The sequence below is a fragment of the Alteromonas genovensis genome, from assembly GCF_010500895.1.
In the GTDB taxonomy this organism is placed as follows: domain Bacteria; phylum Pseudomonadota; class Gammaproteobacteria; order Enterobacterales; family Alteromonadaceae; genus Alteromonas; species Alteromonas genovensis.
In genome coordinates this window covers 115,343-173,013 of sequence record NZ_JAAAWO010000004.1, presented here as the reverse complement: position 1 = coordinate 173,013, position 57,671 = coordinate 115,343, and the positions used below count along the sequence as shown (strand labels likewise).

General features: G+C 44.6%; 55 protein-coding genes (2 of these 55 running past the window's edge). 35 read left to right on the top strand and 20 right to left on the bottom strand.

Annotation, left to right across the window (positions count from 1 at the left end):
- Positions 1-196 carry the 3' portion of a 2OG-Fe(II) oxygenase family protein gene (locus GTQ48_RS07370; protein WP_163105954.1) on the top strand. The gene continues 746 nt to the left of window position 1, outside the view, so 196 of the gene's 942 nt are visible here — the last part of the coding sequence; its start codon lies beyond the left edge, outside the window; it ends in the stop codon at positions 194-196.
- Positions 197-327: 131 nt separating this feature from the next.
- Positions 328-1,125 (top strand): SDR family NAD(P)-dependent oxidoreductase, encoded by a 798-nt coding sequence (locus GTQ48_RS07365; RefSeq protein WP_163105952.1) that lies wholly within the window; start codon positions 328-330, stop codon positions 1,123-1,125.
- Between the two features lie 136 nt (positions 1,126-1,261).
- Here the strand turns inward: GTQ48_RS07365 and GTQ48_RS07360 are convergent, their stop codons facing one another.
- Positions 1,262-2,158 (bottom strand): DUF4437 domain-containing protein, encoded by an 897-nt coding sequence (locus GTQ48_RS07360; protein ID WP_163105950.1) that lies wholly within the window; start codon positions 2,156-2,158, stop codon positions 1,262-1,264.
- Between the two features lie 107 nt (positions 2,159-2,265).
- Positions 2,266-3,252, bottom strand: coding sequence for a zinc-dependent alcohol dehydrogenase family protein (locus GTQ48_RS07355; protein ID WP_163105948.1), 987 nt, complete (start codon positions 3,250-3,252; stop codon positions 2,266-2,268).
- A gap of 199 nt (positions 3,253-3,451) precedes the next feature.
- Between GTQ48_RS07355 and GTQ48_RS07350 the strand changes: the two genes are divergently transcribed.
- Positions 3,452-4,384 carry a LysR family transcriptional regulator gene (locus GTQ48_RS07350; RefSeq protein WP_163105946.1) on the top strand — a complete coding sequence of 311 codons (933 nt, stop codon included), beginning with the start codon at positions 3,452-3,454 and terminating at the stop codon, positions 4,382-4,384.
- Positions 4,385-4,514: 130 nt separating this feature from the next.
- Entirely contained in the window at positions 4,515-4,796 is a 282-nt protein-coding gene (gene ppiC, locus GTQ48_RS07345) for a peptidylprolyl isomerase PpiC (protein ID WP_163105944.1), read from the top strand.
- Here ppiC and GTQ48_RS07340 read toward each other — a convergent pair.
- Positions 4,793-5,506, bottom strand: a complete 714-nt coding sequence (locus GTQ48_RS07340) for a hypothetical protein (protein WP_239060037.1) — start codon at positions 5,504-5,506, stop codon at positions 4,793-4,795. The two genes, ppiC and GTQ48_RS07340, sit on opposite strands and share 4 nt — an antisense overlap.
- A gap of 111 nt (positions 5,507-5,617) precedes the next feature.
- Complete coding sequence (locus GTQ48_RS07335) at positions 5,618-5,791, bottom strand: DUF6435 family protein (protein ID WP_163105942.1); 174 nt, start codon at positions 5,789-5,791, stop codon at positions 5,618-5,620.
- A gap of 652 nt (positions 5,792-6,443) precedes the next feature.
- Between GTQ48_RS07335 and GTQ48_RS07330 the strand changes: the two genes are divergently transcribed.
- From GTQ48_RS07330 to speA, 5 genes are all read left to right on the top strand, one after another.
- On the top strand, positions 6,444-7,601 hold the full coding sequence (locus GTQ48_RS07330; RefSeq protein ID WP_163105940.1) for an NAD(P) transhydrogenase subunit alpha: 1,158 nt from the start codon (positions 6,444-6,446) through the stop codon (positions 7,599-7,601).
- Positions 7,602-7,603: 2 nt separating this feature from the next.
- Positions 7,604-7,885 carry an NAD(P) transhydrogenase subunit alpha part 2 gene (locus GTQ48_RS07325; protein WP_032097643.1) on the top strand — a complete coding sequence of 94 codons (282 nt, stop codon included), beginning with the start codon at positions 7,604-7,606 and terminating at the stop codon, positions 7,883-7,885.
- 11 nt (positions 7,886-7,896) lie between these two features.
- Positions 7,897-9,285, top strand: a complete 1,389-nt coding sequence (locus GTQ48_RS07320) for an NAD(P)(+) transhydrogenase (Re/Si-specific) subunit beta (RefSeq protein ID WP_163105938.1) — start codon at positions 7,897-7,899, stop codon at positions 9,283-9,285.
- Positions 9,286-9,492: 207 nt separating this feature from the next.
- Positions 9,493-9,930, top strand: a complete 438-nt coding sequence (locus tag GTQ48_RS07315; protein ID WP_163105936.1) for an arginine decarboxylase — start codon at positions 9,493-9,495, stop codon at positions 9,928-9,930.
- 125 nt (positions 9,931-10,055) lie between these two features.
- Complete coding sequence (gene speA, locus GTQ48_RS07310; protein WP_163105934.1) at positions 10,056-11,972, top strand: biosynthetic arginine decarboxylase; 1,917 nt, start codon at positions 10,056-10,058, stop codon at positions 11,970-11,972.
- Positions 11,973-12,066: 94 nt separating this feature from the next.
- Here speA and GTQ48_RS07305 read toward each other — a convergent pair whose 3' ends face one another.
- The gene (locus GTQ48_RS07305; protein ID WP_163106163.1) at positions 12,067-13,185 is read right to left on the bottom strand and encodes a serine hydrolase domain-containing protein; all 1,119 of its coding nucleotides are present in this window, start codon (positions 13,183-13,185) and stop codon (positions 12,067-12,069) included.
- 386 nt (positions 13,186-13,571) lie between these two features.
- Between GTQ48_RS07305 and GTQ48_RS07300 the strand changes: the two genes are divergently transcribed.
- From GTQ48_RS07300 to GTQ48_RS07290, 3 genes are read left to right on the top strand one after another with little or no spacing between them, the layout of a single operon-like run.
- Positions 13,572-15,146 (top strand): DNA-3-methyladenine glycosylase 2 family protein, encoded by a 1,575-nt coding sequence (locus GTQ48_RS07300; protein WP_163105932.1) that lies wholly within the window; start codon positions 13,572-13,574, stop codon positions 15,144-15,146.
- Positions 15,143-15,676, top strand: a complete 534-nt coding sequence (locus tag GTQ48_RS17895; protein ID WP_163105930.1) for a methylated-DNA--[protein]-cysteine S-methyltransferase — start codon at positions 15,143-15,145, stop codon at positions 15,674-15,676. Before GTQ48_RS07300 ends, GTQ48_RS17895 begins: the two co-directional genes overlap by 4 nt.
- Positions 15,667-16,557 carry a DMT family transporter gene (locus tag GTQ48_RS07290; protein ID WP_163105928.1) on the top strand — a complete coding sequence of 297 codons (891 nt, stop codon included), beginning with the start codon at positions 15,667-15,669 and terminating at the stop codon, positions 16,555-16,557. Before GTQ48_RS17895 ends, GTQ48_RS07290 begins: the two co-directional genes overlap by 10 nt.
- Positions 16,558-16,640: 83 nt before the next feature.
- Here the strand turns inward: GTQ48_RS07290 and GTQ48_RS07285 are convergent, their stop codons facing one another.
- Positions 16,641-18,062 carry a diguanylate cyclase domain-containing protein gene (locus tag GTQ48_RS07285; protein ID WP_163105926.1) on the bottom strand — a complete coding sequence of 474 codons (1,422 nt, stop codon included), beginning with the start codon at positions 18,060-18,062 and terminating at the stop codon, positions 16,641-16,643.
- A gap of 242 nt (positions 18,063-18,304) precedes the next feature.
- Between GTQ48_RS07285 and glmU the strand changes: the two genes are divergently transcribed.
- The 8 genes from glmU (at position 18,305) to GTQ48_RS07245 (ending at position 28,512) form a co-directional block, all read left to right on the top strand.
- Positions 18,305-19,663, top strand: coding sequence for a bifunctional UDP-N-acetylglucosamine diphosphorylase/glucosamine-1-phosphate N-acetyltransferase GlmU (gene glmU, locus GTQ48_RS07280; protein ID WP_163105920.1), 1,359 nt, complete (start codon positions 18,305-18,307; stop codon positions 19,661-19,663).
- Between the two features lie 24 nt (positions 19,664-19,687).
- Positions 19,688-20,713 (top strand): Gfo/Idh/MocA family oxidoreductase, encoded by a 1,026-nt coding sequence (locus GTQ48_RS07275; RefSeq protein ID WP_163105919.1) that lies wholly within the window; start codon positions 19,688-19,690, stop codon positions 20,711-20,713.
- A 195-nt stretch (positions 20,714-20,908) separates the two neighbouring features.
- A complete protein-coding gene (locus tag GTQ48_RS07270) occupies positions 20,909-21,757 on the top strand; it encodes a DeoR/GlpR family DNA-binding transcription regulator (RefSeq protein WP_163105918.1) in 849 nt (282 codons plus the stop codon).
- A 2-nt stretch (positions 21,758-21,759) separates the two neighbouring features.
- Positions 21,760-23,592 (top strand): glutamine--fructose-6-phosphate transaminase (isomerizing), encoded by a 1,833-nt coding sequence (gene glmS, locus GTQ48_RS07265; protein ID WP_163105917.1) that lies wholly within the window; start codon positions 21,760-21,762, stop codon positions 23,590-23,592.
- A 30-nt stretch (positions 23,593-23,622) separates the two neighbouring features.
- A complete protein-coding gene (locus tag GTQ48_RS07260; RefSeq protein WP_163105916.1) occupies positions 23,623-24,300 on the top strand; it encodes a hypothetical protein in 678 nt (225 codons plus the stop codon).
- Between the two features lie 125 nt (positions 24,301-24,425).
- Positions 24,426-25,439, top strand: a complete 1,014-nt coding sequence (locus GTQ48_RS07255; protein WP_163105914.1) for an ABC transporter substrate-binding protein — start codon at positions 24,426-24,428, stop codon at positions 25,437-25,439.
- Between the two features lie 19 nt (positions 25,440-25,458).
- Positions 25,459-27,363, top strand: coding sequence for an ATP-binding protein (locus GTQ48_RS07250; RefSeq protein WP_163105912.1), 1,905 nt, complete (start codon positions 25,459-25,461; stop codon positions 27,361-27,363).
- Between the two features lie 84 nt (positions 27,364-27,447).
- On the top strand, positions 27,448-28,512 hold the full coding sequence (locus GTQ48_RS07245; RefSeq protein WP_163105910.1) for a GGDEF domain-containing protein: 1,065 nt from the start codon (positions 27,448-27,450) through the stop codon (positions 28,510-28,512).
- Positions 28,513-28,660: 148 nt separating this feature from the next.
- On the opposite strand, the gene GTQ48_RS07240 is transcribed toward GTQ48_RS07245, so the two are convergent.
- The gene (locus GTQ48_RS07240) at positions 28,661-29,659 is read right to left on the bottom strand and encodes an NADP-dependent oxidoreductase (RefSeq protein ID WP_032097657.1); all 999 of its coding nucleotides are present in this window, start codon (positions 29,657-29,659) and stop codon (positions 28,661-28,663) included.
- Between the two features lie 383 nt (positions 29,660-30,042).
- Here GTQ48_RS07240 and GTQ48_RS07235 point away from each other — a divergent pair, with 383 nt between their 5' ends.
- Both GTQ48_RS07235 and GTQ48_RS07230 read left to right on the top strand, forming a co-directional pair.
- A complete protein-coding gene (locus GTQ48_RS07235; RefSeq protein ID WP_163105908.1) occupies positions 30,043-31,350 on the top strand; it encodes an OmpP1/FadL family transporter in 1,308 nt (435 codons plus the stop codon).
- Between the two features lie 182 nt (positions 31,351-31,532).
- On the top strand, positions 31,533-32,552 hold the full coding sequence (locus tag GTQ48_RS07230) for a 5'-methylthioadenosine/S-adenosylhomocysteine nucleosidase (protein ID WP_163105906.1): 1,020 nt from the start codon (positions 31,533-31,535) through the stop codon (positions 32,550-32,552).
- A gap of 126 nt (positions 32,553-32,678) precedes the next feature.
- Here GTQ48_RS07230 and GTQ48_RS07225 read toward each other — a convergent pair whose 3' ends face one another.
- Positions 32,679-33,122 carry a DUF2721 domain-containing protein gene (locus tag GTQ48_RS07225; protein ID WP_163105905.1) on the bottom strand — a complete coding sequence of 148 codons (444 nt, stop codon included), beginning with the start codon at positions 33,120-33,122 and terminating at the stop codon, positions 32,679-32,681.
- A gap of 310 nt (positions 33,123-33,432) precedes the next feature.
- Between GTQ48_RS07225 and GTQ48_RS07220 the strand changes: the two genes are divergently transcribed.
- Positions 33,433-35,526 (top strand): TonB-dependent receptor, encoded by a 2,094-nt coding sequence (locus GTQ48_RS07220; RefSeq protein ID WP_163105904.1) that lies wholly within the window; start codon positions 33,433-33,435, stop codon positions 35,524-35,526.
- Between the two features lie 361 nt (positions 35,527-35,887).
- Positions 35,888-37,192 (top strand): NAD(P)/FAD-dependent oxidoreductase, encoded by a 1,305-nt coding sequence (locus GTQ48_RS07215; RefSeq protein ID WP_163105902.1) that lies wholly within the window; start codon positions 35,888-35,890, stop codon positions 37,190-37,192.
- A 117-nt stretch (positions 37,193-37,309) separates the two neighbouring features.
- Here the strand turns inward: GTQ48_RS07215 and GTQ48_RS07210 are convergent, their stop codons facing one another.
- A complete protein-coding gene (locus GTQ48_RS07210) occupies positions 37,310-37,876 on the bottom strand; it encodes a YceI family protein (protein WP_163105900.1) in 567 nt (188 codons plus the stop codon).
- A gap of 21 nt (positions 37,877-37,897) precedes the next feature.
- Positions 37,898-38,425 (bottom strand): cytochrome b, encoded by a 528-nt coding sequence (locus GTQ48_RS07205; RefSeq protein ID WP_163105899.1) that lies wholly within the window; start codon positions 38,423-38,425, stop codon positions 37,898-37,900.
- Positions 38,426-38,755: 330 nt separating this feature from the next.
- On the opposite strand from GTQ48_RS07205, the gene GTQ48_RS07200 reads away from it, so the two are divergent.
- Positions 38,756-39,190 (top strand): hypothetical protein, encoded by a 435-nt coding sequence (locus GTQ48_RS07200; RefSeq protein ID WP_163105897.1) that lies wholly within the window; start codon positions 38,756-38,758, stop codon positions 39,188-39,190.
- Here GTQ48_RS07200 and GTQ48_RS07195 read toward each other — a convergent pair.
- Positions 39,177-40,127 carry an alpha/beta fold hydrolase gene (locus tag GTQ48_RS07195; protein WP_163105896.1) on the bottom strand — a complete coding sequence of 317 codons (951 nt, stop codon included), beginning with the start codon at positions 40,125-40,127 and terminating at the stop codon, positions 39,177-39,179. The genes GTQ48_RS07200 and GTQ48_RS07195 overlap by 14 nt on opposite strands.
- A 203-nt stretch (positions 40,128-40,330) precedes the next feature.
- Between GTQ48_RS07195 and arfB the strand changes: the two genes are divergently transcribed.
- The 4 genes from arfB (at position 40,331) to GTQ48_RS07175 (ending at position 43,534) form a co-directional block, all read left to right on the top strand.
- Positions 40,331-40,747: an alternative ribosome rescue aminoacyl-tRNA hydrolase ArfB gene (gene arfB, locus GTQ48_RS07190; protein WP_163105894.1), complete on the top strand. Its 417-nt coding sequence runs from the start codon at positions 40,331-40,333 to the stop codon at positions 40,745-40,747.
- A gap of 168 nt (positions 40,748-40,915) precedes the next feature.
- Positions 40,916-41,611 (top strand): SurA N-terminal domain-containing protein, encoded by a 696-nt coding sequence (locus GTQ48_RS07185; protein WP_163105892.1) that lies wholly within the window; start codon positions 40,916-40,918, stop codon positions 41,609-41,611.
- 109 nt (positions 41,612-41,720) lie between these two features.
- On the top strand, positions 41,721-42,449 hold the full coding sequence (locus GTQ48_RS07180; protein WP_163105890.1) for a hypothetical protein: 729 nt from the start codon (positions 41,721-41,723) through the stop codon (positions 42,447-42,449).
- A 140-nt stretch (positions 42,450-42,589) separates the two neighbouring features.
- A complete protein-coding gene (locus GTQ48_RS07175; protein WP_163105889.1) occupies positions 42,590-43,534 on the top strand; it encodes a surface lipoprotein assembly modifier in 945 nt (314 codons plus the stop codon).
- 20 nt (positions 43,535-43,554) lie between these two features.
- Here GTQ48_RS07175 and GTQ48_RS07170 read toward each other — a convergent pair whose 3' ends face one another.
- Positions 43,555-44,874, bottom strand: coding sequence for a S8 family serine peptidase (locus GTQ48_RS07170; RefSeq protein WP_163105887.1), 1,320 nt, complete (start codon positions 44,872-44,874; stop codon positions 43,555-43,557).
- Positions 44,875-45,072: 198 nt separating this feature from the next.
- On the opposite strand from GTQ48_RS07170, the gene GTQ48_RS07165 reads away from it, so the two are divergent.
- The 3 genes from GTQ48_RS07165 to GTQ48_RS07155 are packed head-to-tail and all read left to right on the top strand — an operon-like array spanning position 45,073 to position 46,896.
- Complete coding sequence (locus GTQ48_RS07165) at positions 45,073-45,567, top strand: RNA polymerase sigma factor (RefSeq protein ID WP_163105885.1); 495 nt, start codon at positions 45,073-45,075, stop codon at positions 45,565-45,567.
- On the top strand, positions 45,564-46,385 hold the full coding sequence (locus tag GTQ48_RS07160; protein WP_163105884.1) for an anti-sigma factor family protein: 822 nt from the start codon (positions 45,564-45,566) through the stop codon (positions 46,383-46,385). The genes GTQ48_RS07165 and GTQ48_RS07160 overlap by 4 nt, the downstream gene beginning before the upstream one ends.
- Positions 46,375-46,896, top strand: a complete 522-nt coding sequence (locus tag GTQ48_RS07155) for a CC0125/CC1285 family lipoprotein (protein WP_163105882.1) — start codon at positions 46,375-46,377, stop codon at positions 46,894-46,896. The genes GTQ48_RS07160 and GTQ48_RS07155 overlap by 11 nt, the downstream gene beginning before the upstream one ends.
- A gap of 135 nt (positions 46,897-47,031) precedes the next feature.
- On the opposite strand, the gene GTQ48_RS07150 is transcribed toward GTQ48_RS07155, so the two are convergent.
- The 4 genes from GTQ48_RS07150 to GTQ48_RS07135 form a co-directional block, all read right to left on the bottom strand.
- Positions 47,032-47,223 (bottom strand): CsbD family protein, encoded by a 192-nt coding sequence (locus GTQ48_RS07150; protein ID WP_032097668.1) that lies wholly within the window; start codon positions 47,221-47,223, stop codon positions 47,032-47,034.
- Between the two features lie 210 nt (positions 47,224-47,433).
- Positions 47,434-48,213, bottom strand: coding sequence for a siderophore-interacting protein (locus GTQ48_RS07145; protein ID WP_163105880.1), 780 nt, complete (start codon positions 48,211-48,213; stop codon positions 47,434-47,436).
- Between the two features lie 359 nt (positions 48,214-48,572).
- Positions 48,573-50,072: an MFS transporter gene (locus tag GTQ48_RS07140; protein ID WP_239060035.1), complete on the bottom strand. Its 1,500-nt coding sequence runs from the start codon at positions 50,070-50,072 to the stop codon at positions 48,573-48,575.
- A gap of 624 nt (positions 50,073-50,696) precedes the next feature.
- Positions 50,697-50,873, bottom strand: a complete 177-nt coding sequence (locus GTQ48_RS07135) for a hypothetical protein (protein WP_163105878.1) — start codon at positions 50,871-50,873, stop codon at positions 50,697-50,699.
- Positions 50,874-50,976: 103 nt separating this feature from the next.
- On the opposite strand from GTQ48_RS07135, the gene GTQ48_RS07130 reads away from it, so the two are divergent.
- Positions 50,977-51,747 (top strand): sulfite exporter TauE/SafE family protein, encoded by a 771-nt coding sequence (locus GTQ48_RS07130; RefSeq protein ID WP_163105876.1) that lies wholly within the window; start codon positions 50,977-50,979, stop codon positions 51,745-51,747.
- Between the two features lie 97 nt (positions 51,748-51,844).
- Here GTQ48_RS07130 and GTQ48_RS07125 read toward each other — a convergent pair whose 3' ends face one another.
- Positions 51,845-51,982: a hypothetical protein gene (locus tag GTQ48_RS07125; protein WP_163105875.1), complete on the bottom strand. Its 138-nt coding sequence runs from the start codon at positions 51,980-51,982 to the stop codon at positions 51,845-51,847.
- Between the two features lie 24 nt (positions 51,983-52,006).
- Between GTQ48_RS07125 and GTQ48_RS07120 the strand changes: the two genes are divergently transcribed.
- A complete protein-coding gene (locus GTQ48_RS07120) occupies positions 52,007-52,270 on the top strand; it encodes a hypothetical protein (RefSeq protein ID WP_163105873.1) in 264 nt (87 codons plus the stop codon).
- A gap of 42 nt (positions 52,271-52,312) precedes the next feature.
- On the opposite strand, the gene GTQ48_RS07115 is transcribed toward GTQ48_RS07120, so the two are convergent.
- From GTQ48_RS07115 to GTQ48_RS07105, 3 genes are read right to left on the bottom strand one after another with little or no spacing between them, the layout of a single operon-like run.
- Complete coding sequence (locus GTQ48_RS07115) at positions 52,313-53,878, bottom strand: sugar porter family MFS transporter (RefSeq protein ID WP_163105872.1); 1,566 nt, start codon at positions 53,876-53,878, stop codon at positions 52,313-52,315.
- 1 nt (position 53,879) lies between these two features.
- On the bottom strand, positions 53,880-54,881 hold the full coding sequence (locus GTQ48_RS07110; protein WP_163105870.1) for a LacI family DNA-binding transcriptional regulator: 1,002 nt from the start codon (positions 54,879-54,881) through the stop codon (positions 53,880-53,882).
- 25 nt (positions 54,882-54,906) lie between these two features.
- On the bottom strand, positions 54,907-56,259 hold the full coding sequence (locus GTQ48_RS07105; RefSeq protein ID WP_163105868.1) for a GH1 family beta-glucosidase: 1,353 nt from the start codon (positions 56,257-56,259) through the stop codon (positions 54,907-54,909).
- 204 nt (positions 56,260-56,463) lie between these two features.
- Between GTQ48_RS07105 and GTQ48_RS07100 the strand changes: the two genes are divergently transcribed.
- On the top strand, positions 56,464-57,671 hold the 5' portion of the coding sequence (locus tag GTQ48_RS07100; protein ID WP_420837596.1) for a sugar MFS transporter. 49 nt of this gene lie beyond the right edge of the window; only the first 1,208 of its 1,257 coding nucleotides appear in the window; it begins with the start codon at positions 56,464-56,466; its stop codon lies beyond the right edge, outside the window.

The window sequence follows — 57,671 nt, the reverse complement described above, 5'->3', positions numbered from 1 at the left end:
TCATGCTGCTTTACCTATCACCAGTGGAGAGCGCACTAACTTTGTATTTTGGCTTTTCGGAAAGCAAGGCAGTTTGCCAAATCCGAAAGGCGATGTTCAACCTGTAGATTCAAAGGCGCGTTGGTCAATGCCGAAGGCCCTTAATGATAACGTTACAACAGCAAGCTTTCCTCAGGATAGCTATGCACCGTTTTAGCCCGCAACTTTAGTGAAGAGCTCGTTAAACGGTGGCTCATTAGAAAGTGGCTCATTAAAAAGTAGCTCATCAAGAAAGAATACGACCGACAACGTGTAAAGCAGGTTAGGCAAACAACGAGGATTTAAAAAATGAAAAAAGTATTAATAACAGGCGCAACAGACGGTATTGGGTTAGAGACTGCGAAATTACTGGCTGCACAGGGTAATCATCTGATCATGCATGGACGTAGCGACCATAAACTGCAAAGTGCCTGCGAACAAGTGAAGCAATATGCTCCTGATGTGACAATCGATACGTACCTCGCCGATTTGTCGACGTTAAGTGATAGTAGAAAGCTTGCTCGTTCAATTTTAAAAGACCATTCAAGAATTGACGTGATTATTAACAATGCTGGTGTATTTAAGCTGCCTCAACCTATAACACAAGAAGGTTTTGATGCTCGCTTTGTGGTTAATACCTTTGCCCCGGCTATTATCACTGAATTGCTACTACCAGTATTAAGCGAAGACGGCCGGATAGTGAACCTCTCCTCTGCTGCACAAGCACCGGTGCAAGTCGATGCTATGAAAGGGCTTGTTCATCTTAATGATGATTTTCAGGCTTACGCGCAAAGTAAGTTAGCGTTAACGATATGGAGTGAGCAGGTGTCTAAAACGCTTAGGCCTGGGCAAGTTAGTGTGTCGGTTAATCCAGGGTCGCTTTTAGCGTCTAAAATGGTGAAAGAAGGGTTCGGCGTGGCGGGTAACGACTTGAGTATTGGTGCTCAAATACTGTGTAAAGCAGCCCTATCTGATGAATTTCAGCACTCGTCAGGTAAGTATTTCGATAACGACTCACAGCAATTTTCTTCACCACATAATTTCGCAGTTAATGCAGTTAACTGCCAAAAAGTGATGGAAGCGCTGCAGTCTGTTGTTGAGGAGTAGTTTTAAACACAGTGAGGCATACAAGCATTGGTTGTACGCTCATAACTCTTAACTCATAACTCAAAACGCGGAAAAGCCTGCAAGCAAACCAATCGCCAGATGCGGATGCTTGTAGGCTTTTTTATCGCGTTATCTTTTATTCAGACTCAGATGTAGAGTCAGAATGCGCCATAATAGACACCGTATCGTTGGCCCTAATGTATAAAACCGTTTCTTCATTGGCGTTAATATTATGTGAGAACGAACTTTTGGAGCTAAAGAAACTGCCGGCTTCAAGCACTACTGCTGTGTCGGTGTTCTTTGAATCATAGTTGGCCTTTCCTTTTATAATAACGCTCTTAAAATCTTTCGCCGTAGTGAAAATGTGACCTTTTTTGCCTTTGGCAAATTTAACCAAATAACCTTTTAGCTCACCTTTGATATCAGGTAAGTCACTTTTCTGCCAAAGGTGAGCTATTTCAACGCCGTCGCCTTTAAGTAGTTCTGAGTCGTTTTCATTTAGCCAAATGAGGTTTGACGCATGCACGTTTATAGGCCTTTCGTTAGTGTCAAACTCAGCTTCAGGTGGCTTAACAAGATAGGGGCCGCTATCTATTTCAAGATAAATAAGGTTGGCTTTGCGGTTTGCCGCAGTAATGTGATTGTGACCGGCAGGCTGAGTCCAGAAAGATAAGCTAGGCAGCCACATGTGTTCTGCAGACGGCGTATCATTGTGAAGAAGCCCTTCAATAACAATACCTCTATAAGTGATGTTGTGAATATGCGGTGGCGATGAAAACCCTTCTTTAAACTTAACCAACATACCCGTTGCTTGGTTTTTGGCTCTATCGCCCCACAAATCTGTTGCTGCCGGGCTTTGATCTCCGCGAAGTGGATTTAAATAACCCCACTGAAGCTCTGCAGAAGACACAACTGAAGAATTGCTTTCATGGTTTTCTGCGGTGGCGTTGAATGACGCTGTGGCAATTAGTAAAGAGCCAGCTAGTAAAAAGCTGGTTAATACAAGACTAGCTCGATGAGTTGTATTGTTCATACATGTCTCCGCTTGAATAAAACTGCTAAAAGTTGAAACAGCAAAGGGAGCTGACTAGCAGCTCCCTATTAATTAACGCGTTGTATTACTTATTAATGAACAGTGGGTTAAACAGTAACAACAACCTTGCCCAACGCTTTGCCACTTTCTAATAGCGCATGGGCTTTACTTACTTCGGATAAGGTAAACGCCGAGTCATCTACAACGGGCTTCACGCCACCTGCTTCAACAATTTTGCTTAAGTCGCTAAGAATGCGAGCATGGGCTTCGCGGCGATAGTTATGAAGCATAGGGATAAGCATGAATACCACGTGTAGCGATAGCCCTTTAAAATGCGCGGTGGTGAGGTCAAGTTCTGTCATGGCCACTGTGGTCGCAACTTGGCCATTTAGCGCAGCCGCTTCAAACGAGTTGGTCATGTTAGCGCCGCCTACTGAGTCGAAGACGATATCGAATCCGGCGCCGTCAGTGTGCTTTTGTACGTAGCTTTCTACAGTCTCAGTTTTGTAATTGATAGGGCTAGCACCTAAGCTTTCAATTAACGATAGTTGAGTATCGCCGCCGCCAGTAGAAAATACGTTTGCGCCATAGTGTTTTGCCAATTGAAGTGCCACATGGCCTACACCGCCTGAACCACCGTGTACTAACACGCTTTGCCCTGCGCTAATGCCGGCGCGCTGCAATCCCTCATAGGCGGTTATGCCAACCAATGGCAGTGCCGCAGCTTCTCTCATCGATATATTTTTAGGTTTAAGAGCAAGCAAGTTGGCATCTGCAACTATGTACTCAGCGAGGGTACCAGGAAGGTCAGCTAAACCACCTGCGCAGCCAAACACTTCATCACCAACGTTATAGTCAGTAACGCCTTCGCCTATCTCTTCTATTGTGCCCGCAAAGTCCATTCCTAACAGTGCTGGCGCAGCAGGTGATAAAGGTAAGTCGGCACCCATTTGACGAATCATAGTGTCAACGGTGTTGATACTGGTTGCTGCAATCTTCACCAAAATATGACCGTCTTTAATAGAAGGCTTTGGAATGTCAGCGGCTTCAAAGGCATCCACACTTCCGTATTGATTTACTATCATTGCTTTCATATTCATCTCCTAGTGTATTTTTATCACTGAAACCCGTTGTGCAGGCATTGATGGTTCTGCGCTACGTGTCGTCTCTGTTGTTGATGGCTGTAGCTTAATAGTATTGATATTGAGAATAAATGACGTATAAAAGAAATGAGAATTCTGGTTTTGAATATAATCGTTAGAATAGTAACTTAATAAGTCAGAGGAACAGGAAATGGATACCAACGGCATTCGCTTATTTGTGATAGCGGCAGAAACGTTAAACATTAGCGAGGCAGGAAAGCGGCTAGGCCTCGCGCCTTCTGTCGCCAGTGCTCGGCTGTCCAAATTAGAAATGCAGCTAAAGGCCGACTTGTTCCACCGCTCTACCCGCAAGGTAGTGTTATCCATAGAGGGCGCGGAGTTTCTTCCCTATGCAAAAGAAATTGTGGCCCAAGAAGATGCCGCTCATGCGGCGTTCGGACGCGGTAAAGCTACGGTGCAAGGCACGCTAAGGTTTGCATCATCTAGCAGCTTTGCACAGCTGTTTATCAGCCCTATATTGCCTGAGTTCCTCGACAGGTACCCCGGGATTAACCTTGAATTAAAGCTATCAGATACTCAAGCGAGCCTCATTGAAGGTGGGTTTGATCTAGCGCTGCGCAACTATGCCGTGGAAGACAGTAGCTTGATAGGTAGAAGGCTGGCAGACGATACCAGAATCATGTGCGCCTCTCCTTCGTACATTGAAAAACATGGTTTTCCACGAACCGAAGCCGATTTGGCAAACCATCAAATAGTGATGTTTGCTAACGCTAAACCACGGGTATTGGTGAACGAAACAACAGGGCATACATTCTCGTTTCCAATGGCGTCTGAAAAGCCGCGGGTGGTGTGCGATGATGGCGCAAACATGCGTATCGCCGCAAAAGCGGGAGTAGGGATATGCATGAGTTCAGTGTGGAACGTGCACACTGAGCTGTCTGAGGGAAGCTTAGTGAGAGTATTGCCCGATTACCGCATTAGCGATAGCGCGGCAATCTGGCTTGTGTACCCAAGGTCGAATGTACTTACTGCAAAGGTGCGGGTGTTTATCGATTTTTTAATAGAAAAGTTAGGTGATTTATCAGTGTGGGATCCTAAAGCAGATACTAGAGCGAAATCGTAAAGCGAAATCGTAAAGCGAAATAGCGTAGCGGGCTAGCACAACACAAAAGCAGAAAGGAATAACAAAACGAAAGCGTGTATCCTAACCGTCCTATTTCAAACTGCGTATTTCAGATTAAGGGCAATGTAATATGGCAACAGCAGCCGCAGTGCACATTTTGGTAAAAACCGAAAAAGAGGCGCTTTCTATTTTAGAGCAGCTTAAAAAAGGTAAAAATTTCGGCACGCTAGCCAAAAAGCATTCAACATGCCCGTCGGGTAAGCGAGGCGGTGATTTAGGTGAATTTCGTCGCGGTCAAATGGTAAAAGCATTTGACGATGTTGTGTTTAAAAAAGAAGTGCTAAAAGTACACGGGCCTATAAAAACCCGCTTTGGTTTTCATATTATTAAAACCCTGTATCGGAATAACTAAATTCCCGATTCCCATTTTTCGCCGCATACATGTGTTGCTGTATAAGCGTTAAAGGGGCTGTTGTATTGATGAATGTTTTTTCGCATCAAAGCGTTGTGATCAACACTAATGAATGGAGTAGCGTTGGCGTTCCCAGCCTTATCTAGAAGATAGTAACTAGTAGAGTAGTCAGAAAGCAGCATTCGGTTAGTCGCTGCACTTTCTGTTAAACGCACGCGAGTTACGGCTTTAAACCTCGCCCTTTCATCACCTAGTGCCAAAATAGTGCGATAGTAATACCCTTTCTCTGTTTGCTGCTGAGAAAAACTATTTAATGTCGCGATAAGATCTTTGAGGCTTATCGCTTCTCGCTGCAGCATAAAATCATGATGAATACTATTGCTGCCGTGGCTATTGTCACCACCGGCGGTATAGGCCTGTTCTTCCTCTAGACGAGTTAAGTATTCTTGCCCTTCTTCGGTGTAATGCACAAGTGCTTCGGTATTCATGTGTACAAAGTAATCACTAATGCCGGCAGGTACCACTTCAAACAGCATAACATCGGGTGTTACTGCACCACGCTCTTCAGGCGTTTGTGGGCCGCGTGGCTCGCATTTTTCAGAAATGAAATAGTAGTATTGTCCCGCTTCAATGGCCTTGGCACTATGATGAAAAAAAGAAGATGCGATAACGATGCCGTATAACATCGTTATAAAGAAACGGAATGCCATAATGCCAGCGCCCTTATTTGAATTAACTAACTAGGGCTTTAGTTTACGGGTATACGCACTACAATGCGATATGAAGTCTTGAATTGAAGCAATATTGGCAGAAGCCAAAAGCTACTGCTGTTTTTCAACTTCCTCTATTTTCTTCCACAAATCTTCAGATTCTGCAGTAAGCATAGAATACGTTTTAATATCGCCTTTTCTTTGCGCAAGCATGGCTCGCTCTAAAAGCTGGTCGTATTCTTTCCGCATTTTCTTTGACGGATTCGATTTAAAAAGCCCAAACACTATTTTTCTCCCCACGCTACACGGTACATTTTTTTCTAAACACATTTTTTGAAAAAAAGCGTATCGGCTGCGTACTCTGATGATGGTGTATTTGTTGTAATATTTTAGTGAGTAAAACGCTCAATATCATATGAAGTCTTACGCGCAATGAGTAAACGTTTTTTTTCTAATAACTGATCACATTTTGGCAAAAAAGATGTGTTAAAAAAGAAATGGCAAAAGAGAAATGGCAAAAGAGAAATGATAAAAATATGGCTCGCCTTTTTACCCAATAAATGAGTTGAAATTTTCGGTGAACTGCTAAGCTCTGCTCGTTTTTTGTACCTTTACGGCTGTGCAAAAAACAACCTCCATACTTTAAATCTCCCTTTACTAATTACAATCCTGACAAATGAAAACAAATATAAGTGAATTTCATATAAATTATAGTTATGTAATCAAGCTTAAAAATTTTTGTAAAAAATATATTCAGGGCGTATGTTTACTGAGGCCTAGGGTGAAAATCGAACAGCTTTTTTCGCGCGCTATCACGTAATTAAAATTTAAACGGGCGTTTAATTTAGTCAAAAAATAATCAGCATAAATGAATAAAATGGTTTCAATGAGAACAAAGAGTGTCATTCTCAAAGTGCCTAAGAATAAGGAGAAGCGTATGAAAGTTGTTGTTTTAAATGAATCTAAAACGCCAGACTCGCTAAATAAAGTGGAAAAGCGGTGTGCTGTTACGCCATCTAGCGCGCAGCGCCTAATTAAGAAAGGGGCTTCTATCATCCTTGAGGCCGGAGCAGGACTACTTTCTGGCTACTCTGATAAAGAATATGAAGGTGTGGGTGTTTCCGTCATTAGTGGTGTGAATGAGGCAGTATCATCTGCAGATATGGTGGTAGCCGTCAACAAGCCAAGCGAAGCGCAATTAGCGTTGATGAAAAAAGGGGCCATTGTGGTTGGTCATCTTGACCCTTTCTTTCAACAACCGCTTGTTGAGTCGATTGCTGACAAGCAGCTTACGGCTATTTCAGTTGAAATGATCCCGCGTTCTTCCCGTGCACAAAAGATGGATGCGTTAAGCTCTCAAGCGAGTTTAGCGGGCTATGTAATGGTGATGCAGGCTGCAAGTTTGCTCCCTTCTATTTTACCTATGATGATGACGCCATCGGGCACAATTAAACCCGCCAAAGTATTTATCATTGGCGCTGGCGTGGCAGGCCTGCAGGCTATTGCAACTGCAAAACGCCTTGGCGCTAATGTACTTGCCTACGACACTCGCGAAGTGGTTGCAGAGCAGGTTGAGTCTCTTGGTGGAAAATTCCTTAAAATTGATATTGGTGAAACCGGGCAAACTAAAGACGGTTACGCCAAAGAACTTACCGAAGAACAAAAAGCCAAGCAGCAAGACGCCCAGCGCGACGCTATTGCCGATTCAGATATTGTGATTACAACGGCGCAACTGTTTGGCCGAAAGCCCCCTGTGCTTATTTCAAAAGACACCTTAGCGCTAATGAAACCTGGCAGCGTTGTAGTGGATATGGCGGCCACCTCTGGCGGTAATGTTGAAGGCTCGGTCGCTGGAGAAACCGTTGAGGTGAATGGCGTTAATGTTATTGGCGATGGCTACTGGAGTCAGTTTGTCGCGCGAGCTGCCACCGACATGTACGCCAATAATATTTATAACCTTGTGGACGAGTTCTTCGACACAGAAACCAATACGTTTAACCTTGATTTGGACGACGATATTCTTGCTGGCTGCGTTATTGCGCATCAGGGAAGCGTTACTAACGACATGCTGCTTAATGCATACAAAGGAGCTTAATTGTGGAAATCATATACTTACTTTTTATCGTGTTATTGGCAGGGTTTCTTGGTTTTGAACTCATCCGAAAAGTGCCAGCTACGCTTCATACGCCCTTAATGTCAGGTTCAAATGCTATTTCAGGTATTACCTTAGTTGGCGCCTTAGTGGCATCGGGTAGTGACAACAGTTTGTTAACTACCGTGTTGGGTACCATTGCGGTGGCACTGGCCAGTATTAATGTGGTGGGGGGCTATTTGGTCACCGACCGCATGCTAAATATGTTCAAAAAGAAAACGAAGTAAGGAGTACGCAGGTGAATGATATTGTAACCACGATTAACCTTGCGTATGTAGTTGCTGCGGCACTATTTATTCTTGGTCTTAAGTTGTTGAGTCACCCAGATACGGCGAAAAAAGGTAACTTTATTTCTGCTATTGGTATGTTTATAGCGGTTGTTGTTACTCTGCTCGATCAGCAGATCATCAGCTATCACTATATATTGCTAGGGTTTGTTATTGGCGGCGCTTACGGTGCGTGGAAGGCAAAAACCGTTGAAATGACTTCAATGCCAGAGATGGTGTCGTTGTTTAATGGTTTTGGTGGCGCAGCATCGCTGTTACTTGGTTGGGCGACGTTATCGAGCATGGGCATAGCGGCGCTAGAAACGGCCGGCGCGTTTACCTTTGTAACCCTATTTTTCACCATACTTGTTGGTGGCGTTACCTTTTCAGGCTCGGTAGTAGCGTGGGGAAAACTGTCGGGGAAGATGAGTTCAAAGGCGGTTGTTTTTACCGGGCTTCGCGAGCTGAGTATTCTTCATTTAGTGGGCATGTTAGCCGTTGGCTATTTGTTTACTACCGAACCATCAAACGCAGTGTGGCTGTATTGCGCTATCGCAATTGCACTTAGCTTTGGCTTATTGGCCACCATTTCTATTGGTGGTGCTGATATGCCCGTGGTTATTGCCTTGCTTAACAGTTACTCGGGCATAGCGGCCTCTGCTGCAGGTTTGGCCACCGGCAACACCATTCTTATTGTTACTGGGCTGTTGGTTGGCGCGTCAGGACTTATCCTGACGAATATAATGTGTAAGGCCATGAACCGCTCACTAATGAACGTACTGCTATCTGGATTTTCTACACCTGTTGAGGCAGGCGAAAAAATTGAAGGCGAGATTAAGGTACTTGCCGCACAAGATGCATTTTACGTGTTAGAAGCAGCGCAAGCAGTACTCGTTGTGCCAGGGTATGGCATGGCGGTTGCGCAAGCACAGCACGCAGTGCGTGAGTTGCAGTCTTTACTGGAAGATAACGGCTGTACGGTAGATTACGGTATTCATGCAGTGGCAGGGCGTATGCCTGGGCACATGAACGTACTGTTAGCCGAAGCCGATGTTCCTTACGATCAGCTGTACGAAATGGACGATGTAAACCCTCGCATGGAAAATTATGACGTGGTGATTGTTATTGGTGCCAATGATGTAGTTAATCCAGCCGCAAAAGAAATGAAAGGTAGCCCTATTTATGGCATGCCGGTTATTGAGGCATACCGCGCCAAAACAGTATTTGTATTAAAGCGTTCTGCCAATGCTGGTTTTGCTGGGGTGGATAACCCACTTTTCTTTAAAGAAAATACGCGAATGGTGCTAGGTGATGCGAAAGAAACCATCAACAGTATTATCCGTGAATTTGGTGACGATTAATCACGTTCATCGGTAAGACTAAATTGGGCCCGGCAATAACTCAGTTCGCCGGGCCTAACATATAGTCAAAACTCATACTTAATAAGCCGCCTTAATCGCACCGCCTAAAACTACAAAATATGTAACAAGTACAAGGTTGTTTAATCTTTCAATACGTTCTAACATCGATTTACCAGCCTTTTTCAAATACCGAGTGTTAAACCTGTAATGCGTGGCAACCCGTCTCATCGTCCATTTGATATTGAAATATTTCAGAACTGTATTTTAGTCACTCTTCGTGGGCATTGGGGTATGGGGACTAATATTACCTACTTGGGCGAACTGTCAGATGCACTGCAAAGCAGAAAAGGCAAACCCTTCCATTTATTCGTTGATATGCGCTCTTGGTCTAGTACAAAGACAGAAACCGTTATACGTATTAAAGACTCAATTCAACTTGACCGCAGAAACCAACTAAGTGAATTGTGGCTGGAAGATGATACGACTGATGCTAATCATATCGCACAACGTTATTTAGAAAATCAGCATTTTACTTTTAGTCGCACTAACGATGTAACCACATTTTTAAGCGACGTTGATAAGAGAGTTGAACCAAGCGTGATGGCATACGTAACATCATGGATAGATACAGCAACGCCGCGATAAATTAAATTAGTCGAAACAATCGATATTTTACGTCGCAACATTTATGGCTTTGTCTATAATACGCGACTCATTTTTGCACGCATAAGTTAGGTAAACCCTAACGCACTTTTTAAAAGGTGACCATATTGTCTAATTGGAGTATCGAGGAAGCAGAGCGCGTCTACGGCGTCTCTCAATGGGGTGGCGGTTATTTTCAGGTTGGTGAAAATGGCAACGTTCACATTACGCCCGTGCCCGAAAATCCGAGTATACGCATAGACTTCAATTCAGTTATTGAAGATATACGTAAAGAAGGTGTTCAGTTCCCCGTTGTTGTTCGTTTTCACGATATCTTGCGCTCGCAAGTAGCAGGGTTAAATAAGGCATTTCGTAAATCGATTGCTGAAGCTGAGTACAAAGGCGAATATCAAGGCGTTTACCCAGTAAAAGTAAACCAAATGCGCGAAGTGGTTGAAGAGATTGTCGATGCCGGCAAACCTTACAACTACGGGCTAGAAGCCGGGTCGAAAGCCGAGCTTTTAACTGTGCTAGCCATGAATACAAACGAAGAGTCACTCACCATTTTAAATGGTTACAAAGACGACGAAGTCATGCGCTTAGCCCTACTAGGGCGCAAGCTTGGTCGCCGCGTAGTCGTGGTTGTAGAGAAATACACCGAGCTATTGCTGCTGGTAAAAGTAGCAAAAGAATTAGATATCGATCCTATTATCGGCGTTCGCTCGAAAATGACGGTAAAAGGTCGCGGAAAGTGGGAAAGCTCAGGCGGCGAAAGAGCGAAATTTGGTCTTACTATCACCGAGATAATCAATGCTGCTCGCTACTTAGAAGAGCAGGGCATGGCTCACTGCCTTAAGCTTTTGCATTTTCATATTGGTAGCCAGCTTACCGATATCAGAGCGGTGAAAGAAGCAGTTACTGAAGGCGCTCGTATTTATGCCGACCTTCATAAAATGGGCTTTGAGTTAGACTATGTTGATGTGGGCGGCGGCCTGGGTATTGATTACGACGGTAGTAATTCAACCAACGAATCGTCGCGTAACTACAGCATGCAAGAATATGTTGCTGACGTAGTGTACGGCATGAAAGAGATGTGTGACCTAGAGGGCGTACCTCATCCTCATTTAGTGAGTGAGAGCGGGCGCGCAATTACGGCGCACCACAGCTGCGTTGTGACTGAAATTGTGGGCGAAATTAAATCTAATGCCGCCACCATGGATACGTCAGCTAAAGAAGGTGAGCACTTTTTCTTAAAGAATATTAGAGAACTCGCTGACACCTTTGATGAGCAAGAAAACATGCATGAGGTATATAACGATGCCTCGCAGTACAAAGAGCAGGCTCTTGATGCTTTCAAACTTCGCGTCATTCCTCTTGAAGAACTTGCCAAAATTGAAACGCTGTATTGGCAAATTATGGGCAGGCTGCAAACCTGGTATCGCAACGAAGAATACGTACCGGAAGAGCTGCAGGAGCTTGATTATAGCTTGTCGTCGCAGTACCTGTGCAACTTCTCTGTGTTCCAGTCGGCTGCCGACACATGGGCAATCGATCAGTTGTTGCCAGTAGTGCCATTAACGCGCATGAACGAGGAGCCAACGGTGAACTGCTCTTTGGTAGATATTACCTGCGACAGCGATGGCAAAATTGACCAGTTCACTATTGGCAGAGAAATTACCGACGTGTTGCCTATGCACCCGTTAAAACAGGGCGAACCGTACTATGTAGGGTTGTTCTTAACTGGGGCTTATCAAGACGTAATGGGTGATATGCACAACCTATTTGGTCGCTTAAACGAAGTACATATTTACAGCTATGACGACGATCCAGAAGATTTCTATATCGAGGAAGTCGTTAAAGGCTCATCGGTAGAAGATGTACTTAACGTTATGCAGTATAACCCTCGAGCCATGGCATCTGACGTTAAACGCTTAATCGATAAACATGTGTGGGATGGTAAACTCAAGCCTAGGGAAGGCGTACGCTGGACAGACTTTTACGAAAAATGTCTAAACGGTTATACCTACCTCAAACAATCAAAGTAGGTACCGCTGCGTTTGGCTAGCTTTTCTTCTGGATATGAAGATTCAAAGTAGCAAGCACAGTGATAAGCCATTGAGTTAGTACGAGCCGGCGAGCTTAGTCGTCGGCTTGTTTTAAAAAGCGTTTCCACAGCTCTGCAGTAGCGCTGTTAATCATGTTCGACTCTGCATTCATTAACATGACATAACCCGCCTTTTTCTCAGGCATGAAAGCCACGTCTGCACGATAACCTTTTACCCATCCGCCGTGATAATTTAGCTGTTTGCCATCAAGGTCGTAAACACGCCAACCCAAGCCATAGTGGGCGTCGTTAATCATACCTCGCCAGCCTCGGCGATAGGTTTCGCGCTTAGTGCGTACTCGTTCTGTGGTGACATATTCCACCATTTCTTTAGAGATTACGGTGGGAAACTCTCCCAGCAATGCCTGCAAATAAATAGTCATGTCGTAAATACTGGCGTTAACCCCGGCGGCAGGTGAAAAGCGGTAGTAATTGCTTTCTACTTTACCCTCGTGCCATTTATTGCGGGCAATGGCGATGTGTGGGCGTGCCCATGATTCTGAGGCAAGCAGCCCGCCTTTACCAACACTTGACGATGTCATACCCAGCGGAGAGAAAAGGTAAGATTGAATTTGGCTAGAATAAGACGTGTCTTGCCCGCTGAAGTAGTACTCTAGCGCGCCAAACAAGGCGTTTTGATACGTGTAGCAGTCTCCCGGTTTACACAGTGGCTCAAGCTCACCTAGGGAGGTTAGTACACGTTCTAATGAATAGTCGGCTTCAATTAAATTATCGTAGGCATTTGGCATAAAGCCGCTTGATTGCCCAATAATATGCTGAAGTTCTAGTGCCTCCATACCCTTGCCCTTGAAAGGAATGTCTGGAAGTAGGGTTTTAATGGGTGTGTTCCACGATAGCTGGTTTCGCTCTACCAATTTAGCGCTAAGCAGTGCTGTGAAAGTCTTCGATACGGATGCCAGACGAAATACGGTGTCTTTGGTTACCTTTTCGCCGCCCCGCTTGCGCGTTTTTCCGTACACATAAACTCGGGGCGTTTTCCCTTGTTCATAAAAAACAAATGCATAGCCAGGTACATTGTATTTATCTGCCTCTTTTTTTACATAGCTGGCATAGTTATCAAGCCAGTCAGCAGACAATGTGTGCGAGTAAAGCACTAGCAGCGGCAATGCACACATTAGAAAAAAGCGCGACATCGAAATGCGCAAAATAGTTGGCATACAGTTAGCTCATTAGGCCGGCTTCTCTGCAATAAGAGATAGGCAGTTGTTATCAAGGTGGCGATATTATGCGGATAGGTTGGTCATTTATCAAATGCGCGTAAAAACGGCACTTATTTAAAGAGTGCCGATAACTATTAATAAGCACTGAGAAACGGTAAAAAAGACAATGCAGCGCGCAGAGCAGAAAAAGTATGACAAAATAGTGAGTTCTGATTTTGTCGCCTTAATTTCGGTTTTTACGCGTAAACTAGGCATCTGTGTATAAGTGTTTTTAAGAACAGTCAAAAAGCAAAAGCGTGTGGCCAAGGCAAATATTGCCAACGCAAGCTTAACGCGAGTGATATGTGTAAGAGGTTTCAATGTCGGCAATAGACAATGCACAACAACAAGCCTATTCATCAGCGAGGTGCAGTAGAGATGCGCGATTTGATGGTCGCTTTTTCGTTGCGGTGAAAACAACAGGAATCTTCTGCCGGCCTATTTGCCCTGCAAAGCTGCCGAAAGAAGAAAACGTGGCTTATTACAGTCTTGCGGCTCAAGCCATGTCTGATGGGTTCAGGCCATGTTTGCGGTGTCGGCCTGACAGTGCGCCCCAATCTCCCGCTTGGGAAGGGATAGACACTACGGTGCGCCGCGCACTGTCGTTATTATCTGAAATGCCAGCCCAGCCAATTAGTCATATTGCATCTCGCCTTGGCATAAGCGAGCGCTATGCCAATAAATTGCTTACCGACGCTATTGGTTTGTCGCCAAAACAATTTCAAACAATGCAGCAGGCGCTATTTGCAAAGCAGCTTATACAGCAAACCACCTTGCCTCTGCTTGATGTAGCGATAAGCTGTGGCTTTTCATCTCAGCGTCAGCTGCAAAGAGTTGTTCAGCAGTACTGTAAAACATCGCCATCAGGGCTTAGGCGCACTAGTAAAAAGACTAGCCAAGAGCACGTTCAAGAGCTAGGCCAAAATATCCGGCTATTTCTTTCCTATCGTCCTCCTTACGATTGGCCTTATGTGAGAGATTTTTTAGCTGGCCGTGCGGTTGCTGCAATGGAAGTAGTGACCGAGAGCAGCTATCAGCGCTGGTTTGAATTTGAAGGCGTGAAGGGGCATTTTTGCGCCACACACAATGATCGCAAAGGCGGGTTTGAAGTAGCAATAACATTGAGCGATTTAACGCCACTTTATCGGGTAATTGAAAACATAAAAGCCATGTTAGATTTAAAGGCGGATCCTATGCTTATTGAGCGCGGCTTACTCAATGCAGGATTAATAAAGGCGCAGCTTGTAGAAGGGTTAAGACTGCCAAGTGCATGGAGCGTGTTTGAGGCCGGTTGCCGAGCTATTGTAGGTCAGCAAGTTAGCGTAAAAGCGGCTATTGGCCAGCTGACCTTGCTAGTGCATCATTTGGGCAAAAGCAATGTCTGCGACGATGAGCTTCGCTATAGTTTTCCTTCAGCATCTGCGGTAGCGAGTAGCGATCTCTCTTTTTTGCGAATGCCCCAGGCCAGAAAAAATGCGATTAAAAGCTTTGCACAGCTGTTTTCTAGCAGTCAGTCTTCTAGCGCTTCGCCGAATTCTTCAGAGGGCTGTTCTGAAACTTATTTTCCAAGTCACTCCCAAAGCCGCTATCCAGGCCATGAAGATATGCTGGCGGTAAAAGGTGTTGGGCCGTGGACAGTAGATTATATTAAGATGCGCGGCGAACGAGACCCCGATGTTTATCTTGAAGGCGATCTTATTGTGAAAAAAATGGCAAAGCGTCACCCCGTTTGCGCAGGTGATGCAGCGCCGTGGAGAAGCTATCTTACGCTGCAGCTCTGGCAGCTCTCTCAGCTCCCTCAAGCAGGCGGCGCGCCTGAGCCGGATAAAAGTAGTGCACCGAAACCAGACAGAAAACAAAGCGCCAACAGAGTCAAAAAGGATCCAAGCCAGTGAATACAGACACCGCATCAGAGGTTTTTTCTCAATCGATACCCACAGAGCAAGGCGTGGTAACGGTGACAGCAAGCAATACTGGCGTTACCCGCATTGCGTTTGGTGAGCCTGAACCTAACGTAAAGGACAGCGTAAAAGACAGCGGTAAATATATCGATAAAGAGGGCGTACCTAATGGCATTACCGAAGAAGCTTGTTCTCAGCTATCGGCCTATTTTGCAAAAACGCGTCACGAATTCGATTTGCCTATAGATGTAAAGGGCACAGAGTTTCAAACGTCGGTATGGAAAGCGTTGCAAAGCATACCTTATGGACAAACCGTAAGTTACTTAGACATTGCAAAACACATTGGTAACCCTAAAGCGGTAAGAGCGGTAGGGCTTGCCAATGGGAAAAACCCCATTGCCATTGTAGTACCTTGTCATCGAGTTATTGGCAGCAATAAAACGCTAACAGGGTATGCGGGTGGTTTAGCGCGAAAGCAGTTTTTACTTAATTTAGAGGGAGCCCAAGGCGGACTATGGGATTGAGAGATGTTATTGCACTGGTGGTGTTAGCCGGTATTTGGGGCGGCTCGTTTATCTTCATGCGAGTGGCGGCTCCCGAATTTGGTATTTATGTGCTGGTGGCGGTTCGAACGCTACTCGCTACCGCGGTGTTATTGCCGCTACTGGTACTAAAGGGTGGGTTATCGCAAATTAAGCATCATTGGTTTGCCATCGCCTTAGTTGGCTTAGTGAATACCGCTATTCCATTTGTGCTTTTTAACTACAGCAGCCTGCATTTAGAAGCTGGCGTTAACGCCATTTTAAATGCAACTGCGCCCATGTTCGGCGCCATTGTTGCCTGGCTGTGGCTAGGAGATAAGCTCACAAAAAGTGCCATTGTAGGTTTACTGGTTGGGTTTGTCGGCGTGGCTGTTATCAGTCAGCAAAAGCTTGGTGAGGGCGAACTGAGCTTCTTTCCCATTCTTACCGCGCTGCTTGCTACCACCTGCTACGGAATAGCTGCCAGTATGATGAAAAAGTGGCTGCAGGGTGTTAAGCCTCTTGCCGTCGCGACGGGCAGCCAGGCTTTTGCGAGCATTATGTTAGCGCCCTTCGCCCTTGCTACACTGCCGGCTACCATGCCAAGTAATAATGCGTGGATTAATGCGGTGGCATTGGCTATTGGCGGAACAGGTATTGCGTACATCCTATACTTTAAACTGATTGCTGATGTGGGGCCGGCAAAAGCGATTACCGTTGCCTATCTGGTACCGTTATTTGGCATTATTTGGGGCATATTATTGCTGCAAGAACACCTTTCTGCGCAAACCATCGTTGGCGGTATTATGATATTACTTGGCGTGGCACTCACTACGGGTGTGTTAACTAGGCGAAGCAAAAAGTCGAAGCTTGAATCGGCCTGATTTAGCTCCACCCTGAAGTAAACAGCAATAAAAAAGCAGCGTGTTTCGGCACGCTGCTTTTTGTAGAACACAAATTAAATGCCCTAGTCTATTAACTGCATACGCACTAGGTTGCTACCATCTCGCTTAGCTTGATACAGGGCGTCTTCCGCATGGGCGGTAACTTCTCGTAATGGCCGAACTGAGGCGGTATACGAAATACCAAACGATGCCGTAATCTGAATATCTGGGTATTCGGTAAGTGGTGGCAGTGTTGCCACACCATGACGTAGGTTTTGTGCCAGTTCTAAAGCCACATGAGGCCCTGTTTGTGGCAAAAAGATAATAAACTCGTCGCTGCTCCAGCGCCCTAATACGTCTTGGTCTCGCAGTTTTTCTGATAAATAAATCGCTACTTTATCTAAAATATCATCACCGGTGTTGCGACCATGCGCATCAACAATGGTTGTCATCTCATCTACGTTTACCACTACAACGCTTAGCGAGCCGTGCTCTGCCAATAGGCTTTTGTAAATAAGCTGTAAACTGTCCTTTTCAGGAAGGCGGTTTGTTTGGCGAACAATCAGGTCTGGCTGCATATCTTTTCTAAAGTAATACAATAAGTTGTATATCAATAAAAATAGAGAAAACACAACCACAAGCAGTGTCACTACGCTAAATATAAAGGCTTGTGAAATCTCAGCCTGTCTGTCTTCTAGGGGGCTTAATAAAAATACCGTCCAGCCAAACTGATTCAGCTTTACCTCTGCAATTAAAAAGTCTTTTTCATTAATGGTAACTAGCTTGTTGTTAAGCGCTTGCTCATTTTGAATGGAAAGCGGCAGGCTTGCGTACCAAGGTAATTCAGACAGATTAGTAAAGTCTGAGTAGGTGGCAACTAACGCTGGATCAGAAGACAGCATAATGTCGCCCTCTTTATCGACGAATAAGAAGTCGTAGCCGTATTCTTGTTTGTAAGAATCAAATATTTCTAAAAAGCTGCGCAAGCTTTTACCTACGCCAAAAAAGCCAAGAAATTCGCCTTCTTTATTGTGAATTTTAATGTCGATGTACAGATGGGTGTCTTCCCACTTACCAATATCGGCCACTGCATCAGCAGGGAAATCGCGGTACTTAAAATACCAGCTTACTTCACCTTCAATCAGATTAATGATGGTGCCGTCAGCATTATATTGTTTTCTGTCTTTCTCGCTGGCAATGAAAAACGACAGGCCAAACTCTTCTTCAAGTCTTTGTAAGGTGCTAAATGCAGCGTTGCTATCTACTGAATCTTGATTGAGTAAATCCACAAGCTCTGTTGAGTGACCAAGGGCATCGGAAATATGCAGGGGTTTGAGTAGCTGTTCTACAATAAGCGATATAGCGGGTGAAAGTGATTGCTGCTGTGCGCGGCTTTGCTCTGCTACTATTTTCGAAATGCTAAAGTGCACTAAAGTTACAATCGCTACCACAACGACTGCAAAAAGCATCAATATGCTTCTATGTAAGGTTCTAAATGTGTTCACAGACTGCGCATGCTCCCTTGCCTGGCTGAACTGAAATTTTCCACAGGAAAGTATACCTGTTGCAAATATGAACTACTAGCACGTTCACCTCAAGTTTAGCCTAAAAGACTAACTAGAAAACAAACAGGCAGGTAGTGGGAGTATTTAAACCGCGGCAGACCGCATTCATCCGCTGACATCTCATCAATGCTTAGTTACACTATGTGCAGATAAAAACTATGTTTACACAATAAAGGGATTGTATGGCTTTTTCAGTGGTTGTTTTAGCAGCGGGTAAAGGTACTCGCATGAAATCTTCGCTTCCAAAGGTACTTCATAAAGTAGGTGGCGTTCCAATGGTTCAGCGCATTATCAATACGGTGAAGTCGTTAGGTGCAGACAACATCCACCTTGTTTACGGCCACGGCGGTGACTTGCTGCAACAGACCATTGTTGAAGACAACCTAAACTGGTGCCTTCAGTCTGAGCAGCTAGGAACAGGCCATGCAGTTCAACAAGCCGCCCCTCATATAAAAGACAATGAAGATGTTTTGGTGCTGGTAGGCGACGCCCCGCTTATTAGAGAAGAAACCCTAGATGCGTTAAAAGCGGTAAAAGCCAGCTGTGATTTAGCCTTACTTACCGTTGAATTGGACGACCCCACAGGCATGGGCCGAATTGTGAGAGAAAACGACAACATCACTCAAATTGTTGAGCATAAAGATGCCTCTGACGAGCAGCGCGCCATCAAAGAGATTAATACCGGCATGATGATGATGTCTGGGGCTGATCTTAAGCGTTGGTTACACAACTTAAGTAACGACAATGCCCAAGGCGAGTATTACCTTACTGATGTTATCGCTATGGCGGCCTCAGAAGGAAAGCGTATCCAATCTGCTCAGCCAGCGTCGGCGGTTGAAGTTGAAGGGGTAAACAACCGCATTCAACTGTCTAACCTTGAGCGCGCCTTGCAGGCTCGTCAGGCGCAGCAGCTAATGACTGACGGTGTTACGCTGTTAGACCCAGCACGCTTTGATATGCGCGGCACGTTAGCAGCTGGAAGCGACGTTATTATCGACGTAAACGTTATTGTGGAAGGTAATGTAACCTTAGGTAACAACGTGTCTATTGGCGCAAATAGCATATTACGCGACTGCCACATTGCAGATAACGCTGTTATCGAAGCCAACTCTATCATCGAACAGGCAAATGTAGGCGAAGCCTGTGTGGTAGGGCCTTATGCGCGCTTACGCCCTGGTGCGGTTATGCACAGAAACGCCAAAGTTGGCAACTTTGTGGAAATGAAAAAGACAGTATTAGGCGAAGGTGCAAAAGCAAACCATCTTACTTACCTTGGCGATGCCGAGGTTGGTGCTAATGCAAATATTGGTGCGGGCACCATTACCTGTAACTACGATGGCGTAAATAAATCGAAAACCATTATTGGTGAGAACGCATTTATCGGCTCTAACTCATCACTTGTAGCGCCAGTAAACGTAGGCGATAACGCAACCGTAGGCGCCGGCTCAGTAATCACATCGGCAGTTGACGACAGTGCCCTCGCTGTCGCCCGTGGCAAGCAGCGCAACATAGCTAACTGGCCACGCCCCACCAAAAAATAAAATAGAAGGGCTTTAGGAGTTGCTATGATCACCACGCTATTAGTTGGGTTTGGTTTTTCGGCTAACACGTTTCATCTGCCCTTTCTTCAACACCTTTCTGACTTTGCAATTGAGGGCGTTGTGTCTTCAAAGCCGGATGAGGTGAAAACTGCGCTTCCTAGCGCTGTGGTGTACTCCTCGTTAGAGGAAGCGCTAAACAGCAGGCAATTTGATTTGGTGGTAATAACTACGCCTAATCATTTACATGCGTCACAGTCTTTACTCGCACTTGAGCACAACAGCCATGTGTTAGTAGAGAAACCTTTTACCCTTAGCGTAGCCGATGCAAAGCACCTAGTTGATGTGGCGCATGCGAAAAAGAAACAATTATGCGTGTTTCACAATCGGCGTTTTGATGGCGATTTTCTCACCTTAAAGCAGCTTATTGAGCAAAGTAAGCTTGGTGATATTAAGCGCTTTGAAAGTCGCTTCGACCGTTTTCGACCTGTGCCCCGAAATCGTTGGCGAGAGAATGCCGGTCCGGGAAGCGGTATCTTTTGGGATTTAGGGCCACACCTTATCGACCAAGCACTTCAGCTTTTCGGCAAGCCTACAGCGGTATCGGCCAGCGTACTAACGCTGCGAGATGGTGGGCAGTCAGACGATACTTTTGACCTTGCCCTTCATTATACCGACAAGGTTGTAAACCTTGGCAGTTCAGCATTTCAAGGTGGTGCAACACTTCGCTTTGATTTACAGGGAACGAAAGCAAGCTTTCGAAAGTTTCACCTAGACCCGCAAGAAAATCAGTTACGGGCGAATATGAGCCTTGCAAGTGAAAGCTGGGCAGTCACGCCTGAAAGCGAACACGGCCTACTTTCAAATGAAGATATGACTGAGGTAATTGAAACCCGTCGCGGAGAATATTTGGCCTTTTTTGAACAATTAGCACTTGCGATTAAAGGCGATACCGACTCACCTGCCGATGCAGCCAGCGTTGTTGAAGTGATCAACATTATAGAAACAGCACTGAAAGCGAGTCAAGAAGAAAGAAAGTTGCTGTTAAATTAAGCAAAGTACTTGAACCAGCTTTCATAATACCTTACGATTCTTTCAAATTGTAATTCATAGCTTTCGTTTTGAAAGTTATGGGCGTTTCTCATGTTTAAAATCAGTCTTTTTCAGGTATGGCAAATACACTATGCCCCAACAAAGCTGTATACGAATGTGAAAGCTGAAACGCCGTATTTAAAGAAGTAGTTCAAGTTGAAGAGCAGTCATTCGGTTGATGAGCGTCGCAAACGCATAGTGGAATGGGTTAATGACAATGGCCATACACGTGTAGAAACGCTAGCCAGCCAATTTAACGCGTCTGAAGTTACTATAAGGAAAGACTTAACTGCATTAGCAGCACAAGGTGCGCTAATTAGGCAGTTTGGCGGCGCTGTGCCTGCTGCTTCATCACGTGCTGCTAATAATAACTCTGCAGAAATGTCTTCTGTTACTTCCACCACCTCTTTGCCTTCTACCTCTTTTAAAACAGAAGGATCATCACTAGCCAGTAGTGAGCTGTCGAACGCCATCGGACAGTGCGCGGCCAATTTAGTCACGCCAGGTAGCAAGCTGGTGATTGACTGCGGCTCTACTACTTCTGCCATTTTACCTTTTCTATCCACTGTGGATGACCTAGTGGTAATGACAAATACGCTATCCACAGCCAACTATTTAACCCAGTGCGACACCGAGCCAACGGTACTAATGGCTGGTGGTACATGGGACGCCCTGTCTCAGTCATTTCAGGGCTCTATGGCTGAACAGCTAGTTAGTGCCTATAGTTTTGATATTGCGTTCATTGGCGCCGCTGGTATTGACGTTGAAAGAGGCACCACCACCTTTAATGAGTTAACGGGAGTCACCCGCGCAATGGCCAATGCCGCCTCAAAAGTGGTGGTAATGGCCAGTGCAAAAAAACTATTGCATAAAATGCCTAACCTCGAGCTGGGCTGGAACAAAATTTCTGTGTTAATCACCGATGACACCATTAGTGATTCTGATAAAACGAATATTGAAAATAAGGGCGTGACGGTAATCGTCGCCACGCTTAATGGAGAATAAGCATGTGTGGAATTGTTGGCGCTGTTGCCGAACGTAATGTAGTTGAAATTCTGTTAGAAGGGCTAAAACGCCTTGAGTATCGCGGGTATGACTCGGCAGGCGTTGCATTACTGCAAAGCGATGGAAACCTAACGCGCATTCGCCGCACCGGTAAAGTTCAAGAATTAGCCGATGCTGTAGCTAATAGTGAAGCACTTGGCAGCACGGGTATTGCGCATACACGCTGGGCTACTCATGGTGGTGTAACAGAAGCGAACGCTCACCCTCACTTTTCTAGCGAAAGGGTTGCCGTTGTGCATAACGGCATTATCGAAAACTACGTTACCCTTCGTAATCAGTTAACCGAAAAGGGCTATCGCTTTACCAGTGATACCGACACAGAAACAATCGCACACACGGTTCATGAAGAACTAAAATCGGGTAAGAATTTATTAACTGCTGTACAAAGTGCGGTGAACACATTTCACGGTGCATACGGCACGGTTATTATGGACAAAGAAGATCCTAGCCGTGTAGTAGTAGCACGCTCGGGAAGCCCTCTTGTTATTGGGCTTGGCCTAGGTGAAAACTTTATAGCTTCTGATCAAATGGCCTTGTTACCGGTTACCCGCCGCTTTATTTTCCTAGAGGAAGGTGATGTTGCTGAAATTACTCGCCGCACGGTAGATATTTTTGATAAACATGGCGCGCCAGTAGAGCGTGAAGTTGTAGAATCTAATATTGAGCACGATGCGGGTGATAAAGGCGGTTACCGTCACTACATGCTTAAAGAAATTCACGAGCAGCCCACCGTAGTGCGAAACGCGCTTCAGCAGCGCATTACCGAGACGGGGTTAGCGCCTGACGTGTTTGGCGAAGGTGCAGATGCTATTTTCAAGCAAGTAAAACACGTGCAAATTATTGCCTGTGGTACGAGTTATCACGCTGGTATGACAGCGCGCTACTGGCTAGAACAATACGCGAACGTATCGTGTAATGTAGAAATTGCGTCAGAGTTTCGCTATCGCAAATCGGTAGTACACCCAAATAGTTTACTAATTACTATTTCTCAATCGGGCGAAACTGCCGATACCCTTGCAGCGCTGCGTCTAGCGAAAGAAGCAGGTTATATGGCCAGCCTCACTATTTGTAATGTGCCTGGTTCGTCGCTAGTCCGTGAATCTGACTTAGCCTTTATGACCCGCGCAGGTGCAGAAATAGGCGTGGCATCCACCAAAGCTTTCACCACACAGCTAACGGCATTTTTAATGCTAACCCTAGCGCTAGGTAAAGAAAACGGCATGCTAGAAAGTGATGAGAGCGGCATTGTTGCAGCCCTTCACAGCTTGCCTGCCAAGCTAGAAGAAACGCTGGCTATTACCAACGGTATCGAAGACTTAGCAGAAGAGTTTGCAGATAAAAACCACAGCCTATTCTTAGGCCGCGGCGACCAATACCCTATTGCAATGGAAGGGGCGTTAAAGCTTAAAGAAATTTCGTATATTCACGCAGAGGCTTATGCATCCGGTGAATTAAAACACGGTCCGCTCGCCCTTATCGATGACGAAATGCCAGTAATTGTGGTTGCACCAAACAATGAGCTGCTAGAGAAGCTTAAATCGAACGTAGAAGAAGTGCGTGCTCGCGGCGGTATTATGTATGTATTTGCCGATAAAGACGCTGCCTTTGAAGGTGATGAGTCGATGCGTGTAATTAATGTACCTCACTGCGACGGCCCAATAGCACCTATCATTTACACGTTGCCTTTACAGCTGCTTTCTTATTATGTTGCGTTAATAAAAGGCACGGATGTGGATCAGCCTCGTAATTTAGCAAAATCGGTTACGGTAGAGTAACGTTAACTAGAAGCGACTGAGGAAAACCATGTGTTGTACCACATCTTAGGTACTGTAAGCGCAGTCGCTTTTTTGCTGACCTGGTACGGGTTGGCAAAACAAATTATCAATGTAGAGAAGCTGCGCGAAAGCAATCAGTCTTCTACCCAAAGCTTGTCGACGAATCAGTTCGCTTCAAGCTTTTTTGCGTTTTATGCCAACTTTATTTTTGGTATCGCCATAGAGCCTTTTAGCCATTACCTAGTGTGGACTCGCTTTGGTGCGCTCCTTCTAATCCTAGTTATTTTGTTTCAACTTTGGTACGACAGACGCTCTATACCCACAGGGCTCATATTAGGTCTTTGCGCCACTGCAATGGTTATAGGGTTATGCTCAATGGGCTTTCGACCTTATCCTAGCGTGGCAAAGCTTGGGGCTAATAGCTTAATGCTGATAGTGACCGCGCTGCTGATACAAGGCACGCTGCATCAAATAATAGTGGTAAGGCGAAGCAAAGTAATAGGTGCACTATCGCCCGCACTATTTCGCAGTATTCTAATTAAAGATGTGACGACATTAGCGTTCGCGCTAACTATGCCAATTGCAGTGGCATGGCCTCTCATTGTGCTGAATGGGGCTAGCGTAATAACTCGGGGTGGTTTGTTGGTTCAAATGAAAATGGTGGGGGAAAAGAGTGGTGAAAAGAACGGACATAAAGAAGCATCGTAATGCGTCATAAAAGTAGGCAGCTCTGCTTACTCAAGGTTGTAAATGGGTGAACTAACCCTATGAAAATCAATTTAGACACTTTATGATTACCTTTATTGAGACCTAAAATTAACAGGTTTATTAAGATGATAAGGGTACTTCACCTTTTATTTGTTTTTGTGCCCATCGTCACCTTTTCTGCTTGGGCAAAAGAAAAAGTAGATATAGCAATAATAGAGACGCTTCCAGTAGCTATTGTTACCGAGTCACGCATTGCGTTTGAAGCCGAGCTACAGCGCTTGATGCCCGATAAAGACATTCACTTTCGCGTGTACAACGCCGAGGGTTCGGTAGAGCAAGCCAACGCGCTGTTATCTGACATGTTAGCCGAATCCACGCCCGATCTCGTGGTGTCACTTGCGACGCTTGCTACACGTGCTGTGTTAAATAAAGACGAACTGTTGTCTATTCCAAAGTTATTTATGGTGGTGTCTGAGCCGGTTACCGAAGGTATTGTTCCTGCCTTTGGTGCTACTAGCAAACGCAATATTACCGGTGAATCTCATGTGGTGAATGCCACAGTTAAACTTGATATGTTGGACGGTGTTTTTCAGGCCTCTGAGCCCGTTAAAACGCGAAAAATTGCTTTACTGCATACAACCTACCCTTCTTCGTTTAATGCTGCCAGTGCCCTTATAGCGATACAATCCGCTTACCAAAATATTCAGTTTATCCCGATTAAAACGCCTTATATCGCCAAAGAGGCGGGTTTAGAGACAATGAAGGAAGACATCATTAGCCTTTTGAAATCAGAAGAGACTGCGCTTGATGGGTATTGGTTATCTGCAGGACCATTAATAGAAACGCCCAATTTAATCGCAGATATAAAAAAGCAGACTGGATTACTGCCTTTGTTTGCCGAGAGTGTTTCGGCAGTGAAAGAAGGAGCGCTTATTGGCATTGTATCTCAGGCTCAAGATATTGGCGTATCTGCCGCTAAACAGGCTGAGCGTATTTTAGCGCTAGGTTCTTCTGAAACTATTCCTGTAGAACAAATTGAAAACTTTACCGTAGCAGTGAATGTAACCACTGCAATTAAATTACAGCTTCCCATACCATCAAATTACCTGAGACTCTCTGAACAGCACGTTTATCAATAAGGTATGGAAAAGAGTTAATATGCGAATAAAATCAAAATTACTAGCGATTTACATACCAATATTATTTGTTGGTATGGCGCTAACTGGCTACTGGGCCTATCTAATTGCTTACGAGTCTGTGCGAGAGCGAGAGTATCAACTACTTACTCAAACATTGGCCTTCAACGTGATGGAAATTGTAGAGGATCGCAGAGCGCTATTAATAGACTCAGGCCTTGAAAATGTTCCCGTGTTTAGAACGGCTTATCAAAAAGAAGTGTTCGAAGAACTTGAGGGTTTATATACACGAACTGGACGTCATTTCTTAATTAGCGACGAAAGCACGCGGCAAACACTTTACACCACGTTAAACCAGCAAGGTATTCCTGATACGAGCAGTGCATCGGTGATTACCGTGAGCGATTTTAAATTGGCTTTCGGTGAATCGCAGTTCGACGGCCAAGATATCCTATTTGCATGCACCAGGTTCTCCCCTTGGAATTGGAAACTTACCGTTATTCAGCCGGCCGATGAACTGCAGGCGTCGCTGTCGAAAATAGCATGGTTGACCATACTGGTGACAGTATTTGCGGTAACGCTAGTGAGCCTTGTATTGGGGAAAGTAACTCAATATTTTGTCATTGCGCCCGTCGAAAAGATAAGGAATGCAGCAAGCAGAATAGCGATTGACCACAAGCAGGTGAATATTAACGTTCAGCAAGACGATGAGCTTGGTTGTTTAGCAAGAGATGTAGAGGTGATGTCTGCGGAAATCGCCGATTATGTCAATCAGGCGCAGCAGGCTAACCGTGCGAAAACCGATTTTCTTGCGGTAATGAGTCATGAAATAAGAACACCGTTAAACGGTATACAGGGCCTTGCGACCTTATTGCTAGACACGCCGCTTGACGACAAGCAGCGAAAGTACTCTGCCGATTTGAAAGCGTCAGCGTCTATTTTGGCGAATGTAATAAATGATGTATTAGACCTTTCAAAAATTGAATCTGGAATGTCAGAGTTAGACATGGCGGAGTTCAATCTTGAGGAGATGCTGAGCGATCTGATCACCTTGCTCGGTACCAATGCCAGTGCAAATGGCTCACGATTGATTTATTCCAGTAAAAATCTTGACGATGTTGCAGTCACTAGCGACATTACTAAGCTGCGCCAAATTGTCATTAACCTAGTGAGTAATGCGATTAAGTTTACTCGCGAAGGCACGGTAACGATATCGGCAAAGCTACAAAAGCCCTCTGAAAAACACATCCAAGATAATAAGCTCATCATATCGGTAAAAGACACTGGAATAGGCATAGAGCAAGACCGTTTAGCCCACATATTTGATAAGTTTACCCAGTCAGATTCGTCTATCACTCGTCAGTATGGCGGTACCGGCTTAGGACTTTCCATAGCCAAACAGCTCGCTGAATTATTGGGTGGTGATATTAAGGTAATGAGCAAAGTGGGTGAGGGGTCAAACTTCTTGGTCACCGCCATGGTGAAAAGCCGGCTGAAGGTGGACATAACTGAAAGCGGCTCAAATGCAAATGGACAAGGCGCAGCCCAACTTCGCAAAGGGATTAACGTACTTTTAGCCGAAGACAACGCGATTAACGCGGTAGTAGCAAAAGCTTTGTTAGAGCAGCTTAACTGCAACGTTACTCACGCAGAAAACGGCATGATCGCCGTTGATAGGTTGCAAGAAGGCGGCATCGACATGGTATTTATGGACGTTCACATGCCGGTAATGGACGGTATAGAAGCCACTCGCCGTATAAGAAAGCTATCGGGGCCGCTCAGTGAAATACCCATTGTGGGGTTAACTGCTGAAGCTTTTCAGGAACGACATACTGCGTTTAAAGAAGCGGGAATGAACGATATTGTCACTAAACCAATTACTATCGATGGCTTACGGAATAGTTTATTAAGGCTAGACCTATCATGATCTTAGGATGAATGAACGTTCTTGCGCTAGACTAATAGCTCTTATTATAAAAATGATCACATGTAAAACACGGAGGTGTTTTCCTTGCAGGTTAATACAGAAAAAGAGTTAGTTCGCCTTCGGATAGCCTTATTCATTGGGGCACTCATTGTTGCGTGTTTTATGGTTGCAGACTTTTTCCTGTTGCCAAGCGCTTTGCATCAACTTTACCTCTACGACCGTCTACTTATTCAAATACCGATTATTCTTATCGCTATAGTGCTTTCATTTTGGCGTCACTTTTCTCACTACCGAGCCTATATATTTACCACTCTACTCGTGGCGCTGACTTACTCTAACTACTGGGTAATTTGGGTTTGCTGGCAGGAATATCAATTTGCTTTTCCCTATGAGGGAACCATTTTATATGCGTTTTACTGTGTATTTGCCTTAGGCATTCCTTTTCGCTTTGCGATTACCAGTGCAGTAATCGATGTAATTGGCTTTATTGTGGTGATGTGGCTAGCCCCCGCCTATGGCGATCGTATTCCTATTTCGTTGGGCTTTGTCGCCGCCTCTTTGTTTACGTGCTCGTACGCAAAATATCGCTTAGACAGAAGTCTCTCGTTACTGAAAAAAACCAATGATCGCCTTACCAAGCTCAGTAAGTTCGACCCCTTGTCAGACTTACTCAATAGGCGTGCTCTGCGCAATCAAAGCGAAAATCTGCTGGCCTATGCAAAGCGCCACAAGGTGTCATTAGCAGTCATCATGTTAGATTTGGATGATTTCAAAGCCTACAACGACCACTTTGGCCATCAGCAGGGGGATGAAGCGATACGTCAGCAATCCTCTATACTGCGAGGCATATTTAAGCGTGAAACGGATATCATAGGCCGCTATGGTGGAGAGGAGTTTGTGGTTGTGCTTAGTGATGTGAATGAAGAGCAACTGAAGCAAAGCTGCCAAAAAATCTTACTGGGCTGGGAGGAGACGAACTTAGCTCATGCACCTAATGCGGCACATCCATTTATAAGTTGCTCTATCGGCGCTGTGATTACCAATACGCCCGGGGATGCGTCAATAGATAGCCTTATTGGTGTTGCAGATAAAGCGCTGTATAAAGCGAAAGATAAGGGTAAGGCCTGTTACGAACTTGCCGCGCTTTGATTAGTGGATCTTAATTAGTTAAGCGGAATTGGAGATTCTTAATTGGCAAAACAGTATAAAACACACCACAATTTGCGCCGTACTGCAGGCCTCAAACCATGGTGTGTTGTATACAAAGCATCTGCTTAAGCGCAGACCTTATAACGTTCTACAGCTTTACAATCATCTTGCCTGTATTTTTGCCCTCAAACAGCATGTTTAAACCTTTCTCGGCGTTTTCTAGTCCATCGATGGCGTGCGCGCGATACTTTATTTTGCCTTGCTGCACGTAAGGTGTGAGCTTTTCAAGCAGTTGAGGTAGTTCGCCCCAGTGATCGGGCATAGCAAAACCGCGAATGGTAATACGCTTTTTGATAAGCGGGATCCAATTTGGACCTGCTGAAGGTTCGTCAGCCTGGTAGTCGGCAATCATGCCACACACCACTATTCGACCATGTGCATTCATTCTATTGAAAACGTGGTGCTGAATGGGGCCACCTGTATTTTCAAAGTAAACGTCAACCTTGTCAGGCGTTAGTTCAGCCAGCTTAGATTCAATATCATCAGTTTTATAGTTTATTGCGCCGTCAAAACCTAATTCGTTGACGATCCAATCCGCTTTTTCATCGCTTCCCACTACACCGATAACACGCAAGCCATCCGCTTTTGCTAGCTGACCTACCATAGACCCTACCGAGCCCGCAGCGCCAGTGACTACAATGGTTTCACCTTCTTTCGGGTGGCCAAAGTTATACAAGCCTGTTGTTGCAGTAAGCCCTGGTAATGCAAATACACACAGTGCCATTTCTTCTGTTACACCAGACTGTAGCTTGTTAAACCCTGAGCCATCGCTTAATACGTATTCTTGCCAGCCAGTCATGCCCATTACTTTGTCGCCTTCGGCGAATTTGGCGTTTTTAGACTTAACAACTTCACCTACGCCGCTTGAGCGCATCACTTCACCTAGCTCTACAGGCGGAATATAACTTTCTCTGTCTTCACTCATCCATCCAAGCATTGCTGGGTCTAAAGACATGTGTGTTTGCTTTATCAGTATCTGCCCGTCTTTTACCTCTGGAATGTCTAGTTCTTTGGTTTCAAAAAGGTGGGGCCCTATTTTTTTATCGCTAGGGCGCTGAACAAGGGATATCGATTTGTAGGTAGCCATGGTTACCTCCTTATAGTGTGAACCATCAGCTCCCTTAAAAAGAAAGGGGCTGCTATTTGGTTTAGGCGTTTAAGAAGGGTGGGGGCTATTCATTCAAACACAAGTAGCACAGATATCAGTAGTACACACAAGCGCTGGTCAATTTTCATTCAGATGATCAAGTTGGAAGGAGTGTGTAGAGCGCCTAGCTATATTTTATTGTTAACATAAAGAAGGCTTACTGTTTACCTACAGTTTTCATTTTAGGTTATAAATTCGGCGAACGTGTCGTTAAAATTGTAAAGATGGTGATAAAAGTGCGTGAATAGCATTTAGCATTGTTGAACAAATGTGCTCCTGTCCGTAGAATGCGCGCTGCAATTTTTTCTTCAAATGAGTATTTTATGAAGCAACAGCTCTCTCTTCGTGCCTCGGTATGCCTAGCGTTAACAACATTCGCTTCTTCTTCAGCTTTATCAGCTGGTTTTCAGGTTAACGAGCACAGTGCTAATGGCCTAGGTCGCGCAATGGCAGGCCAAGCCGCAACCCCCGAAAACGCCTCTATTCTAGCCACAAACCCTGCGGCAATTGGCGTGTTTACACAGTCACAATTTAGCAGCTCGGTTAGCGTTATTGCGCCAAGCGTAGATATTAGCGGTGATGTAAGCTACGCCGCCGGCGGACAAACCATTGGATCTGCCGATGCGTCAAACAAGGATATTGCCGATACCGCCATTGTCCCAAGTATTTTCTACACAACGCCTATCAACGACAAATGGGCTGCTGGCGTGGGCGTATTTACTACCTACGGACTTCGCTCTGACTACAGCGATGACTTTGATGCACTGCATTTTGCCGATTCTGCAGAAGTTCGCTCAATTACGCTTAACCCTGCAGTTTCCTATAAAGTGAATGAACAGTTAATGCTAGGCGTGGGGATTAACGCTACTTTTGCAGATGCAGAAATAAGTTCAGCAATCTCCAATAGCCTATCGCCAATACTGAGCAATGCACTGCAAACGCAAGTGCCTGCAACAACCTCTATTTTTAAGTTGGAAGGTGAAGATTGGGGCTTCGGATGGAATGTGGGTGCTTTTTGGCAGCCAACAGACATGACGAATATCGCATTGTCTTATCGCGCTGAAACTGAATTAACGTTGAGTGGCGACGTAAGTTCACAAATTACGCCTTCGTTAAATCAACCTGGTAGCCTAGATTTGAATTTAGCAGCTATCACGGAGTTGGCAGTAAACCAAAAGCTAGACAGTCAATGGTCGGTACAGGCCAGTTTAACGTTCACCGACTGGAGCACCTTTGAAAAGCTAGAAGCTAATTTAAGCGATGGTTCTGACTTTTTGATCAAACAAGAAAATTTTGATGACTCGTTGCGCGCATCTGTTGGTGTTACGTATTTATTCAGCGATGATCTTACCCTACGCGCAGGTTATGCCTACGACGATGGTGTGGTTACGGTAGAAAACCGTTCACTCAGTATTCCAGATACCGATCGCCATTGGGTTTCAGGTGGCTTTACGTATTCGTTTAGTGAAAATACGTCGATTGATGGCGCCTATGTTTACATCAATGGCCGAGAAGCGGATATCAACAAAACGCGAGTGCTGAATGAGCAAGCTACATTAACGTCTACGTTTGTGGGTACTCAATCTGCTACTGCGCATATTCTTAGCGTACAGGTTAACCACCGCTTTTAAACGCCATTTTGTTTTCATGGCACACAAGTCGCAGCGAAACCTGTGGCTTGTGTGCTGTTTGTTTATGTGTCGTTTGCTTACGTGGATTGAAAATGATTTAAATCGACTAATTGGAGGTTTTTTTAGCTAAATAAAGTGATAGGTTAAAGTATCTCAATCACTGATATCGACATAACCCTTTCATGAAAAAACACATCCTCGTACTTATTTTCACCTTTAGTTCGCTGTGGCTATCCGGCTGTACATCAACCATTGATATTGACACCTCAAGCACGACTGCCTATGGGCCTAAAGTGTTTGAATCGCCGTCATTCACCGCAATTACCGTGGCTTATGCCCCTGAGATGCAGGGGATTTTGAATCGTATTGAGCAAGATCCAAACGCAAGTATTCACACCACAACGAATATCAAAGGGATAACGTATCGTTTAGGTACGTACCACGACCAGCCTATCCTGGTGTTTGCCACGGGTATGAGTATTGCTAATGCGGCGTTATCTATGCAAATGGCGCTAGACTATTTCCCAGTAAAACAGGTGGTGTTCATGGGTATTGCCGGAGCGGTGAATCCAAAGTGGCGCCCTGGGGATGTCATTGTGCCCGCACGTTGGTATTACCACGACGAGAGTGTATACACCAATGAAGACCCTAGTGCACCGGGCGAGTATATTCTTCCCGAGTATTATGAGGCGTTTGTGAAAAAGCAAGATGCCCGTCGGGTAAATGATCCACATTTGCCCCACTATAAGCCGTTTCAGTTTATTCACCCCGATGAAGTGCTTATTGTAAAAGAAGGCATGGATGAACCGGTGGATACGGCCTATTTCACTGCAACGCAACGCCTACTGGATGCGGCGCAGACAGCCATGTCCACCATGCCAACACAGCGAGTGCTAGACGACCGTGACGCTACTCTTTTTGTGGGCGGTAACGGCGTTACGGGCTCGGTATTTTTAGATAATCGAGAGTACAGAAAGTGGACTCGTGATGTGTTTAGCGCAGAAGTGACCGAAATGGAATCGGCTGCCATAGGGCAGGTGTGCACCATTAATGAGGTAGATTGGGTGATTATTCGCGCCATCAGCGATTTAGCCGGTGGGCAAGAAGGCCTTAATGTAGAAAGTAAATATGATACTGAAGTATCGAGAATTGGCGCGAATGTGCTTTTTTCAGTATTAGACGAGCTATCGAAAAGCCAATAACGTTTCACTGCTCGTGCGATTAGACTATAAGAGCGCTTAGGCTATTAGCGCGCGCAAACTGCTTGAGCGCGTAGAAAGTAAGCACGCTACTAGCAGAGTCAATATGGGACTAGCAATGTTGCGCCATCAGCGAATGGTTCGCACCATGTTGATAGTTGTGGTGGCCAATTTAACTTCGATTAAAAACACGATTAGCGCAATTATCAAGAAGATCATGGCAAGAATAAAAAGCACTATCACCGGCGTTTTTAAATCGACTATCCACAGCGAACCTGCAAATAAAGCCATGATGACAGAGCACACGAGAAGGCCAGAGGTAACGCAAAGGCCAATGGCCCAATTAATCACCTTTACTCTTCTCCACAGCACTTTAATCTCGCGCTTAGACCTATCCACTATATGGGGGTCGGATAGCGTATGAATTTGTCTTTCTGCAACACGTACTCTATCTGAAATTCGTCCTAGCCGCGAAGACATGACGTTTAAGAAGCCTGCAATCCCTGTGAGCAAAAATACGGGCGCGACAGCAAATTCTATGAGTTGGGAAAGGCTTGGAATTAACGTATTCAATGCATTTTTCCTACATAGCTATTTCTGATTAAATTGTGCAAATACATGTTTATTGTACTCGAAAATGTGCGAAAGCCAGATCTGTCTTACTTTTATGAACGTTTAACGTAATGCTTTTATTGTAATGGTAACAATACCGTATAGTAACGGTATCACGCGGTTTGCATTTTTATATATGCATATCTGACTTTGCATCGTTTTATCTGTACGCGCAGGTTTATCAATGTTGGCTGAATAAGCTTACGAAAAGTATCCGTTTACCAAAAAGATAGCAAATATCAACACGCCCTTATTATTCAAAGGATTATTAATGACGTTTAAGCCGTTATTTTCATTGTCGTACATCACACTTTCCCTTACCACACTGTCGCTCACCGCTGGTTTATCAACTGTTTCAGCTGCAGAAAATAGCGACAATATTGAGCGTATTGAAACCACCTCGTCCCGTATTGTAGGTAACGAAAACAATGTCGGCTATATCGTATCCTCAATCACGGAAGACACTCTTGACTTATTATCGTTTCAGCACATTCAAGAGTCGCTTAATTACATTGCGGGAGCGGGCGTACAGCGAGGCAATGGACAAGAGTACTTACCTGCACTGCGCTCTCCTGTACTTACTGGCGCAGGTGCCTGCGGCGGAATCTTAGCTGCTGAAGACGGCATCCCGTTGCGAGCTGCTGGTTTTTGTAATATCAACGAGCTGTTTGAAGCTCATGGTGAAATGGCTCAGCGTATTGATGTAATAAAAGGACCGGCGTCTGCGCTTTATGGCTCCAATGCCATTCACGGCGTTATTAATGTAGTGACGCCTGATACCACCAGAGGGGGCGGACTGTTAGGTGTCGACTACGGCTCTTACGGATTTCATCGCGTTAAACTAAGGCAAGGCAAAGACTTCGGCGATAGTGGAATAGGCATTAATGCCAGCATCACCAGAGATACGGGCTATCGAAACGATGAGGGCGTTGATCAAGAAAAAGTGAATATTCGCCATAGAGCTGACTTCGACAATGTGTCGATAACAAGCGGTGTCACGTACACCAATCTCGATCAGGAAACGGCAGGTTACATCACAGGGTTCGAAAGTTACAAAGATAAGCAGGTAGCGCGGAGTAATCCAAATCCAGAAGCGTTTAGGCAAGCGAAAAGCTTACGCATTTGGAGCAAAGTTGATTGGCTATTTGATAACAACAGTGCACTGTCTATTACGCCTTACGTGCGCGATCAGTCTATGGACTTTAGAATGCATTTTCTGCCGGGTAAACCACTTGAGCAAAACGCGCAAGAAGGCGTAGGTGTGCTAACGCAATACAATTACATTATGAGCCCTTCGTTAAATATTGATGTTGGTCTAGATGCTGAATATACCCAGGGTGAACTTATTCAGTCACAAGACAGCGAAACTGTAGGCTCGGCGTTTCTCGTTGAAACTGTGCCACAAGGGAAGCATTACGATTACGACGTGGATGCGACTATGGTTGCTCCGTTTTTTGCCGTTAATTTGCAGCAAGGCGCATGGGATATTTCCATTGGCGGTCGATTTGAGAGTATGCGATACGACTACACCAATAATATGAATGTGGGGAGGCTGTCAGAGGACGGTTCTGAGTGCGGATTTGGTGGATGTCGATATAGTCGGCCTGAAAGCGGCAAAAACGACTTTGATAACTTTAGCCCAAAACTGTCGATGCAATACGCTTTATCTGACACCACACGTTTTTATGGCGGCATAGCCAAAGGTTATCGAGCCCCTCAAGCCACAGAGCTTTACCGCTTACAACGAGCGCAACAAGTGACTGATTTAGACGCGGTGGACGCCACCAACATAGAAGTTGGTATACGGGGCGAACTGGCTGACGGCAGCTATGTACTGTCTCTATATAGCTTAGAGAAAGACAACGTAATTTATCGCGATAGCGATTTCTTTAACGTTAGCAACGGAGAAACCTGGCACAGAGGCGTTGAGCTTACTTTTAATTATGCTATCAACTCCCGTTTAAGCATCGATTTCGCGGGCTCCTATTCTGCCCATACCTATGAGCACGACCAGCTATCTGGAGAGGTGAATATTAAAGGGAACGATATGGATACCGCGCCAGACTGGCTTACAAACACTAGACTGCAATATTCGCTAACCGACGCCATAGAAACACAGCTAGAGTGGCAACATGTTGCAAGCTATTTTACTGACCCAGAAAATGCAAACGAATACGAAGGTCACAACCTTTTCCACGCTAGGGCAAGTTATGCTGTGTCTGACAATATGACGTTATATGCCCGCATAAATAACCTGCTTGATGAAACCTATGCTGAACGAGCCGATTTTACCTCTTTCACCGGTGCACGTTACTTTCCAGGGCGCCCACGTAACTTTATGCTAAGCGCCACATTTACGATGTAAGGTTATTATTCAAAGTAGTTCATTCAGTTGCTAAATACGGCTTCTAAATACAGTTGCTAAATACAGTGATTAAGTGCGGCTGCTATGTAATGTTGCTATACGAGGTTACCAGAACGGGTGACTAGACCGGGTTACTAGAGATAGCTGTCCAAAAAGGGCTACTAAAAAAAGTATTTGTTCTTATAAAGAATGCACACTTTCTTGCAACGACCGCGCACTCAACGGGCTAACCAACATCACTTGTAGGCACAACGTGATAGGGGTAGTCTGTAGATGTGCTGCTTGCGCCAGATAAGTCACGCCACCTATAAAGTATTGCATCAGTGTTTATAGGTGGAATGATTTTTATAGGTAAACACGCATGCAGAAAATAGTCATAGTGGGAGGCGGCGCAGGTGGACTTGAATTAGCCAGTCGTTTAAGCCGCAAACTGGGCAGCAAAAATAAAGCTGATATTACGCTAGTAGATAGAAGCAGAACCCATGTCTGGAAGCCGCTGCTACATGAAGTGGCCGCAGGTGTTATTGATAAGCACTCTGACGGGGTAGATTACGCCATTCACGCAGCATCACATAATTATCGCTTCCAGCTAGGAGAAATGTGCTCAATAGATGCCGCGGCAAAAACACTTACACTCTCACCCCTCATAGATGAAGAGGGGCATGAAGTGCTCCCTAAGCGCCAAGTTGAATATGATCAGCTAGTTATGGCTATTGGTAGTGTAAGTAATGACTTTGGTACGCCAGGTGTGGCAAAACACTGCTACCTGCTTGATTCTTTGGCGCAAGCCGAGCGCTTTCATCGCGCCCTGTTAAATCAACTTATTCGCATTAATCAGCAAGAAGTTTCGAATTTAGATAAAAACGCGCATATTAACGTTGCCATTGTGGGCGCTGGTGCTACAGGCACAGAGCTAGCGGCGCAGCTTCACCATGTGGCCAATCTGTCAAAGGCCTACGGCATGCCGGATATGTCGGCTTCGCGACTTAAAATCACTATTGTTGAGGCTGGAGAACGCATACTTCCCGCACTGCCGACGCGCATTGCCAATACGGCTCGTGAGGCATTAAACGACTTAGGCGTTGTTATTAAAGAACAAACAACGGTAGCAGAGGCAGATTGCGATGGGCTTATTACCAAAGACGGTTCCCGTATCGACGCGGATTTAATGGTGTGGGCGGCAGGGGTTAAAGCGCCGGATTTTGTTACCAGCATGGGGCTGTTTGAAACAAATAAAGCGAATCAAATTCTTGTTGATGAGCAGCTTCGAAGCACCACAGAAAAAACGATTTGGGTGCTGGGAGATTGCTGTGGTTTTCAGCAGGATAACGGAAAGTGGGTTCCGCCTCGGGCGCAGTCCGCGCACCAGATGGCAGATATTGTAGCTCATAATATTTGTGCCGTAGTTAATGGCAAAACAACAAAACCTTTTGTTTATCAAGACTATGGTTCGTTAGTGCATTTGAGTAAATACAGCACGGTGGGCAGTTTGATGGGCTCGTTGTCAAACGGCAGTATGTTTATAGAGGGCCGATTGGCTAAGCTAGTGTATGTGTCGCTGTATAATATGCACCAGTTTGCCGTTCACGGAAAGGTGAAAGGGGTACTCAAGCTGTTGGTTAAAAAATTAAGCCACGCCATGAGCCCAAAACTTAAGCTTCATTAGGTGTTACTTTCTCGTTATTAACAGAAAGTTCGCATACCGGCTGTTGCTACAGCATCAAACCGGTACGCGGGCTGTTTATTCTGCTTGTTGCTCACTTATCGCAAGCTTACTTTGTGCTTATTGCTTAACGCCTTCCACGTGCAGCTCTAGTTCTACAGTTTGTGACGCTGGACCTAGGTCGTAATCAATACCGAAGTCTTTCAGTGCAATAACCGTCGTTCCCATGAACCCAGCGCGATAGCCGCCCCACGGATCTTTACCTTCTCCAATCTTTTTCGCATTAATGGTAATAGGTTTGGTAACGCCATGAAACGTGAAGTCGCCCATCACGTCCATCATGCCGTCGCCTTTTTCAACAATTTTAGTGCTTACAAACTTTGCTGAAGGGTATATGTCAACGTCTAAAAAGTCGTCGCCTTTTAGATGCTTGTCTCGTTCAGCGTGATTTGAATCGATGCTGTCGGTAGTAATGTTTACCATTATATTCGCATCACTTGGCTTTTCGTCATCGTAGCTAAAGGTACCTTCAAAGTCATTGAAGCGACCGGTAAGCCATGAATAGCCTAAATGCTGAATTTTAAAGTTGATTGACGCGTGTGCGCCCTTACTATCGATTACGTAATCAGCTGCTTGAACAGAGCTCATCGATAATGCGGCTGCGAGTGCCAGTGTTAACTTCTTCATAGTATCTCCTTTCATTGAATTTTAGCGAAGCCGTAACATCTGCTTCAGCGTGTCGTCTTTATTGAAAAAATGGTGTTTCAGCGCTGCTATTGCGTGCAGTGAAGCAGTAACAATCAGTATCCATGCTAAATAGAAATGGACGTCGCCCGCGATATCCTCTTGGTTCTCAATAAGCTCACCAAGAGCAGGCACTGCAAACCAGTTAAAAACGTCGATGGCTCGCCCGTCTGCTGTTGAAATTAGGTAGCCAGAGGTGAACATACTCAACAACAGCGCATACAAAAAAAGATGCCCGGCTTTACTTGCGCGCTTTTCAAGCCGATTGCCATAAGCAGCTGGTCGAGTGCTAACTAGGCGAAATACTATACGGGCTAGAGTTAACGCTAAAAGAATGAGGCCTGCGCTTTTGTGCCAGTGGGGCGCTGTTTTGTACCAGTCGCTGTAGTAGGTAAGGTCGACCATCCACAGCCCAGACGCGAACATGCCAGCCACTGCCAATGCGGTAACCCAGTGGATAAGTAAAATAATTCGCGGCCATCTCGTGTTCATAGTGCGTCCATCTATCATGTTAAGTTCAGCATATAGTCTAAACTTAAGAATGAAAATTTCTAAAAATTCGACAGTTTGTTCTTTTTTTTAGAATCTAACCTGACTAATGACTCGCCAGTCGTGACTTAGTCAATCATGTCTTTACTAAGCGGTTAAAAAGCGACTCTGAAAAGGAAGTCTTTAGACATAAGACTGTTTAAACGTAACGCGTGTTAATAAAGTTTAATAATGGGCAGGTGTTTATATACGCAATCTGGCTCGATTTTGGCAGCATTACTGGGGAATAACGAAAATTACAACACCAATGCCGATTAGAAGTGAGGTAAGAACATGAGCAAAACGCCGCTTCCCACTAATGTGGTGACAAAAGCGTTCACGTGGGCAACTCAAGAATTAGGCCTAAATGTTACGCAGGTTTCTGAAATGCTAGGAATTTCTACGCAAACCCTAGCAAAGAATACCTTGAATGGATTCGAAAACAGCGCACCAGCTTACAGAAAGCAGTTGTCATTTATCCGTATGTATTATTTACTCAGTGCCATGTCAAAAGGAAACACTGAACAAATACACTCATGGTTTTATAGTTATAACATGGCATTTGGATCAACTCCGTCGGATACGTGTTCGCAATATGATGGACTAGAGCGTATATCCGACTACCTTCGTTCGTTAAAGCAAAGCGATGCGGAAGAGCAATTTTCGCCCATTTTATCAAAACATAAACAGGGTGATGGCTCGGCGCTGCAAAAGACTACGATGCACTAATATTTCGCCCATGCTTTTCGTTAATAGTAAAAATAAAGTCAGCGCAACGCTGAGGCTGCGTTACGGGGATCATGTGCCCTGCGTCCCCAATTATTTCTGATACAGAACCCGCGATGGTGCTTTTTACCGGATGTATATGCATGTCAGGCGCTAAAATAGCGTCTTGTTCGCCATATAACACGCCAACGGGGCAGGTTATGCTAGCGTAAGCTGAGTGCTGACGAACTAAGCTACCTTGCGCTGCTACAGTATCGCGGCTCCCCTCGTAAAAAGACTTTGAATGCAGAGCCAGCGCTCCACCTCCATGTTTTGCAAAACTTTTTGGGACTGCTTCAGGGTGAAAAATCTGCGATATTTGTTTGCTGCCAAATTTTACTCTAAACGGGCTAGCGATAGTTTTAGATATGCTTTTACGTAGAAAGTTATTAGGAATGTAAAGAATGGAAAGCGGACCTGCGCCTTTGAGTAACCTCGTGGTAAGTGGACACAGCAGCGATACAGCATTAATACGCTCGGGGGCATCAATCGCCATGCGCAGTGCAATTCCGCCACCCATAGAGTGACCAACAAGATAGGCATTATCAATACCGACTTTGTCCATCCATTCACGTATCATGCTGCTTTGCTTTTCAAATGACGCTGATGTGGACTTTGCGCGGATAGAAAACCCATTTCCTGGCCTATCAATACTGTAAACGGTGTAGCGAGTTGCTAATATTGATGCGAGCTTCGAGAAATTAGCACTATTGCCTAACAGACCATGAATAAGCACCAGCGCAGGGCCACTTCCCTGCATTTGCCAGTGAATTGTGCCACCCTCTACAGGAGTCAGCTTGCCTGTTGCAAAGAAATTTTGTTCAATTTTTTTATCAATGTTAGTGGTGAACCAAACAAGTAGGGCAAGAATAAAAACAATAATAAGCAACGCAATGAACATAAGTGTTCCAATATAAAATAGATAAATAAACGTATAGGTTTCTTGAAACAGCGTCAATAACGTAATCGTGTGTTCGTGCGAAAGGACATAGCGTTTGAGAAATGTATGGTTTGAGAAATGCGTATTGATGAAAAAAAGAAAACGGCGAAACGCTCATTACAAAAGTCATCAAGAAGCCCGTTAAGTCGGTTATAGGAAGGTCAATGGAACGGAAAATAACGTCGTCAATATCAATTGATGAAAGCGAAATAGAGATGCAGGCTATTCGTGCACAGGGCGCGGGTGGTCAAAATGTGAATAAAGTAAGCAGTGCTATTCATTTGCGCTTTGATATACGGGCATCATCGCTGCCGGATGCTCTTAAAGAGTCTTTGCTCTGTGCAAAAGACAAGCGAATCACTACCGACGGCGTTCTTGTATTGAAGGCACAAAATTACAGAACGCAGGAACAAAATAGAGAAGATGCGATTACTCGACTGATAGGGTGGATTAAAGCAGCGACGATTAAGCAAAAACCAAGAAAACCCACGCGAGTGAGTCGCGCCGCGAAAGCGCGAAGAGTCGACGCAAAAAAATTACGAGGTGCGAAAAAATCTTTGCGTGGAAAAGTGGAAGTTTAGGAGTAAATAAACTAAAGTATAAGCCTCAAAATTTGTCATTCCGCAAGACAACGGAAAATTCTAATAAATATAACTAGATGTGTCTTGTGTGCTGGGGTGTAGTGCCTAACAGCGCATCTAATCGATGTGTGCTCACCCTCAATATCGGAAATTAGGAAAGCAGAAAAAGTGACTCGTTCAGAAGTTATCCCAATGGTGCTGTTTGCAGCTATCGTTTTTTGTCTTGGCATGAATACTCCCCAAGCAGCAAATGAAATCATTGCGCAACTATTTAATCAATCAATCACAAATAGTGAGCTGCAGCCTTCTGAGGCAGACGTAGAGCGTTTCCAATCGATGCTAACGGACAAGTCTGAAAAGGAAGTACGCCACTTACTTGCCCAGCGTGCTTTAGGTAACAAGATCACTGAATCGGTACTAGCTGACTTTGCACAGAAAAATGAAATTACCCCTGAAGACAGTGAGATTCAGTCAGCCTACTCGGTAATAAAGCTGTGGACTGTCGATTTAGACAATGCGGGTGAATACCCTGTAGAAGAGCTTGAGCGCTACCGCATGGCCTTAGCGCAAAGCATGGCTAAAAGCTGGAAAGTGTCTAAAGCACTTTACGAAGCTTATGGCGGTGATGTTGTTTTTCAGCAAGATAACCCGCTTACTCCGGTTGGCGCATACCAGCAGCTTTTCGAGCAATACCGCGAGAAGGGTGAGTTCGTTATCTACGATCCAATATTTAAAGCGGCATTTTGGAGTTCGGTTCGCATGAAATACGCGAAGACTCAAGATCCAGACAATATCGACTTTTCTTTTCCGTGGTGGGAAAGGAGCATGAGCGCCTCAGAAAAAAATAAAGATTCAAGTTACTAATAAATTAAGTTTTTTTAAAATTCTCTTAAAAATTTAGTTTTACAAGGGAATAAACCCTTTCCTTCATCCGTTTACTCAGTGTCCAATCAAAAACACTGGAGATAAACGGATGAAACATATCAATACTGCTATTCTACTAGCACTAGGCATTACTTCTACATCACCTTTCGCACAAACTGCAGAGGTATCGTCTTCCACAGTTTCTGCCACCTCAGCAGAGTTCAGCTCACAAAATACGTCAATAAGTGCGTCAACTAGTCAACAATTTGGAGTTGCGTTAGCTATCGGTCAAAATATTGAAACTGATGAGCAAATGAGTGAGGTCGACTCGCAGACGACTGACCTTAGCAATAATGATGCGCAACCAGACCAACCTACACCTGAAACAAGTGCCCCACTAGAGAGCTCCCAATCTACGATGAATACCAATGCGATGGTTACAAACACAATGGATAGCGCATTGAATGGCACGCTAGAAACAACTGAAATTAGCGCACTAACATCGACGGCCGACACTACAGATTTATTAGGTGATACGGTGACAGACTCATTGGTAAACTCTCAGGCAGACGCATTGCCAAATTCTGTGAATGGCTTAGTAGAGTCATCTCTCACTAACTCGGTTAACAGTACGGTGAGTACTGTCGTCGATAGTACGGTAGCAGGCACAGTCAGCGAGTCAGTGAGCGGTAGCATTTCAAACACAATTACAAACTCGGTTGATTCTACAATACAGAGCACGGTATCAAACACAGTATCTAGTACAGTGGAAGATACGGTATCTGCATCAGTAAGCGACTCTGTATCTTCATCAGTTTCGAACGCGATCGGCTTATAAACGACTCGGTTTGAAAAGCGCTCAGCTTTGTAAAATGCTGAGATACACAGGGGCTGGTAATAACATACTTTGAGTTATTATCAGCCCCCCTTCATCACTACCCCTCTTTATTTATGCCTTTACCGTTTTAGGTCACCGCTATGAAAACACTTAATGAATGTACTATTGCACGGTCAGTAGCTTTAATGACTGCGCTTGTTTTTACACCACGACTACATGCAATGAATGATTCATCCTTATCAGATGAGAAGTCCTGGTTTTCATTAACAGGGAAAGGCTATGTCGCTTATCAACACGATAGCAACGTAGGCATTAGTGAGCTTGATACAAACTCGAACAGCGCTGATTCTGCGCGCTACACGAAGGGAAATCTCAAGCTATCAATAGCTCCGACAGATGCTTGGGTGAGCGACCTCTCAGTAACCCATTCTGCTACGTCATACGGCGAGCAAAGTGAATTTGATTTAGATATTACAACGTTGGGAGTTGCTTCAAGTTACGCATTTGAGGCTCTCAAAGTTGGTGTGCATTACTATGATGCCAATGCGTCACTAGGCTCAGATCGTTTTTTGTCCTACGAGCAGTACGGAGTTTCTGCGGGAAAATTAATTATGCAGCGTGGATATGTGCGTTTAAGCACCGATAAAGTGGCAAAGCAATTTGAGACAGCAACAAATAGGAACAGTAACGCAGATTCCTTTCGCGCAGATATGTTTTGGTTTTTCGAGGATGACGACTTTGTAGAGCTTGCGCTGACATATCAAGATGAGGATGCTGTTGACAATGTGTTTAGTTTCAAAAGTAACGGATTGGAACTGGGGTATTCGTATCCTGTATCTGTTCTTTCAAAAGTACTCACTTTTAAACTCGCGTATCAGCTGAATAACCGAAACTATGCAAACGAAACTGCAGGCGGAATTGGCCGAGAAGATGACAGTCAGCGAATTAAATTGGACATAAACTACGAGGTCTTAAGCTATCTGGACGTAGTATTCTCAGCTCGCTCAGGTGATTTTGATTCAACATTGGCTCAGGCTGATTACAACGAAACGATAGCCGAGATAGGGGTGAACCTTCATTTTTAATTAGGTAAAAGGGGGCTGCCTTAGTGCAAAATTCCAAAGCCGTAAACTGAATCACGCCCAGGCTCACCAGCGTCAATGGCATTTTTTTGTAGCAGTGTTAACGCTGCCATCCTGCTTTTTTGCCGCTGTAAGTAACAAGCATAGGTTGCCGCCACTTGAGGTGCGGCCATAGAGGTTCCACTTTGGCGAATCGTTGCTCCGTTAGGGTGTGCCGCAGGTATAGAGACTCCTAAAGCAGCAAAGTCGACATAGTCACCTTGATTAGCCCAGCGGTAAATACCTCCGCTTTCGTCAACAGCCGATACGCCAATGGTTTCTTTATAGGCGGCCGGATACAGCGGCAACGATGCAGGCCCTTCGTTACCAACCGCTGCAATTATTTGAATACCTTGATGAGTTAAATAAGTCATTGTTTTAGCTAAAACAGGATTGTCGGGACCCGCTAAGCTCATATTGATCGTTTCGACGGACTGTGACGCTAAATAATCGAGTCCATCAATCAACGAACTTAACGTCGCGCCTTGGCTTACACTACTCCTTGTATAGAAAACACTGGCATTAAAAAGGCGGCTATTTAACGGTAATTTTTGAGCTAATAGGCTTGCAACGGCAGTTCCGTGTTCACTGCCATTTTCTGTTTGCTCAGGTGAAAATGTCATTTGCTTGATAGTTAGGTGAGATAGCATAGGGTGCTTTTCCACAATATTACTATCTACCATTCCCACACGTAAAGGTGACTGGCACGTAGGGGATGCATTACCTTTTTTGTGCACTAGTGTTTCACTGACGTGCTGTTTTTGTTGCGATAAATAAATATGGTTTCTACCTACTTGAGACTGAAGCTCGGCAGGAAGGTTGTCGCGAATAAGTGACAGCTCATCCAAAGTCGCTTTTACTTTGACTATATAGCGCCATCTATCTAACGCTTTTAAAAATTTTGCATCTATATGGGTAAAGTTAGAGGATTGAAAATAACGGCTATCTTCTTTATTGCCTATAAATATCCATTCCCGTTCAACCGCTAGAAAGCCATCTGGCGTCGTTATCTCACTAATAACAATTTGGCCAGTTGTTCCTAGAATTCTTTTCGCAGCAGGCACTTTAAAAAGCGGCGCTTTAATACTCGAAGCTGTATCGTAAATAATTGAAGTTAAATCATTTTTTCTAACATTCTCAATATTGGTTTTAGCTTTTCTTGCTCGCTCTCTAAGTGTCTCTAGGTGAGAAGGAGCTTGTTGTATCACTGGGGTGATGACCTGTGATGGTGTGGCTAAAACTTGAGTATTTCCTGCATAGGGGAGTAGCAGGGATAAAGCACCAAGCGTAAATGCTAACTTCATCAACTTACCTCTGCTCTAGTAATAAAAAGTGGAGCCATAAAAACGTAATGGCACACATTGTGCCGTTAATATTACGCTAATAATAATGACTGAAATAACGTTAACGAATTTATTCAAAAAAAATTCCAATTTATTGGGAATAAAAAAGCACTTGAACCGTTAACGATATAATACGGTTAAATTACACAGGTAATAACAATGAAAGAAGAGTTAACCGAGCTCCTACCATCCCTTCGAAAGTTTGCCTATTCGCTAACGGGGAACATGCATGATGCAGACGATCTATTGCAAAATACCATTGAGCGGCTGTTATCGAAACCCCCTTCAAAAGAAGTAACGTTAATGGCATGGGCATTTAGAGTTTGTAGAAATGTTTGGATAGATGAGTATAGAGCAAAAAAAGTACGTTTGAACGCAAGTGACGCGTTGCAAAATGAGTCAGAGATAGATAAGCAACAAACATTAGATGATGAAATTGCAAATGCGGTTACGTTACAACAAGTGTCAGATGCAATGGATACTTTACCCTCAGAACAACGAGAAACACTGTCATTGGTGGCTGTGCAAGGTATGAGTTACAACGATGCGTCACAAGTACTTGAAGTTCCCACCGGAACAATAATGAGCAGGCTAGCTCGTGCAAGGGGCAAAATAGCGTCGTTACTTGAGAATAAACGGGAGGTGCTATCATGAATGTTTCCAATGAGCAGCTCTCAGCTTTCTTAGATGGCGAACTTTCAGAACCTGATATGCAACACGTGAGAGAAGCAATCGCCATTGACATAAGTCTTGCTGATAAGTTAGCAGCCTTGGCAGAAGTTGATGTTATAGTTAAATCTGCGGCAGAAAAAGCGACCGCAACGGCGCTGCCAAAAAGTGTTTTGATGCTACTGGAGCAAGAGGCAGGCTCGTCTACTGGTGACTTAAACAACGCTGATATAAGCGAAAACCTTTCTGACAATGAAGAAAATAGCAACGAGGTGTTAGCATTTCCAGTGCATCGTAAAAGACGAAAATGGTATGTCCCAGTGGCAGCCGCAGCCAGTTTTGCGGCCTTCGCCGGTTTAGTTTTCGTTCAGCAGGATAGAACAGTGGCGCCGGGCACATCACTCGTAGCATCACAATGGGACAGCGTATCCTCTGTACTTGATTCTAAGCTAACCGGGGAGTCTGTGGAATTAGCGTCAGGCTTAGAGGTAACACCTCAGCTATCGTTTATTTCCACTGAATCCACGTACTGTCGACAAGCGAAAGTGGTCTCTAGCAATGAAAAAAATACGCTAATTGCATGTCGTAATACTCAAAGTGAATGGCAGCTGGTTGCTAGTAGTCTTCAAGCAGCAGACGACAATACAGGTGTTTACCAGACAGCAAGTAAAGCTGATGTGTTAAACGATGAGCTAAATAATTTAATGAGTGCGTCGCCTTTAAATAGAAAACAAGAGCAACGCGCAATCGAAAGTGAATGGCTGATGAAAAAATCAGCTCGAGGAGTCAAAAATGAAAACTAGTTTTTTAGTTATAATAACCTTATTAGTCGCCGCAGGTTGTGCAAGCCAACCGGATTACCGTGAAGCGTCAAAAGGTGGATTTGGATATACGGAAAGTAAACTCAGTGACAGTCAGTACCGAGTGCATTTCAAGGCGAAGGGAAGTGATAAAGGTAAGGCAATGGATTATGCCATGCTGCGCGCAGCCGAACTTACCTTGCTGGAAAGCTATGACTGGTTTGTTGTAACAGACAGAGAAACACTTATTGATAAAGAAACGGTAGGAACATCGCCCCAGGCAGGTTTTGAGCAACGTTATACACGAGTGAGAGATTGTGGTTTGTTAGGGTGTCGCACGTCTTACGAGCCGACAACTCAGGTTACAACTGGCGTTTTTGTCGGTGGAACGCAGTCTAGCGAAATTGAGAGTATTTTGAATATCGAGCTTGGGAAAGGGCCTAGACCAACTTCTACTACCAGCTTCGATGCTCGTGAGGTCAGAGAGAACTTGAAGCCAAAGACTGGTGAGTAAGTGGCTTATGTATAAATTGTAATTTGTTTATTCAGGCACATTAAAAAGCGCCATTAGATTTATCATATTCAATAGATAAACCTATGGCGCTTTTTGCTAACTTTCGCTTTTTAATGTGATAAAAAGCAGGATTAGTTAGTTCAGGTAGCTGTCAACTTCGCGCTCTGCTTCGTCGCGATTTTTGCCGTATGCCTGTTGTACTTTACCAATTAATTCTTCTCTGCGACCATCAATTTTATCTAGGTCGTCGTCGGTAAGTTTGCCCCATTTCTGTTGCACTTTACCTTTCATTTCCTTCCAATTACCTTCGATACGATCACTGTTCATAATGGTTTCTCCTTATCATAATGAATAAAGCATTTGTTGGCCTTTAGAGTCGACCTGAGTTGCTTACTCAATAGTCAGGGTGCAATTCATAGTCCAATGTATAAAGCACTGAAATTAATGGTTATTTTAAATCTTGGATTACATGGCGCAATATAATTCGTGCAGTAATTACAAGCGCCTGAAAATTCTGCATGAACAGCGAGTGCTCGCTTACCCTGCTTTTAAACTATTAATAAACGCTTCGCTATCGTGCCGCTTTTCTATTTTGTGCTGATCTTCGCTACGACCTTTTTTCCAGTAGCTGCTGATATAAAGCTGTTCGTGAGGCAGTTTTTTCTCGTCTTTCAGCCAGCGTCTTATATTTCGCATATCGCTGAATTCACAGGCTATCCATACGGCGGGTAATTCCTCATGCCACGAAAGTGAAGCCACAACTTCAGGCAAAGGTGCCTTTGTTTCCCATATAACTTCAACGTCATCGGGTTTAGGTATGTTGACGATATCACCCTCACTTTCAACGGTAATAACGGCATAGCCTTTTGTGTTTTTAGGCAGCGCAGCAAGATGATTCTTTATACTTGGCAAAGCGGTCATATCTCCTGCAAGTAAAACCCATTGGTAGGTGTCGCTTAACCCTTTACTGGTTCCTGGGCCTGCCAGCAGTATGGTATCGCCAGGTTTGGCAGAGCCTGCCCATGCTGATGCGGGACCTGTTGCACCATCACTGGCATGTAGCACCATATCAATAGTCATTTCAGGTATTGATGGATTAAAGCTATTTACCGTGTAAGTGCGCATTGCAACTTGGCTTTTATCGACCACAGCCGTAAGCGGTTGGCCTTCAAGGTCAAACATCAACTTAACGTAAGCCCCTGGCGTTGTTGACGGAAATGTACGAAGCGCTTTGCCGCCTAAATGAATTCTTTGGATAGAAGGGGAGATGCGGCTTGTTTTGGTTACTTCTGCAAGGCGCGGACTTGGTTTTGGCATTATTGACTCCTCGATTTAATAATCAGCATAATAGTTGATAATGATTATCATTAACATGTGCAAAATGCGGACAATAAACCTGATCCAATTCGACTTTATAGAAAGCGCTAAAAAAGGAAACAGATAGAAAAAGAGAGGGGATACAAACAGGAAAGGTAGAAAAGAAAAAGGGGCATAACGCCCCTTAGAAAACACAATATCACTTGGAAAACACACACTACATAAAACCGAACACTCAACGACTTCATGTACAAGTAAGAGGGCAAAGTTTAGAAAAGGTTCCGCATTTATTTAACTTTATTTCGCTAATCACATAAATAAGCCAATATTTTCTGAGGTTACGTTAAAAAGTAACGTGCTTAATGGGCTGCCGACCGCCTTATTTTATAGAGTGTGAGTAAAACGACGCATGAAATAAGTGTCATCAATATACTGGCTGCTGCAAATGGCAGTGCAATGTTGACTTGATAGAGCGTTGCAGCCAGTGGCGGGCCTACAATATATCCCATTGCCGTTGTTGCGGTAATTAGACCGGTAATTGATGACTGTTGCGACGGTGAGCAATAGGTTGTCGCTGCTGCAGCAAGTGAGGGATACGCCATGCCCATACCTAAGCCCATAACAGCCATGCCTATGTATGAAACAGCAAAACTCTGTTGAAAATACAAAATTAGATAGCCTAGGGACAATAAAGGAAGGGCTAAGGACATCATGATTTCTTTACTCAATCGCGCCCTTTGCACAATGGTGAACTGAACGGTTAATGACGTGACTGCACTCATCATCATTGCAAACCCAACTAAGCGAGCGGCTTCTACAGGGCTCTTGCCATAAAAATCGATAAAGAAAAAGCCCATGGTTTGCTGCATCATTGCCATAGCTGCAAATACGCATACACAGCTTGCTACAAATACATAGGGAACGCGGGGTGGCTTATCTTCTAAAGCGACCGTAGGCACTTTTTGTTCAGTGGAGTTTTGCGGCGGTAAAACCGGTAATTTATAAAGTACGAGGGCAAATGCCAATAGGGTAAGCACCACTATGCTATAAAGTGGGGCCAAGAGACCAAATCCAACTAGCAAACCTGCGTAGGCCGGCCCTATGATCTGGCCCACATTACTGGCAGATGTTACTTTACTAATTGCACTAACGCGCAGTGCTGGGGCACTAATTGCCACAGCATAGCCAACTGCAGACGGTGGCGTAGCCGACATAATTGTAGACTGCAAGCTTCGGCTTATGAGTAATGCTAAAAATAAACTAGTTCCGCTGATAATGCCTGAAAATCCAGCCATCCACGCACTCGCAAAAGCAAACGTTCCCGCGCTATAGCCTGCCAGACCTATAAGCAGTGTACGCTTGAACCCAACACGTCGCGCTACTCTGCTCCACACATTTGTACCGATAGCAAAAATAAGTGCCGAGCTCGACATGATTGTCGCTATATGAAATTCAGATAAATTCGCTTGCCGGCCCATTGATGGCAGCGTCGCTAGCATTACACTTTGTCCTACCGAGGTGGCAAGCATGGCGCAGAACAACATTCTAAATACGACAGGAGAAGACGAAGAAGGCTGCAAAGTAGTTAACCTAAATAGAGGATATTGCAAAGAGCGTACATAATACCATGAACTCGCTCTCATTCTTTCGAGCAGGCAAAAAAATACCCGCCAAAGGCGGGCAAAAATCAGAGTTGTGTAAAGACCGGGATGGGGCTTGGTGGGGAGAGGGTAGTCGTCTGATGACAACTCATTGATAAAATCGATGACTTTATCAATGTCCTCGTTATGGTCCGGCTGAAGTAACACACATTCTTCAACCAGTCCAAATAGGTAACATTCCTTCGTAGCATGCGACATCAATGTCGAAACTTTCGATGAGGGTACTGACAATCTTAGTTATTTTCCGTATTAACCAAGGTTGCTGCATCCTGCTCAGTTTGCTGGTTTTATTCCAACCCAACCGCATCATCGATGAGTAATGCAACGTAAAACAATTTCCTTAAGCGGTGCTGAGTAAATTCCATTTTCCGTGGATGACGCAATCCTTATATCGTGACAATCGTCTTCCATCAAAGCTCGCTATTTCGTAATATGGACTCTCCATTTCAAAAGCCTTCCTGGCTTCACATTACGACTCTTGTTATCCGTTAGTCTAATATATGCTTTATTCGTGCCAAGTGAGTTTTTTCCGTGTTTATTTTTACAAATTATTGTTTTTATTGAGTTTGTTGTTTTTTTTGAGGGCGTTAGGTTCTGGCGTGGCAAGTTGAGTAAAATAGAGAGTGTAAATTTTTCTTAATGTTGTGTTGTTTTTTACACACGGCTTAAGCGCATATTACCTTATTCCTTCCGGTTGTTTTAGCTTGGTAGAGAGCGGCATCTACCTTTTCAAGTATTGCAGAAGATGTTGCTTGATTTTGTAATAGGGGAAAACTTAATTGATAAAACGCACCCTAGTCTGTTTATCAAACGTCACAGTCGTTATGCCTCAAAAATATAGGTGTGTGATAGCGTTCGCTTTTTCACACACACCTTTATATCATCCTCGCTTAACCCGCTGTTTTTAAGAATTTGGCGTGCTATGGACTTAGACGATATGGTGCTGTGCTCATCTAATAAAGTATCAAGGGCTTTCATTACATATCTTGGCATAGCCATGGCGTATCACCATTTGCGTTGGACAAATTTCAAACGCCTTAGTAAGCAGGTTTGATCACCCCCATGTTGATTATGTGTTGCGGTTTTTTAGGAGAAACCTTGTTTGAATATTTTTTATGAACTCATAACAGCAGGTGGTGCACTGAGCACTTTAAGCGCTACTTTGCTTATAGTGGCTTCATTTTTTACCTCCTTGATTACAGCATCTCTGGGAATAGGCGGTGGCGTTCTGCTATTAGCTATTCTAGCCTCAACCTTGCCAATAACTGCGCTTATTCCAGTTCATGGCTTGGTTCAGCTTGGCTCAAACGGGAATAGAGCGTTAATGACCCGCACGCATGTCGATAAGCAAATCGTCATGTACTTTAGTTTTGGTGCCTTATTAGGTGGCATTTTGGCATCATTTATTGTTGTGCAGCTTCCTTTGGTGTTTATTCAGTTCGCGGTTTCTGGGTTTATCCTTTTTATGATGTGGGGAAAGAAACCTAAAGCGCATGAACTATCTCCCATTGGGCGCAGCATTGCAGGGTTTATTACCACAATCATCTCAATGTTTGTGGGTGCAACAGGGCCTTTAGTTGCTGCATTTGTTCATCGTAGTGTTGCTGACAAAATGCGTATTACCGCAACACTCGCAACCTGTATGACTATTCAACATGCGTTGAAAGCATTCGTTTTTCTCTTCGTGGGGTTTTCTTTCAGTCAGTGGGGCGGTGTTATTGTTGCCATGATTGCAAGTGGCGCATTAGGTACGTTTGTTGGGTTACGAATGCTCAAACGCGTGCCAAACGAAACCTTCAATTGGTTGTTCAAAGCCGTTATTACCTTACTTGCATTTAGGTTGCTATGGCAGGCGTTACAAAATTTGGCATAGCTTGAAGAAAGAGAATAAGCAGCTAATTTTCCGTTTTTGTTAACACTGCGATTCTACAAAGCGCCTCTTTACGCGAGGCGCTTTATAAAATGCTAGATTAAAACTGATACCGCAGTGAAATTTGCCACTCTCGACCTAGGTTCTGCACAGGCTCTCCTACGGCCATATCTTCTTGCGCTGCGCGATTTACGCCAGCGGTGTGAGGCGCATAAAACTTATCGAAGATATTGTTCACTAGCGTAGTTAGCTGAATCTTGGGATGCAGTTGCCATTGTGCAGAGAGGTGCAGCAGGCAATAGCCGTGTTAGCCGAGCCAATCGTGTTAATGGTTGATGAGCCGTTTGAAGGCCTTGATATTGGAGCCCAAGAGCAGGTGTGCGCTTTGCTAGAAAAAGAGGCTCAGCGTAGATTAGTTATCGTGGCCTCTCATGTGTTGCCCACTGCGCTGTCTATTGATAAGCACGTGGTGTTAGAAGAAGCTAATGTAGAAAACATAGGGTTGCACAAGCGCCAGTTGGCGTAAATTAGTTTGCTTTCTTTGCGGCCACATAATTAGCGTTTAGTTTTATCTAACCTCAAACGACTCGGTAATTTGCTCTAAGGTTTTCCCCTTAGTTTCAGGGAAGTATTTAACGACCAATACTAAGCTTACTAGGGCAAAAATACCGTAGGAGAAAAAGGTCGCCGCAGCGCCTAAATTCATTAATTCCCAAGGAAAAACAAGCTGTACTAAAAAGCTGGTGAGTGAATTAATCACGCCCACAAGAGATATGGCGATAGCCCGGGTTTGATTAGGGAATATCTCCGCTAGCATGGCCCACATTACAGGGCCAAGGGATACAGCAAAAGACGCCACGAAGGCAATAATGCCAAATAGCACTAAGGGCGCGTTCATAGTAATACTGCTGTTGAGTATATTCTGCTGATGGGTGTCATATTCAGCGGTAGTCAGCGTAGCCTGCAGACTCTGTTTAAAGGTGACATCTGAGTAGTACACCACATCTTTTATCTCTGTGAGCTTGGCAGCAAGCTGCTGGTCTGTTTGCTGAATTGCTGCAATATCGCTGCTGTCAATTTCATACACTGCCTGTTTAAAGCCGTAGGCACATACCGTCATGCTAATAGCAACACCGCAAAGGCCAATAACAAGCAGCGGCTTTCTGCCCCATTTATCGATGGTTAACATGGCAACCACGGTAAAAGCAACGTTCACCAGGCCAATCCAAACCGCTTGCATAAATGCGGCGTCGGTACCCACACCACTTTGTTCAAAAATAGTGGGGGCGTAAAAGAAAATGACGTTGATGCCAGTAATTTGTTGAGCAATGGCGATGGTAATACCAATAAACAATGGATAACGCATCGATTTAACGGTGAGAGAGCCAAGTCGCTCTTTTAACGACCAGCTCTTTTCTGACAGCGATGAGTAAATTTCATCAAGCTGCATTTTTGCTTCACGTGGGTCGAAAAGCGCAGATATTGACAGCTTGGCTTCGTCGGTTTTTCCTTTCAGCATGAGCCAGCGAGGACTTTTAGGTACAAAGAAAAGCAGGGTAAACCAGAGCGCAGCGGGAAGGGTTTCAAGTCCTAGCATATAGCGCCAAGTATGGGTATCAATGCCAAGCTCTTGTACCCATGTCAGTTCACTGTTGCTGAGCTGCAAGAAATAATAGTTACTGAAGTAGGAAAGGGCGAATCCAAGAACGATATTCAGTTGGTTCACCGACACCATCTTGCCTCGGTGTTTAGCCGCGCTAATTTCAGAAATATAGACCGGTGCAATAATTAGTGAGCAAAACGCAATACCGCCAATGAAGCGAGCAACAACCAATAGCGCATAGTTTGGTGCCAATGCTGAGCAAATGGCCGAGATGAAATACAGTAGTGCAACTATTATAAGTGATTTACGTCTACCGATAGCGTCACTTATTGCGCCCGCAAACAGCATAGCAAACAATGCGCCAAGGGTAGGAGAGCTTACAACAAAGCCCTGTTGCCAGTCGCTTAAGCCAAATTCAACGTCAATAAAGCCAATGGCGCCAGATATTACACTAGCGTCAAAGCCAAATATAAAGCCCCCAAGGGAGACGATAAGCGTATAGTAAAGCGAGGTAGGCACATTTTTTATCATATTAACGCTTGCTCAGTGAATGTCTTTCAACGACTTCAGGCACAAACAAATGCTCAATAGCGTGGTTTATTTTGGTGTCATAGACATTCTTAAGCACCCAGCGCGCTGCCATTTCGCCAAGGGATTGAATGGGGTTATTGATAGTGGTGAGCTTTGGATATAAATAACGGGAAAACAGCACGTTATCGAATCCCACGATAGACAAATGCTGTGGAATTTCAAGCCCCGCCTCTCGTGCCGCTGTCATTGCGCCAGACGCCATTTCGTCGTTGGCGCAGATAAGGGCGGTAATATCAGGAAAGTGCTGTTTCAAATAATGCATGCCCTCTTGCCCGGATGATTCATGAAAATCACCTTCAAAAATATGGTCGTCTTTTGCTTCAATGCCTGCTTCAGTAAGCGCGCGTCTATGCCCAGCTAGGCGATCGCTCGCATCTTTTTTGAATTTGGGGCCGCTAATGTAACCTATCTCTTTGTGCCCCTGCTGTATTGCTGCTTGGGCGGCTAAATACCCCCCTTTTTCGTTATCAACAACAAAGCAATGATCATCCAGTCCGTCTACTTTTCGGTTAATAACCACAACGGGTAGGTCGGATTTACACAAGGTCGTTAAGTATTCATCTGACACCGCTTCAGCATGCAGTATAAGGGCGTCGCACCGGCGACTTTTCAAAAACTCGATGGCGTCATGCTCACGTTTTTCATCCACGTGGCCGGCAGTAATAATAACGTGTTTACCATACTGCTTTAACGCCTGCTCTACGGTACTCATTAAGTCGCCGAAGTATGAACCGTGAAGTTCAGAAACTAATAGGCCCACACTATTGGTTCTATTAGACGCTAAGGACTGTGCAATGGCATTTGGCTGATAGCCTAATTCAGCCATTGCGGTCTCAACTTTTTTACGGGTGCGGTCGCTTACTTTCGTGTTTCCATTCATAACGCGGGAAACGGTAGCCAGTGAAACGCCTGCTGCTTCTGAAACTTCGTATATAGTTGCCATGGTGTGGGGTACTTATCCTTTTATCCTATCCCGCTAATGTAACATTAACTCTACTGTTGACCAGTTTTTGATAGGCAATACCACTTTGTTTTAAGGTTCTTTTTTGGGTGCTGTAGTCTACATACACAATGCCAAATCGTTTTGTATAGCCAAGTGCCCACTCAAAATTATCCATCAGGCTCCACGCGAAATACCCTTTAATATCCACACCTGCTTTAACGGCATTGTGTACGGCGTTGAGATGGGAGTTGAAATAGTCAACGCGGTCGCTGTCAGCAACTTCACCCTCTACCATTTCATCATCCATGGCGGCGCCGTTTTCGGTAATGTAAATGGGTGGCAGTGAATATCGCTGGTGCAAATCTATTAACAGCTCAGTAAAGGCATCGGGGGTAATTTCCCAGCCCATGGCAGTTAAAGGCACATCCTCAGGTTCTTGTACGTCGAACCAACCATTTTCTGTGGATTTGTATACGGTGCGTGTATAAAAGTTAATGCCCAAGAAATCTATCGGCTGGGAGATAATGTCCATGTCACCCTCGAGAATATCCGGCTGTTGCTCTACGGGCAGTTGGTCGCACACATCTGGGTAGGTGCCTTCAATAATAGGCTGTAAATACCAACGATTATGGTATTCATCGGCAAGCTTTGCGGCTAACTTATCGGCTGGTGATTCGGTGGCACTGTGACAAGTAGAAAAGTTAAGCACAATACCATTTAAGCTGTTAGGGCATTTCTCGCGAAGCACCTTCATACCCAGACCATGTGCTAACAGCAAATGGTGCGCAGACTTTCTGCCGTTGGCCACGCCGGTTTTGCCCGGTGCGTGAATACCGAGTTCGTAGCCTAGGTACGCTGAGCAAAATGGTTCGTTTAAGGTAGCGTAAGAATACACTTTATCACCTAACGCACTGGCTACTATGTCAGTGTAATGCGCAAAGGCTGTGGCCGTTTCTCTATTTAACCATCCGCCTTTTTCTTCTAAATACTGAGGAAGATCCCAGTGATACAAGGTGACGAATACTTTGATGTTGCGTTTTACTAACTCGTCAACCAAGTTTACGTAAAACTGCATGCCGATATGGTTGATAGTTCCATCGCTGTTAACCACCCTAGGCCATGAGATTGAGAGTCGATATGCATCAACTCCTAACCCTGCGATGAGTGCAACATCTTCCTGCCATTTTTCCACATGTTGACACGCAATATCACCATTGGAGTTGTCTTCAATGGTGTTATTTTGTGAACAAAATGTGTCCCAAATTGAGTCTAGTCGCCCGCTTCTATCCCCCTCTATTTGAAAGCTTGAGGTGGCTACGCCGTATAAAAAGTCCTTTGATAACAATAAGGAGTCGGCGGGCAGCGTAATGTTTGGCATTTTCTCATGTCCTAGGCTTAACAAACTTTGATTATAGTTTGTTATTCATAAATCAAAAATAACATGATTTTTACATTGAATTCGGCAACGCTTCATGTAATTATTCACTGAAATGTAAGCGCTTACAAAGAGTGTGTATCTCTATGTAAGCGCTTTCAAATGTTAATTTATCATTAATTACAAAAATAGCAATAGAGGTTATCAGTGGACATACCATCGCAAGCTGAATCGCAACCAATGAACAGTGCGGCGCCAAACGGTAATTATCGTTTTGCTCTCATTTCATTAACAACGTTATTTTTCATGTGGGGCTTTATTACCTGCTTGAATGATATTCTTATTCCTTATTTGAAAGGTGCGTTTAACCTCACTTTTACACAAGCAATGCTTATCCAGTTTTGCTTTTTTAGTGCGTATTTTATTGTCTCGTTACCCGCTGGCGCAATCGTCTCTAGAATTGGTTACCAAAAAGGCATTGTATTGGGGCTTGGCATAGCCTGTTTGGGATGCATATTGTTCTATCCCGCTGCAGAGAACCAAATATATGGTGTATTCCTGCTGGCCTTATTTGTGTTGGCATCCGGTATTACCATTTTACAAGTATCAGCAAATCCGTATGTCACTGCGTTAGGCGACCCTAAAACCGCCTCCTCTCGCCTTACTATGACACAAGCATTTAATTCACTTGGTACCACGGTAGCGCCTTTCTTTGGTTCGTATTTAATGTACGGTGCAACCGGTGAGCACAACGCTGCCACCGCATCGGCCTCTGATGTTCAGATTCCTTACCTTATATTGGCAGCTTCATTGCTGTTGCTTGCCCTCGTATTTTTGTATCTAAAGCTGCCTAAGCTTAATCACACCAGCAGTAATACCGGAATCTTCAAAGGTGGCGCGTGGCAGCACAAGCATCTCGTACTCGGGGCAGTCGGTATCTTTATGTACGTGGGCGCTGAAGTTGCTATTGGTAGTATGTTAGTTAACTACCTTGCCAGCCCCTCGGTTGCCGGTTTAACCGAAGCGAAAGCGTCTAAGTTATTGGCGTATTATTGGGGGGGCGCCATGGTAGGGCGCTTTATCGGTGCATTGATAATGCAAAAAGTGTCTGGTGGTATCGTATTGGCATTTAATTCAGCAATGGCTATCTTTCTCATTGTGCTATCAATATCAACCACGGGACCGCTTGCGTTGTGGACCGTACTTGGTGTGGGTCTGTTCAATTCAATTATGTTTCCTACCATCTTCAGTCTGGCACTTCAGCAGCTTGGTAAGGATACGCCACAGGGCTCAGGCATCTTATGTTTAGCCATTGTGGGCGGCGCTATCATCCCGTTATTCCAGGGTATGTTGGCAGATAGCATCGGAGTGACTATGTCATTCTTGCTACCGGCGTCTTGCTACCTGTATATCGC

Bases quoted from the DNA above. Each gene is read 5' to 3' on its own strand.
- GTQ48_RS07365 (WP_163105952.1), top strand. From the start codon at position 328: ATGAAAAAAGTATTAATAACAGGCGCAACAGACGGTATTGGGTTAGAG.
- GTQ48_RS07360 (WP_163105950.1), bottom strand. From the start codon at position 2,158: ATGAACAATACAACTCATCGAGCTAGTCTTGTATTAACCAGCTTTTTA.
- GTQ48_RS07355 (WP_163105948.1), bottom strand. From the start codon at position 3,252: ATGAAAGCAATGATAGTAAATCAATACGGAAGTGTGGATGCCTTTGAA.
- GTQ48_RS07350 (WP_163105946.1), top strand. From the start codon at position 3,452: ATGGATACCAACGGCATTCGCTTATTTGTGATAGCGGCAGAAACGTTA.
- ppiC (WP_163105944.1), top strand. From the start codon at position 4,515: ATGGCAACAGCAGCCGCAGTGCACATTTTGGTAAAAACCGAAAAAGAG.
- GTQ48_RS07340 (WP_239060037.1), bottom strand. From the start codon at position 5,506: ATGGCATTCCGTTTCTTTATAACGATGTTATACGGCATCGTTATCGCA.
- GTQ48_RS07330 (WP_163105940.1), top strand. From the start codon at position 6,444: ATGAAAGTTGTTGTTTTAAATGAATCTAAAACGCCAGACTCGCTAAAT.
- GTQ48_RS07315 (WP_163105936.1), top strand. From the start codon at position 9,493: ATGCGTGGCAACCCGTCTCATCGTCCATTTGATATTGAAATATTTCAG.
- GTQ48_RS07305 (WP_163106163.1), bottom strand. From the start codon at position 13,185: ATGTCGCGCTTTTTTCTAATGTGTGCATTGCCGCTGCTAGTGCTTTAC.
- GTQ48_RS07300 (WP_163105932.1), top strand. From the start codon at position 13,572: ATGTCGGCAATAGACAATGCACAACAACAAGCCTATTCATCAGCGAGG.
- GTQ48_RS07290 (WP_163105928.1), top strand. From the start codon at position 15,667: ATGGGATTGAGAGATGTTATTGCACTGGTGGTGTTAGCCGGTATTTGG.
- glmU (WP_163105920.1), top strand. From the start codon at position 18,305: ATGGCTTTTTCAGTGGTTGTTTTAGCAGCGGGTAAAGGTACTCGCATG.
- GTQ48_RS07275 (WP_163105919.1), top strand. From the start codon at position 19,688: ATGATCACCACGCTATTAGTTGGGTTTGGTTTTTCGGCTAACACGTTT.
- glmS (WP_163105917.1), top strand. From the start codon at position 21,760: ATGTGTGGAATTGTTGGCGCTGTTGCCGAACGTAATGTAGTTGAAATT.
- GTQ48_RS07255 (WP_163105914.1), top strand. From the start codon at position 24,426: ATGATAAGGGTACTTCACCTTTTATTTGTTTTTGTGCCCATCGTCACC.
- GTQ48_RS07250 (WP_163105912.1), top strand. From the start codon at position 25,459: ATGCGAATAAAATCAAAATTACTAGCGATTTACATACCAATATTATTT.
- GTQ48_RS07240 (WP_032097657.1), bottom strand. From the start codon at position 29,659: ATGGCTACCTACAAATCGATATCCCTTGTTCAGCGCCCTAGCGATAAA.
- GTQ48_RS07235 (WP_163105908.1), top strand. From the start codon at position 30,043: ATGAAGCAACAGCTCTCTCTTCGTGCCTCGGTATGCCTAGCGTTAACA.
- GTQ48_RS07230 (WP_163105906.1), top strand. From the start codon at position 31,533: ATGAAAAAACACATCCTCGTACTTATTTTCACCTTTAGTTCGCTGTGG.
- GTQ48_RS07220 (WP_163105904.1), top strand. From the start codon at position 33,433: ATGACGTTTAAGCCGTTATTTTCATTGTCGTACATCACACTTTCCCTT.
- GTQ48_RS07215 (WP_163105902.1), top strand. From the start codon at position 35,888: ATGCAGAAAATAGTCATAGTGGGAGGCGGCGCAGGTGGACTTGAATTA.
- GTQ48_RS07210 (WP_163105900.1), bottom strand. From the start codon at position 37,876: ATGAAGAAGTTAACACTGGCACTCGCAGCCGCATTATCGATGAGCTCT.
- GTQ48_RS07205 (WP_163105899.1), bottom strand. From the start codon at position 38,425: ATGAACACGAGATGGCCGCGAATTATTTTACTTATCCACTGGGTTACC.
- GTQ48_RS07200 (WP_163105897.1), top strand. From the start codon at position 38,756: ATGAGCAAAACGCCGCTTCCCACTAATGTGGTGACAAAAGCGTTCACG.
- GTQ48_RS07195 (WP_163105896.1), bottom strand. From the start codon at position 40,127: ATGTTCATTGCGTTGCTTATTATTGTTTTTATTCTTGCCCTACTTGTT.
- arfB (WP_163105894.1), top strand. From the start codon at position 40,331: ATGGAACGGAAAATAACGTCGTCAATATCAATTGATGAAAGCGAAATA.
- GTQ48_RS07180 (WP_163105890.1), top strand. From the start codon at position 41,721: ATGAAACATATCAATACTGCTATTCTACTAGCACTAGGCATTACTTCT.
- GTQ48_RS07175 (WP_163105889.1), top strand. From the start codon at position 42,590: ATGAAAACACTTAATGAATGTACTATTGCACGGTCAGTAGCTTTAATG.
- GTQ48_RS07170 (WP_163105887.1), bottom strand. From the start codon at position 44,874: ATGAAGTTAGCATTTACGCTTGGTGCTTTATCCCTGCTACTCCCCTAT.
- GTQ48_RS07165 (WP_163105885.1), top strand. From the start codon at position 45,073: ATGAAAGAAGAGTTAACCGAGCTCCTACCATCCCTTCGAAAGTTTGCC.
- GTQ48_RS07160 (WP_163105884.1), top strand. From the start codon at position 45,564: ATGAATGTTTCCAATGAGCAGCTCTCAGCTTTCTTAGATGGCGAACTT.
- GTQ48_RS07155 (WP_163105882.1), top strand. From the start codon at position 46,375: ATGAAAACTAGTTTTTTAGTTATAATAACCTTATTAGTCGCCGCAGGT.
- GTQ48_RS07150 (WP_032097668.1), bottom strand. From the start codon at position 47,223: ATGAACAGTGATCGTATCGAAGGTAATTGGAAGGAAATGAAAGGTAAA.
- GTQ48_RS07145 (WP_163105880.1), bottom strand. From the start codon at position 48,213: ATGCCAAAACCAAGTCCGCGCCTTGCAGAAGTAACCAAAACAAGCCGC.
- GTQ48_RS07140 (WP_239060035.1), bottom strand. From the start codon at position 50,072: ATGTCGCATGCTACGAAGGAATGTTACCTATTTGGACTGGTTGAAGAA.
- GTQ48_RS07135 (WP_163105878.1), bottom strand. From the start codon at position 50,873: ATGGCTATGCCAAGATATGTAATGAAAGCCCTTGATACTTTATTAGAT.
- GTQ48_RS07120 (WP_163105873.1), top strand. From the start codon at position 52,007: ATGCAGTTGCCATTGTGCAGAGAGGTGCAGCAGGCAATAGCCGTGTTA.
- GTQ48_RS07115 (WP_163105872.1), bottom strand. From the start codon at position 53,878: ATGATAAAAAATGTGCCTACCTCGCTTTACTATACGCTTATCGTCTCC.
- GTQ48_RS07110 (WP_163105870.1), bottom strand. From the start codon at position 54,881: ATGGCAACTATATACGAAGTTTCAGAAGCAGCAGGCGTTTCACTGGCT.
- GTQ48_RS07105 (WP_163105868.1), bottom strand. From the start codon at position 56,259: ATGCCAAACATTACGCTGCCCGCCGACTCCTTATTGTTATCAAAGGAC.